This window comes from Aminobacter ciceronei (genome assembly GCF_014138625.1).
GTDB lineage: Bacteria > Pseudomonadota > Alphaproteobacteria > Rhizobiales > Rhizobiaceae > Aminobacter > Aminobacter ciceronei.
Genome location: NZ_JACJHY010000017.1, coordinates 112,770 through 154,921 on the forward strand (window position 1 = coordinate 112,770; position 42,152 = coordinate 154,921).

Annotated in this window: 41 protein-coding genes and 2 tRNA genes (1 of these 43 only partly in view); 25 read left to right on the forward strand and 18 right to left on the reverse strand. The window is 61.3% G+C overall.

The genetic code is table 11. The features are described 5' to 3' along the window. The 3 genes from HNQ95_RS18065 to HNQ95_RS18075 form a co-directional block, all read right to left on the reverse strand. Window positions 1-489, reverse strand: the 5' portion of a protein-coding gene (locus HNQ95_RS18065) for a GlxA family transcriptional regulator (RefSeq protein WP_067967057.1). The gene continues 474 nt to the left of window position 1, outside the view; the window shows 489 of its 963 coding nt (coding positions 1-489); its start codon is at window positions 487-489; the stop codon falls past the left edge of the window. A 71-nt stretch (window positions 490-560) separates the two neighbouring features. Continuing rightward, window positions 561-1,457: a bifunctional methylenetetrahydrofolate dehydrogenase/methenyltetrahydrofolate cyclohydrolase FolD gene (gene folD / locus HNQ95_RS18070; protein WP_182574810.1), complete on the reverse strand. Its 897-nt coding sequence runs from the start codon at window positions 1,455-1,457 to the stop codon at window positions 561-563. 112 nt (window positions 1,458-1,569) lie between these two features. Beyond that, the gene (locus HNQ95_RS18075) at window positions 1,570-3,867 is read right to left on the reverse strand and encodes a GumC family protein (protein ID WP_067965270.1); all 2,298 of its coding nucleotides are present in this window, start codon (window positions 3,865-3,867) and stop codon (window positions 1,570-1,572) included. A 161-nt stretch (window positions 3,868-4,028) separates the two neighbouring features. On the opposite strand from HNQ95_RS18075, the gene HNQ95_RS18080 reads away from it, so the two are divergent. Beyond that, window positions 4,029-5,324: a lipopolysaccharide biosynthesis protein gene (locus tag HNQ95_RS18080; protein ID WP_182574811.1), complete on the forward strand. Its 1,296-nt coding sequence runs from the start codon at window positions 4,029-4,031 to the stop codon at window positions 5,322-5,324. 3 nt (window positions 5,325-5,327) lie between these two features. Here HNQ95_RS18080 and HNQ95_RS18085 read toward each other — a convergent pair whose 3' ends face one another. Genes HNQ95_RS18085 through HNQ95_RS18095 form a run of 3 tightly spaced genes read right to left on the reverse strand, consistent with a single transcriptional unit; the run spans window position 5,328 to window position 8,157 of the window. Continuing rightward, window positions 5,328-6,203 (reverse strand): DUF6492 family protein, encoded by an 876-nt coding sequence (locus HNQ95_RS18085; protein WP_067967059.1) that lies wholly within the window; start codon window positions 6,201-6,203, stop codon window positions 5,328-5,330. Window positions 6,204-6,214: 11 nt separating this feature from the next. Next, a complete protein-coding gene (locus HNQ95_RS18090; RefSeq protein ID WP_182574847.1) occupies window positions 6,215-6,979 on the reverse strand; it encodes a WecB/TagA/CpsF family glycosyltransferase in 765 nt (254 codons plus the stop codon). Between the two features lie 2 nt (window positions 6,980-6,981). Further along, window positions 6,982-8,157 (reverse strand): glycosyltransferase, encoded by a 1,176-nt coding sequence (locus HNQ95_RS18095; RefSeq protein ID WP_182574813.1) that lies wholly within the window; start codon window positions 8,155-8,157, stop codon window positions 6,982-6,984. 167 nt (window positions 8,158-8,324) lie between these two features. Here HNQ95_RS18095 and HNQ95_RS18100 point away from each other — a divergent pair, with 167 nt between their 5' ends. From HNQ95_RS18100 to proC, 6 genes are all read left to right on the forward strand, one after another. Beyond that, window positions 8,325-9,323 carry a glycosyltransferase family 2 protein gene (locus HNQ95_RS18100; protein WP_154385310.1) on the forward strand — a complete coding sequence of 333 codons (999 nt, stop codon included), beginning with the start codon at window positions 8,325-8,327 and terminating at the stop codon, window positions 9,321-9,323. Further along, window positions 9,292-10,605, forward strand: a complete 1,314-nt coding sequence (locus HNQ95_RS18105; RefSeq protein WP_154385309.1) for an O-antigen ligase family protein — start codon at window positions 9,292-9,294, stop codon at window positions 10,603-10,605. The genes HNQ95_RS18100 and HNQ95_RS18105 overlap by 32 nt, the downstream gene beginning before the upstream one ends. A gap of 790 nt (window positions 10,606-11,395) precedes the next feature. Beyond that, a complete protein-coding gene (locus HNQ95_RS18110) occupies window positions 11,396-11,827 on the forward strand; it encodes a hypothetical protein (RefSeq protein ID WP_182574815.1) in 432 nt (143 codons plus the stop codon). Between the two features lie 58 nt (window positions 11,828-11,885). Then, window positions 11,886-12,734 carry a hypothetical protein gene (locus HNQ95_RS18115; protein WP_210289166.1) on the forward strand — a complete coding sequence of 283 codons (849 nt, stop codon included), beginning with the start codon at window positions 11,886-11,888 and terminating at the stop codon, window positions 12,732-12,734. Between the two features lie 142 nt (window positions 12,735-12,876). Beyond that, window positions 12,877-13,041, forward strand: a complete 165-nt coding sequence (locus HNQ95_RS18120) for a hypothetical protein (RefSeq protein ID WP_154385306.1) — start codon at window positions 12,877-12,879, stop codon at window positions 13,039-13,041. 65 nt (window positions 13,042-13,106) lie between these two features. After that, the gene (gene proC, locus HNQ95_RS18125; protein WP_067965285.1) at window positions 13,107-13,922 is read left to right on the forward strand and encodes a pyrroline-5-carboxylate reductase; all 816 of its coding nucleotides are present in this window, start codon (window positions 13,107-13,109) and stop codon (window positions 13,920-13,922) included. On the opposite strand, the gene HNQ95_RS18130 is transcribed toward proC, so the two are convergent. The 4 genes from HNQ95_RS18130 to modA all read right to left on the reverse strand — a co-directional run bounded on the left by HNQ95_RS18130 (window position 13,923) and on the right by modA (window position 16,986). After that, complete coding sequence (locus HNQ95_RS18130) at window positions 13,923-14,264, reverse strand: winged helix-turn-helix domain-containing protein (RefSeq protein WP_067965287.1); 342 nt, start codon at window positions 14,262-14,264, stop codon at window positions 13,923-13,925. A 13-nt stretch (window positions 14,265-14,277) separates the two neighbouring features. Next, window positions 14,278-15,390, reverse strand: a complete 1,113-nt coding sequence (modC, locus tag HNQ95_RS18135) for a molybdenum ABC transporter ATP-binding protein (RefSeq protein ID WP_371818593.1) — start codon at window positions 15,388-15,390, stop codon at window positions 14,278-14,280. Continuing rightward, window positions 15,390-16,085: a molybdate ABC transporter permease subunit gene (gene modB, locus HNQ95_RS18140; RefSeq protein ID WP_067965290.1), complete on the reverse strand. Its 696-nt coding sequence runs from the start codon at window positions 16,083-16,085 to the stop codon at window positions 15,390-15,392. The genes modC and modB overlap by 1 nt, the downstream gene beginning before the upstream one ends. 100 nt (window positions 16,086-16,185) lie before the next feature. Then, window positions 16,186-16,986, reverse strand: a complete 801-nt coding sequence (modA, locus tag HNQ95_RS18145; RefSeq protein WP_067965292.1) for a molybdate ABC transporter substrate-binding protein — start codon at window positions 16,984-16,986, stop codon at window positions 16,186-16,188. Between the two features lie 281 nt (window positions 16,987-17,267). Here modA and HNQ95_RS18150 point away from each other — a divergent pair, with 281 nt between their 5' ends. Continuing rightward, window positions 17,268-18,119, forward strand: coding sequence for a sulfite exporter TauE/SafE family protein (locus tag HNQ95_RS18150; protein ID WP_067965293.1), 852 nt, complete (start codon window positions 17,268-17,270; stop codon window positions 18,117-18,119). A 55-nt stretch (window positions 18,120-18,174) separates the two neighbouring features. On the opposite strand, the gene HNQ95_RS18155 is transcribed toward HNQ95_RS18150, so the two are convergent. The 3 genes from HNQ95_RS18155 to HNQ95_RS18165 all read right to left on the reverse strand — a co-directional run bounded on the left by HNQ95_RS18155 (window position 18,175) and on the right by HNQ95_RS18165 (window position 20,885). Beyond that, complete coding sequence (locus tag HNQ95_RS18155; protein WP_067965295.1) at window positions 18,175-18,987, reverse strand: CoA-transferase subunit beta; 813 nt, start codon at window positions 18,985-18,987, stop codon at window positions 18,175-18,177. Continuing rightward, complete coding sequence (locus HNQ95_RS18160) at window positions 18,984-19,841, reverse strand: CoA transferase subunit A (RefSeq protein WP_067965297.1); 858 nt, start codon at window positions 19,839-19,841, stop codon at window positions 18,984-18,986. Before HNQ95_RS18160 ends, HNQ95_RS18155 begins: the two co-directional genes overlap by 4 nt. A gap of 207 nt (window positions 19,842-20,048) precedes the next feature. After that, window positions 20,049-20,885: an endonuclease/exonuclease/phosphatase family protein gene (locus HNQ95_RS18165; RefSeq protein WP_083948692.1), complete on the reverse strand. Its 837-nt coding sequence runs from the start codon at window positions 20,883-20,885 to the stop codon at window positions 20,049-20,051. Window positions 20,886-21,057: 172 nt separating this feature from the next. Between HNQ95_RS18165 and HNQ95_RS18170 the strand changes: the two genes are divergently transcribed. The 4 genes from HNQ95_RS18170 to HNQ95_RS18180 all read left to right on the forward strand — a co-directional run bounded on the left by HNQ95_RS18170 (window position 21,058) and on the right by HNQ95_RS18180 (window position 26,658). Beyond that, window positions 21,058-22,608, forward strand: a complete 1,551-nt coding sequence (locus HNQ95_RS18170) for a phospholipase D family protein (RefSeq protein ID WP_067965298.1) — start codon at window positions 21,058-21,060, stop codon at window positions 22,606-22,608. Between the two features lie 230 nt (window positions 22,609-22,838). After that, entirely contained in the window at window positions 22,839-23,816 is a 978-nt protein-coding gene (locus HNQ95_RS18175; protein ID WP_182574817.1) for a DUF535 family protein, read from the forward strand. Between the two features lie 988 nt (window positions 23,817-24,804). Continuing rightward, window positions 24,805-25,056, forward strand: coding sequence for a sunset domain-containing protein (locus HNQ95_RS34285; RefSeq protein ID WP_246340842.1), 252 nt, complete (start codon window positions 24,805-24,807; stop codon window positions 25,054-25,056). A gap of 12 nt (window positions 25,057-25,068) precedes the next feature. Then, window positions 25,069-26,658 carry a DUF8370 family protein gene (locus HNQ95_RS18180; RefSeq protein ID WP_182574819.1) on the forward strand — a complete coding sequence of 530 codons (1,590 nt, stop codon included), beginning with the start codon at window positions 25,069-25,071 and terminating at the stop codon, window positions 26,656-26,658. Between the two features lie 60 nt (window positions 26,659-26,718). On the opposite strand, the gene HNQ95_RS18185 is transcribed toward HNQ95_RS18180, so the two are convergent. The 5 genes from HNQ95_RS18185 to HNQ95_RS18205 form a co-directional block, all read right to left on the reverse strand. Next, window positions 26,719-27,078, reverse strand: coding sequence for a hypothetical protein (locus HNQ95_RS18185; protein WP_182574821.1), 360 nt, complete (start codon window positions 27,076-27,078; stop codon window positions 26,719-26,721). Between the two features lie 952 nt (window positions 27,079-28,030). Then, window positions 28,031-28,993, reverse strand: coding sequence for a phage tail tape measure protein (locus HNQ95_RS18190; protein ID WP_182574823.1), 963 nt, complete (start codon window positions 28,991-28,993; stop codon window positions 28,031-28,033). A gap of 12 nt (window positions 28,994-29,005) precedes the next feature. Next, entirely contained in the window at window positions 29,006-30,397 is a 1,392-nt protein-coding gene (locus tag HNQ95_RS18195) for a terminase large subunit (RefSeq protein WP_312870945.1), read from the reverse strand. 205 nt (window positions 30,398-30,602) lie between these two features. After that, window positions 30,603-32,174 carry a site-specific integrase gene (locus tag HNQ95_RS18200; protein ID WP_182574826.1) on the reverse strand — a complete coding sequence of 524 codons (1,572 nt, stop codon included), beginning with the start codon at window positions 32,172-32,174 and terminating at the stop codon, window positions 30,603-30,605. A 92-nt stretch (window positions 32,175-32,266) separates the two neighbouring features. Next, window positions 32,267-32,341 (reverse strand) — tRNA-Thr (locus tag HNQ95_RS18205). Between the two features lie 159 nt (window positions 32,342-32,500). Between HNQ95_RS18205 and HNQ95_RS18210 the strand changes: the two genes are divergently transcribed. From HNQ95_RS18210 to HNQ95_RS18270, 13 genes are all read left to right on the forward strand, one after another. Next, window positions 32,501-32,689, forward strand: a complete 189-nt coding sequence (locus HNQ95_RS18210; RefSeq protein WP_067965304.1) for a hypothetical protein — start codon at window positions 32,501-32,503, stop codon at window positions 32,687-32,689. Between the two features lie 131 nt (window positions 32,690-32,820). Beyond that, window positions 32,821-34,113 (forward strand): UDP-N-acetylglucosamine 1-carboxyvinyltransferase, encoded by a 1,293-nt coding sequence (murA, locus tag HNQ95_RS18215; protein ID WP_182574828.1) that lies wholly within the window; start codon window positions 32,821-32,823, stop codon window positions 34,111-34,113. A 139-nt stretch (window positions 34,114-34,252) separates the two neighbouring features. After that, the gene (locus HNQ95_RS18220) at window positions 34,253-34,687 is read left to right on the forward strand and encodes a DUF2948 family protein (RefSeq protein WP_182574830.1); all 435 of its coding nucleotides are present in this window, start codon (window positions 34,253-34,255) and stop codon (window positions 34,685-34,687) included. A 13-nt stretch (window positions 34,688-34,700) separates the two neighbouring features. Next, the gene (gene hisD / locus HNQ95_RS18225) at window positions 34,701-35,993 is read left to right on the forward strand and encodes a histidinol dehydrogenase (protein ID WP_182574832.1); all 1,293 of its coding nucleotides are present in this window, start codon (window positions 34,701-34,703) and stop codon (window positions 35,991-35,993) included. Between the two features lie 6 nt (window positions 35,994-35,999). After that, window positions 36,000-36,485, forward strand: a complete 486-nt coding sequence (locus tag HNQ95_RS18230) for a UPF0262 family protein (protein WP_067965312.1) — start codon at window positions 36,000-36,002, stop codon at window positions 36,483-36,485. Further along, window positions 36,482-36,946: an arsenate-mycothiol transferase ArsC gene (locus tag HNQ95_RS18235; protein ID WP_182574834.1), complete on the forward strand. Its 465-nt coding sequence runs from the start codon at window positions 36,482-36,484 to the stop codon at window positions 36,944-36,946. Before HNQ95_RS18230 ends, HNQ95_RS18235 begins: the two co-directional genes overlap by 4 nt. An 87-nt stretch (window positions 36,947-37,033) precedes the next feature. After that, entirely contained in the window at window positions 37,034-37,252 is a 219-nt protein-coding gene (gene infA, locus HNQ95_RS18240) for a translation initiation factor IF-1 (protein ID WP_006200926.1), read from the forward strand. Window positions 37,253-37,301: 49 nt separating this feature from the next. Then, window positions 37,302-37,931, forward strand: coding sequence for a Maf-like protein (locus tag HNQ95_RS18245; protein ID WP_182574836.1), 630 nt, complete (start codon window positions 37,302-37,304; stop codon window positions 37,929-37,931). Continuing rightward, the gene (gene yacG / locus HNQ95_RS18250) at window positions 37,928-38,137 is read left to right on the forward strand and encodes a DNA gyrase inhibitor YacG (protein WP_182574837.1); all 210 of its coding nucleotides are present in this window, start codon (window positions 37,928-37,930) and stop codon (window positions 38,135-38,137) included. The genes HNQ95_RS18245 and yacG overlap by 4 nt, the downstream gene beginning before the upstream one ends. A 170-nt stretch (window positions 38,138-38,307) precedes the next feature. Continuing rightward, a tRNA-Phe gene (locus HNQ95_RS18255) sits at window positions 38,308-38,383 on the forward strand. A gap of 86 nt (window positions 38,384-38,469) precedes the next feature. Further along, window positions 38,470-40,182 (forward strand): DUF6538 domain-containing protein, encoded by a 1,713-nt coding sequence (locus HNQ95_RS18260; RefSeq protein WP_182574839.1) that lies wholly within the window; start codon window positions 38,470-38,472, stop codon window positions 40,180-40,182. Window positions 40,183-40,333: 151 nt separating this feature from the next. Further along, entirely contained in the window at window positions 40,334-40,867 is a 534-nt protein-coding gene (locus HNQ95_RS18265) for a TIR domain-containing protein (RefSeq protein ID WP_246719253.1), read from the forward strand. Beyond that, a complete protein-coding gene (locus HNQ95_RS18270) occupies window positions 40,864-41,748 on the forward strand; it encodes a DUF4231 domain-containing protein (protein WP_182574843.1) in 885 nt (294 codons plus the stop codon). Before HNQ95_RS18265 ends, HNQ95_RS18270 begins: the two co-directional genes overlap by 4 nt. Window positions 41,749-42,152: the final 404 nt, after the last annotated feature.

Sequence of the window (42,152 nt, forward strand, 5' to 3'; positions counted from 1 at the left end):
GGCACAGGTGTAGCGCTTGCGGTCGATCTCGAAGACGTTGTTGGTGCACTCGATATCAGGGAACTTCTCCATGAAACCGGCGCGGTTTTCCCAATGGATGGTGCAGCGGTAGCCGTCGAGTTGGCCGGCTTCGGCCAACAGATAGGAGCCGACCGACAGCGCGCCCAGGGCAGCGCCGCGCCGGCCCCAGGAACGAAGCGCGCCGAGCACCTTGCTCTTGCCAGGAAATTCGGTGGCGACGCCGACGCAGACGAACATGATGTCGACCGCCGGCACGTCGGCGACGGAATAGTCGACCTTGAGCGGCAGGCCGTTGGAGGCGATCACCGCCTCGCCATCGGCCGATACCGTGGTCCAGCCATAGACGTCGCGGCCGAGCAGCCGGTTGGCCGACCGACAGGTGTCGATAGCGGCAACCAGCGAGAACATCGAGAACTTGTCTACCAGCAGGAAAGCGAACTGGCGGCCTTCGGGGTGGGGCTCTGACATCGCGACCAAATCTACAGAACGCGCCGGGTTGAGCAAGGAAGCGGCGCCGGTTTCCACAACGCCGCGATCATTCAGAAGCCCGGTTGTTCGAGGCCGGCGTGGCGATAGGCCGACACCAGCGTGTTGGCCATCAGCATGGCGATGGTCATCGGACCGACGCCCCCGGGAACCGGCGTGATGGCGCCCGCGCTCTTTTCGGCCGAGGCGAACTCGACGTCGCCAACCAGCCTGGACTTGCCTTCACCCTTGTCGGGTGCGGGAATGCGGTTGATGCCGACGTCGATGACGGTGGCGCCCGGCTTGACCCAGTCGCCCTTGACCATTTCGGGCCGGCCGACGGCTGCCACCAGAATATCGGCACTGCGGCACAGCGCCGGTAAATCCTTGGTGCGACTGTGGGCAATGGTGACGGTGGCGTTGGCGGCGAGCAGCAGGTTGGCCATCGGCTTGCCGACGATGTTGGAACGCCCGACGACCACCGCATTGAGCCCGGACAGATCCTTGCCGTGCTTGCGTTCGATCAGCAGCATCGAGCCGAATGGCGTGCAGGGCACCAGTGCTGTGTCGAGCTCGCCTGTGGCGAGCTTGCCGACATTGATGAAGTGGAAGCCGTCGACATCCTTGGCGGGCGCGATCGTCTGGATGATCTTGCCGGCGTCGATATGGCCGGGCAGCGGCAGCTGGACGAGGATGCCGTGGATCGCGGGGTCGGCGTTGAGCTTCTCGACGAGGGCGACGAGATCGGCTTCGGAGGTCTCGGCGGCAAGCGTGTGCTGGACCGAATGGAAGCCGCATTCCTTTGATGTGCGCGACTTGTTGGCGACATAGACCTGGCTCGCCGGATCCTCGCCGACGATGACCACCGCCAGTCCCGGCTTCACGCCATGCGCGGCAAGCGTGGCCGCTGACTTCTTGACGCCTTCGACGACCTCGGCTGCGACACTCTTTCCGTCAATGATCTCAGCCATGTCTCTACTCCGTCTGCGGCATGCTTCGGGCGGCATTGTCATCAAATTTTCGACCCGCAACCTCGCCATTGCGGCGTCCGGTGCCGTAAACTCGAAACCGCATGGAAGAATTTCAGAAGTAGCGGCGTGAGCGCCGCTCCCTGAGAAGGTTCAATTCCTTGCGAACCTCGCGCAGGCTTTCGCTGATCTCGTCGATCTGGCTCTGCGGCGCGGGCGCATCGGCTCGGGGCGCTGCCGGCGGCGTGGAGTAATGCTCCGGCGGCCGCTGCCGATAGGACGGGCGGTACTGCCGAGCAGCGGCATAGTCCGGTTGCTGCTGTGGCTGTTCGTAATAACCAGGCCGCGGTTGCGGCACATAGGATGGGTCAAGATCGCCCTGCGGCGCCTGGTACCCGGGCTGCTGCTGCATCGGCTGCGCCTGCCACGACTGCGGCGGCTGCCGGTTGTCGACGATCGGATCGGCGGCGGCGACAGGACCGGTCGCCGCCGGCATTACCGGGGTCGTATCGACCCGTGCGGCGGTCGCCTTGACGCGGTTGTCCGGCTGGTTGTTCGCGGCTGCCGGTTCGCCGCGCATTTCGGGCTTCGCCCGGCTGCGTCGCCTCGCCGTGTTGCGCAGGCTCTGCAGCGCCCCGCGCATGGCACCGAAGCCGACGCCAGAGGCAAAGCCGAGCAGCATGCCGCCCAGCGCAATCATCGCCCGCGACGGACCGGTCGACTGCAGCGGCGGCGATGCCGGTGATATGATTGTCACATTGCCCGAATTGATGTCTCTCTGCTCGCCGGTCTCGCGTGCCCGCAGCAGCGTTGCCTCGTAGACGGCGCGCTTGGCGGCAACGTCGCGATCGAGCTCGCGCAGCGTGACCATTTCGCCGCCGACATCGCTCTGGCGCACCTTGAGCTGGGCAAGGCGGGCCGCGAGCTCCTGTTCCGTCTGGACGGCGCGCTTGAGGTCGACCTGGATGGAGCCGGCGACCCGGCGCAGTTCGTTGGCGATACGCTCGCGTGCTCCGCTGAGCTGGGCATCGACAGCCAAACGCTCGGGATGGCGCGGGCCAAGCCTGACGGCGGCCCGGTCCGCTTCCTGGGTCAGCGCCGCATATTGCGCGCGCAATTCGGTAATTGCCGGCGAGCCGATCGCTTCGGGCAACGCGCCTGCAAGCACCGAATCGACACCGAGGTCGCGGGTCGAGGAGGCACGCGCGTTGAGTTCGAGCGTGCGGGCTCGTGCCGCGGTCAGCTGGTCGTTGACGCGCTGGATCTCATCGTCGGTGATCAGGCGCCCTTGCGGATTGATGAGTTCGTTCTCGGCCTTGAACGCCTCGACCTTGCGCTCGGCTGTCTCAACCGACTTGCGCAGGTCGTCGAGGCGGCGGGTCAGCTCGTCGGTCGCGCGTCCGGCCGTTCCGGCCTGCAACTCGCCGAAAGTCTGGATGAAGACATCCGTCATCGTGTTGGCGATCAGCGCCGACTTCTCGGGATCTTGCGTCTTCGCCCCGACCGAGATGACGAAAGTGTTGGTGTCACGCTGGATGGACAACGCTTCATAGAGGTGTTCGGCGGCCAGCGCGTGCCGCCGCCCGGGGTCGTCGCCTGTCTGTTGGTTGGAAGAGATCAGCGAACTCACAAAACCGCGAATGCTGAAGCCGCCGCCAGCCTTGCCGTTGAATTCCGGGTCCTCGGCCAGATTGAGCTTGTCGACAACCTTGACCAGAACGGAGCCGGAGGTCAGCCGGCGCACCTGGGTTTCGACCACCGCCAGCGTCGCGTCCGACGGCAAGTCGCCGACGGTCAGCTCCTTGTCGGAAAGCCTGAGGTTGCGCGGATCGACGATCATCTCGGTCCACGCTTGGTATTTCTTGGGCGTCGACAGAGCGAGCGCGACACCCAGCAGCGCGCCGGCGAGCGTCGTCGAGGCGATCAGCAGTTTCGAACGGGTGATGCCGCCGATGACCGCCATCGGGTCGATCAGCGGTTGCCAGCGGACGTCGTCGTGATCGCCATGCTGTGCAGATGGCTCGACCGAGGGCTGAGGCATGGCAGCAAGCGGCTCCGGAGCGACTGAGCCGATCGCCCTGTCGCGCCAGGTGCCGATCATCGAAGACGGAGTCGGTGCAGGCTTGTCGCTTGCGAATGCGGACGCAGCTTCCATCGGCTGTGCGACAACCGGCTGTTCCGGTGCGGCCGGCTTTTCGGCCAGTTGCTCGCGGGCAGCACGTTCGGCCTCGCGCCGGAAACGCGCCATGCGATGGCGGGTCGCAGGATCCTGGAAATCTTCGTGGCCAATGTGGTCTTCCGCTGACATCGACAGCAGCGACGAGCCTCGCGTCTTCGGATCGGCGTCGTCCCGGTCCAGCGCAAGCAACGAGCGCTTGCGCCTCCAGTCCTCGCGGTTTCCAGATTCGGCCATGCGGGCAACTTCCAAAAATCTATTCCGGATCACCTGTCCGGTCGTTAAGCCACGCTAAACAGACATGGGTAACAAAACGTTAATTCCTGCTTTGCGGCAGTATATAGAGCTTCATCGCAGAACGGCACATTAAGCTTTGGCTTTTATCGTCCAACTGGATCATGACCAAGGCGAACGACATACCGCGCACGACGCTGCGCCAGCGGATCGGCAGTTTCGTCGTGCAGCGGCAGGCGGTCCTGCGCGACTACTTCTCGGCGATCAGCGGCTCGATGGGCCGGCTGGTGTTTTCGCTTATCTATTTCATCGCGCTCGCCAACACACTGTCGATCGCCGATTTCGGCTTGTTTGCTACCGCCTCCGCCGCTGGCGTCATGCTGTCGCGAACGCTGGCCTTCGGTTTCATCTCGGCGCTCTACCGCACGGCAACGATAAGACCCCGCCTGATCGGCAGCTACACCGCCGGCTTCCTGATGCTCGCCGCGCTGTCGCTGCCGGTGCTCGTCGCCGCTTCGGCGCTGACCTGGTTCCTGTTCTTTTCGACATCCATGCCGGCCGCCATCTTTGCCGCCGTCATCTTTGCCGAGGCGCTGTTGTGGCGACCGGTCGAAGTGGCGATGATCGTCAACAACGGTCTCGGCCGCTTCGGCCGGGCGGCGGTTCTGGCGATCCTGACCGCCGCGATCAAGGCCGCCGCTGCTGCCCTGTTCATCTTCTGGCCAAGCCATACGGTCGGCGCCTGGGCCGGGTTCTACATCGCCTCGAACCTCGTCTCCCTGGCGCTCGCCTTCGGCTTCTTCTATCCGCGCCAGCGGCTTAGGCTGACGCCTGACCTTTACTGGCGTCGGCTGTCGGATTCGATCTATGTCGCCGGTGCCGAAGTGCTGTTCTACCTACAGATGGAGTTCGACAAGCTGCTGGTGCTGGCCATGGGCGGCCCGCATCTCGCCGGCATCTATGCCATCGTCATGCGGCTGGTCGACCTGACCGCCATCCCGATCCGCACCTTCTCGATGATGCTGGTCCAGCGCATGATGCGCATACCCGAAATGCTTGCCAGGCTGAAGGTCAAGGTTGGCATCGAGGCGGGCATTTTGATCGTCTCGACCTCGGCCCTGCTGTTCCTCGCCGTGGTACTGTACTTCTATCCCAACTTCCTCGGCCGCAACGTCGCCGAGGCGGCCCCGCTGGTCGGACTGGCGCTGTTCGTGCCGGCCCTGCGCAATCTCGTCGAGTATCACGCCGAGCTTCTGTTCGCGCGCGGCCAGACGCTGGTCCGCGCCGCCAATCTCGCCATGCTGGCGGGCCTCAAGGCAGCGTTGCTGTCGCTGTTGCTGATGCGCGTCGCCGACACCGAAACGCTGGTGTGGATGCTGAACGGCATGTTCGCGCTGCTTTACCTGGCGTCGGCCGCCGTCACCTACACGGCGCTGCGGCGTCCAGCCAGGGCAATCTAGGCCTCAGGCAACGACAAGCCTGCGAATGCGCCCGAGATCGGTGCCGATGAATGACTGCATGCCGATCGCCACCTGCTCCGGCGACATGGCGGCGACGAAGGCCTCGAACTGCATATCGGTCAGCGGCGTGCCGGTCCAGTGGACACGGCAGAACTCTTCCGCACCGACATAATGTCCGGCGCCATCGGCGACCTCGTCGACGAAGCGGCCATAGATCATGCATTCGGAGAACTTGCGTCGCGCGCTCACCGCCTCGACCCAATGCCGTCCGCTGACCTGTTCGATGCGGGCTAGCATGTCGCGCACCGACGACCGGCGCCAGGCGATCAGCGTCGAGATGTAGTCATGCGGCGAAATCTCGGGCGCGGCGATACCGAGCACAGCGGCAGCGTTGGCCGACCAGATGCGATGGTTGTCATGGCCGGGTTTCAGCAGCACGCCATCGCGCCGGAACAGCCTGAGCTTGCCGCTCAGCCAGAACCGGGCGCAATCGAAAGGCCTGAGGAAAGCCACGTCAGAATCGACGTAAACGAGGGTTTCCTGCTCGATGCGTTCAGCGATCGCCATGCGCCTGAGCTGCTGCACATGCCAGCCACGCAGCGGCGGCGCCTTGCGACTCAGCCAGACGCGGCGCTTGAACAGGCTCGTCGGATCGGGAATGTCGCGCAGCCAGGACGGCAAGAGCTCCCGCTCGTCGATGACCGTGCGGCGCTTGCCCTCGAGCTGCTGGAACAGCGCGAGGTCGCGGTGCTCGACCAGGAGATAGTGATGCGAGGCGCCGGTGACATGGCGATCGACGGTCTCGCACAGCAGGCGGCAGCGTTCAAAATCAGCGGCGTAGCTCGCCGTGATCAGTGCAGCGTCCGGGGCTGGAGACATGGCCTTGGCGTTCAAGACTGCCCTCCCCCACGGATCTTCTGGCGCAGCACGCGAAACAGGAACAGCGGGTTGCCGACGACATAGCGCCGCCACAGCCGGCCCGGTTCGATGAGCAGGCGGAACAGCCACTCCAGGCGGAGCCGGCGCACCCAGGCCGGCGCGCGCGGAACCGAGCCACTGAGGAAATCCAGCAGCGCGCCGACGGCAATCGGCAATGTGCAATGTTCAGGGCGCATGTACTGCGCGATCCACATTTCCTGGCGCGGCACCCCCATGGCAACAAGCAGGATGTCGGGGCGAAGGCTGCCGATGGCGGCGACGATCCCGGGCTCTTCCTGAGACGTGAAGAAGCCGTCATGGACGACGACGATCTTGTGATGCGGGGCGATCTGGCCCAGCCGCGCCGCCGCCCGCTCGGCATTGGCACGCTTGGCGCCCAGGAGTGCCACGGTCAGCGGCTTGTCGCTCGCCTTCAAGAGGTCGGGGACGAAATCCGTGCCGTTGAGATTGTCAGGGAACGGCGCGCCATAGAGCCAGCGCGCGGCGATGTCGACACCGATGCCGTCCGCCAGCACGAGAAAGCCGTTCAGGACGGCGGCGAAATCCTTGTCGGAACAGGCGATGTTGGCGTTGTGGGCATTGAGGAAGCTGACCTTGGTGAAGCTCCTGTCCCTGATCTTCTCAGTGAGCAGCGAGATCGCCTCGTCGCGCCGCAAGCTGGCGACCCGGATACCAAGAATGCTGCGGTAGGATGCGGCCGCTTCCGAAATCGTCATGCTCACGCCGCCACCTCATGTGCGCCCGCGCCAAGCCGGGCAACGCCACCTGCCACTGCCAGGTCGAGCGCGGCGATCTGCCGGCGATGGAAGTCCGAACCGTCGACTTCAGCGACCTTCTGATCGACGGTTCGTTCAAGCGCCCTGGCGAAGGCTACGGGATCGTCGGTCATGGTGCAATTGGCCGGCTTGTAGGCGATGCCACGCAGCGAATGCGCGGTTGCCACCGACGGCAGGCCGAGTTCGAACGTCTCGATCGTCTTGAGCTGGACGCCGCTGCCCGAGGTGCTGATGAGCGGGATGACGGCGGCGCTGCGCACAAAGGCCTGGGCATCGGGCACGCGGCCGACAAATGTGACGCCGGGATGTGGCGAGGACACCCCTGCGGGAACACTGCCGGCGATCCGGATGCGGAAATCGTTGCGCAGGTGCGGCACGACCTTGCCGAGGAACCAGTCCAGGCCGATGCGATTCGGCTCCCAGGTCCAGGTACCGATGAGCGCTGCATCGCAGTCGATGTCGCGCTTGCCCTGGTGTGCCGGAAGCTGTGACCGAGTGACCAGCGGCAGCGCCACCGAGCGTGTGTCGGAGGCAACGCCCAATTCGGCGCGATCCTCGTCGGCGAGTGTGAAGACGAAGCGCGCATTGCGACACAGACGCCTTTCAATGACTTCGAGCAATCTTGCCTCGCGGCGAAACAGCAGGCGTTGAAACGCGCCGTTGGCGGCACGCGCGTTCTCGGCGGCCGAGCGGAATTCGACATTGTGCGCGACGAAGATCGAAGGCCGGTCCTGAAACAGGCTTTCGAACGCCGCCGCCATCTGGACCGAATTGAGGATGTAGCCATCGAACGGTCCCGCCGCCGCGATCGCCTGCCGCACCGTCTCATCGGAGACGATGCGCAGCTTGGCCGAAGCGAAAGTCAGCCCGGAGGCAACCGCATTCGCCAGCCAGCCCAGCTTGCGCTGCAAGGGGGCGACATCGGTGCGCACGTCGAGCGAGCCGAGCAGGATCGTGTTTTCGGGGTCTGACGGCGGTTTGCCCGGCCAGCCGAAGCCAAGCACGGTCACGCGCACGCCGGCCCGGCGCAGCGCATCGATGATCGCCTGGTTGGCGATCTCGTAGCCCGACGAGAGTGCTCCGTCAGGCACGATGGATGTGGCAAACAGCAGATGCATCACGACAGTTCCTGCCTATGCCCTAACAAAGCGCGGTGAAGTCTTCATTAAGCAATTTCAGCCGCTTGTGGAACCTGCCCGGCAATCCGCAGTTTGCTTCCGGCGTGTTTAACTGAGCGTTATGGCGCCCATGATAGCGAAGAGGCATCAATAACCGGCAGCTTGTCATGAATGCTATACCTCCACTCAAGTCCGTGACCATTGCCGGCACTTCGCCTGCACTGGCAGTGGACGACGTCGAGGTGGTGGTCACGCTGCCAACCTTTCGTCGGCCACAGCAAGTTCTGGCAACGCTCGATTCGCTGGCCAGGCAAAAGACCACGCGCCGGTTCGCCGTCATCGTCATGGAGAATGACGACGAAGGCAACGAAGGCATGCACGCTGCCTTGCCGCTGTTTGAAAGCGGGGCGATGCGCGGGCTGGTCATCGTCGCACATGAACGCGGCAATTGCAGCGCCTACAATGCCGGCTGGCACACCGCCTTGCTGCGCTTTCCGAATTTCTCGCGGCTGCTGGTCATCGATGACGACGAGCTGGCCGATCCGATGTGGCTCGAAACCATGTGCCTGGCTGCCGAACGCCTCGGCGTCGACATCGTCGGTGGGCCGCAGGTGCCAGTCTTTTCAGATCCCGGGCATCAGGTCTGGGCGACACATCCGGTGTTTGCCCCGCCCTATTCCGTCACCGGTGAGGTCGGCGCGCTCTACTCCTCGGGAAACCTGCTGGTCAGCCGCAACGTGCTTCTGGCCATGGGCCCACCCCATCTCGACCTGCGCTTCAACTTCATGGGCGGCGGCGACTCGGATTTCCTGAGCCGCTCGTCACAGAAGGGTTTCAAGCTCGGCTGGTGCGCGGAAGCAAAGCTGTTCGAGACGGTTCCGGCACGGCGCACCGAGGCCGACTGGATCCGGGCACGCGGCCTGCGCAACGGCGTCATCTCGACGCTCGTCGCCAAGAAGAAATATGCCGGCACGCCGTTCGCCAACACACGCGTCTTCCTGAAAAGCCTGGCGCTGCTTGGCGCCTCGCCATTACGTGCAATGAAGCGCCTTATCGAGACCGGATCGCCATCGGTCGCCGTGTACCCGATCCATGTGGCGCTTGGCCGTGTGATGGCCGAATTTGGTTATGCCAATGAGCAGTATCGTCAGCCCGAGAAGAACTGACGCGCCGCCGCTGACGGCGGCGTTCACGGCATCGGGCGTCGCCACCGCGATCGCGACGATGGTGCTGACCATCGTCATCGTTTCGTTCAGGCCGTTCCAGCCGGCGGGCGCCGGTGCGATCGAAGGCGGCGACATCGTCAACCAGTTGGGCTTCGGATCGCTCGGCGCCTTCGCCATGTTTGCGTTGGTGACCATGGCCAATCCGGCCCGGTTGCGCGCCATTGTCGGGCTGCCCTGGATCGTCCTGCTGTGCTTCTTCCTGATATCGGTCGGTGAAGCCGCCGACCCCAATGCAGCGTTCCGGGCGGCAAGTTTCACCCTCATCGGCATCACCGCCATGGCAACCGTGCTTGCCTTGCCGCGCGATGGCGATTCCTTCTCGACCGTGCTGATTGTCGCCGGCTTTCTCATCGTCGGGCTGAGCTACGCCGGCGTCATCCTGTATCCCAGCGTGGCGATCCACGGCGCCGACGGCTTCGAGCCCGAGCATTCCGGCTTGTGGCGCGGCGCCTTCAGCCACAAGAACATCGCAGCGCCCGTCATGGCCTGCTTCAGCTTCGCCGGCATCTACCTGATCCGAAGGCATTGGCGCTGGTCGGGTTACATCCTTTTGGCCATGTCGATGTTCTTCATGGTGCACACCGGATCGAAGACGACGGCCGGGCTGGTGCCGCTGTCGATCATGCTCGTGCTTCTGCCCGGAATGATCGGCATGCGGCTCGGCACGCCGCTGCTGTTTGCGCTGGCCGTCGTCGGCACGGCATTCGCCACGCTCGGCATCGTCTTCATCGAACCGCTGCAGCAGCTTGCCGCGCACCATTTTCCCGAACTCACCTACACCGGGCGCACGACTGTCTGGGCCTTCGCTGGCGAGATGATCGCCAAGAAGCCGTGGTTTGGATACGGCTATGAGAGCTTCTGGCGCACGCCGCTGGTGACCGGAATCGGCCATGCCTACGACCAGGGCTGGGACATCCGCTTCATCGTGCACGGCCACAACGGCTATATCGACATCGCAGTGACCATGGGCCTGCCCGCGCTTGCCGCCGCCGTCTATGTCTTCCTGATCGCGCCGCTGCGCGACTACATGCGCATCCCGCTCTACAAGGAGAACGTCTTCCTCGGCGACTTCTTCATGATGGTGGTGCTGTTCACCGCGCTCAATGCCTTCCTCGAAAGCTTCTTCTTCCGCCGCATCGACCCGGTCTGGATGTTCTTCGTCTTCGGTGTCCTGGGGCTGCGCATGGTCTCGCGCATGGTCATCCACAAGAACACCGGCTGACGGAACGCGCTTGCTCCGCTCCGGCGGCCACGCCATTCGGAGATGGTATGATGTTGGATTAATCGCGCCTGCAATGACACTACGCAGCCTGTTGCCAGCCTAATAGCAGGTCATGCTGCTCAAAGCGCTATGACAGTTACTCCTGTTTGAACTCTCTGTAGACCTGCATCGGTCACGACAGCCAAATTGGTCGGTACTCGAACTACAACCACTTTCGCAGGCAGAGAATCCTGAACTTGCATTGCTTAAGCAACGAGCCAGCGTGTCAGCCTTGTTGCGCTCGCACTCCCGCCTTCTTGCCTCTTCCGCTTGCCGTCTCTGCTCGTTGCTCTGAGCCAGCTGAAAAGCGCCGTCGGCCGCGAACGCTTCCACGCGACTGAGTTGAACCAGTCCAACAGTCAACTGAAGATGAAGCAAAACCATGATAAAAAACTTCATGTTTACCCCTCTTGTCAGCATTCGGATACGCTCTTCCACTATAGCTGTTATTTGATTTCAGCGCATCCGACAGCGTTACCCTGGCGTTTGCCATGCCGGACCGTAGCGTGAACGAACTGAAAAAGGACTGTTCAGCGCACGCATTACAGACCGTTGGTGCGAAGTGCGACCGATGGGGCTGTCCCCGTGGTGTTGAGCCGACTTTACCACGCTAGCCTGATGCTACCGTGAAACCTTGTTACATGGTATGTTTCCTGAACAAGTGCAGGGAACTTAGCTATGAGCGCAACAGGTGAGGCCTCAGACTTCGGACCGTATATTCTCGTTTGCAATAGCAATCGCGATTATTGTCGTGACCTACACGCTATATTCTGTGTTGAACCACGATCCGACATCAGCTCTTCCTGATGTTCGTGGAGATAAGATTGCTGAAAGTGACCTGCAGGTCAGAATCGCCTCTGCTGAGGTTACGAGAGAGACCGTATCGTACCTTGTAAGTCTTACATTCGCACTTTCGGCAGTTATCACTTTTCTTATCAAAGATGGATTGGGAAGCAAGCCACTACGAAAGGCCACCAATCTTGTCCTTTCTTCTATTGCCGTTTTCTTCATCGTTCGAAGCCTGCAATATGCATATGACGCTTACGGCATGATCGCTATCCAGCTGTCGGATGGCTATTTCCTGATTTCACGAGTCCATGACGTCATCGCATCCCAAGCGCGCAACCTTCTCGGCACTCTGGTTGTCGCCATATTGCTAATCGTTAGTGTCAAATTCAGTTGAAAGAGGTGCATCAATGAGCAGTGCTCCCGCTCGAGGACGACCTCGCACATGGATAATCGTGGCTTTATTGATGCTTTTGGCAAATCCGCGCCTGATCCATGCCCAAGAAGCTTTTGACACCTTACGCGTAGAGATCGATCCCAATGTCCAGGTGGACAAACTTCCTCCGCTTGTATTCGTGAACGGAACATTGGCTGCCGCCATTGAAGGCTTGACATCTGTCCCGAGCGAATCTGAATCCGTTATAGAGGTTGGCTTACCTCAAGCCCGACAGCCGCTGTACAGCTTCAAAATTGGCCCCGAGCAAATCGAGAAGAAGCTGGTAAGCGTTGTCATGACTACTTACGCATCAAAGGACGGAAGTCCCGATCAAGTTTGGACAAACGTCCTCATACATCCCAACGTGAAAGAGGATGTTCCTCTCCGGCGCGCCGAAACTGGGGAGTTTGAGATCACACTTCCGGCTATGCCTTACGCTGGTTTCTCCGAGACCCTTGCGAAGTTTGGCCTCAACTCGACCAGTGCAAACTGGATCGAGGCCATCCCAGACGTCAACGACATGAGCAAGCAGTCAGGGATATTGCATTTGTCGCAGACAATCGGTGACACCGCCACAACCTGGTCTGGGTCTTACAGCACAGCATTACGGGCTTCTTGGCCACCGCCTGCCTATGAGGTGAGAGACTGGAAAATCACCTCCACACCTGTCGGCGCTACCATCTTCACCCAACATGGGCATGAAGGAAACACCAATCGAACTGTGACGCTGCCAAATCTGTCTGAGACCTACGTAACTCTGAGGTTGGACGGCTACCTTGATTGCCCACATACGCAGTGTTCCAAAATGGACAGGGGCGGTTACATCGACTTGAATTGCACACTGAAGAAGCCAAAAAAGAAGAAATGACGAAGGGCTTCGATCTCGCTGATTGATCGACGCCGCTAAGCTTTCTTTTCAGCTCAGAGCACCCGTGGCTGATGTCGTCGCAAACCTACTGCGCGGGAAATGTCCCGACTGGAGCTTGCTGAGTGGCCGATACCTTGCCCGCTTGGATCAAAAGGTCCTGTCCGGGCTTCACCATGTCGTAGGTGACTCCTGCGCGCTTGTGCGCGTCACCGACGCCTTCATGGACGTGGCCCCCGCCGAAGCCGGCCTGCATGGCGGCATCACCTTCACCAATGCCTTCACCAGGGTGCTGGACCACACACGCTGAAGTGGCGTTGCACCCTTCCGCATGGCTCCAAGACGGTCTATGTCAGTTCTGTTCGGAGGCTTTGCATGACCATCAGACTGATCCTCGCCGGCTGCGGCAACATGGGCTACGCCATGCTCACGGGCTGGCTCAACTCGGGCAAGCTCGCGCCCGAGGAAACATTCGTTGTCGAGCCCAATGCGGAGCTGCGCGCCCGTGCCGCCGATCTCGGCAGCCGTGTCGCCTCGGAAGTCGGTGGCGTTCCCGCCGATGCGGATCCTGGGATCGTCGTCATCGCCGTCAAGCCGCAGGTCATCCGCGAAGTCACTGCCGGCTATCGCCGCTTCGGCAACGGCAAGGCGACCTTCGTCTCGGTCGCCGCGGGCACGCCGGTGGCCACCTTCGCCGACATCCTCGGCAGCCATACGCCGATCGCGCGCTGCATGCCAAATACGCCAGCAGCCATCGGCAAGGGCATGATGGTTGTCTATTCCAACGAGCACGTCTCGGAAGCGGCCAAGGAAGTTGTCGGCGACCTTCTGTCGGCCAGCGGCGAAGTCGCCACCATCGCCGACGAGGGCCTGATGGATGCGGTCACCGCCGTCTCAGGTTCGGGCCCGGCCTATATCTTCCATTTCATCGAGTGCCTGACGGCAGCGGCTGAAAATGCCGGTCTGCCACCGAAGACGGCAGCGCTTCTGGCCATGCAGACCGTCTATGGCGCGGCGAGCCTAGCCGCCGAAAGCCGCGAGGATCCGGCCGTGCTGCGCCGCCAGGTGACCAGCCCGAACGGCACGACGGCGGCGGCGCTGGGCGTGCTGATGGGTGACGATCGCCTCAAGACCCTGCTCACCGAAGCTGTCGAAGCGGCCCGGCTGCGCTCGATCGAACTCGGCAAATAGCTACTTCGCGTCAGCTTCGGCCTGCAGCGCCTCGACATAGGGCGCTGCCGCCGCGTGGACCGCGCGCTCCATGTCGCGGAACCGGCGCACGACGTCTTCGCCGACAGGCGTAAGCTCTGCGCCGCCGCCATGCTTGCCGCCGGTCTTGGCGGCCACCAGCGGCTTGCCGAACATATCCTTCATCTCTTCGACCAGGTCCCAGGCGCGCTTGTAGGACATTTCCATCGCGCGGGCCGCAGCCGAGATCGAACCGGTGGCGGCGATCTGCTCGAGCAGTTCGACCTTGCCCGGACCGAGACGTCCCGTCGGGTCGAGATAAAGTCGCAAGGTCAGAGATGGCATCGGCTCGCTCCAGTCAGTCGCTGGTTAGCACAAGCGGCGCCCCCGGAGAAAGATTGGCGCGGTCGAAAGCAACGGTCTTGATGACGGCGAACACCTCGCGCCCGATGGCAAGGTGCAGCGTCTGGAAGGACTGGCGGGTGATGCGCGACACCAGGATGTCGCCATGGCAGTCGAGCTTGAGGTCGACCTGGGAACCGTCGACCTGGCTGATTTCGGCAATGCGACCAGGAAGAATGTTGAGCGCGCTGAGACCTTTCGGCCGTTCGGTTCCGATCATCACGTCGCGGGCGCGGATGCGGACACGCACGGCGGCACCAAGCGGCCTGTCGATGCGCGGCACGCGCATTTCGCCGGCACGGGTGCCGAGCACTGTCATGCCGAAGGCTTCGTCGTGGCCGAGCACTTTCATGTCGAGCACGGCGCCGCCCTCGCCCACCTCTTCCGGCGGCAACAGGTCGAGCCTTCGCATGATCTCGCCGGTCGGGCCGCTGGCTGCCAGCTTGCCGTTGGTCATCACGACGATGTCGGTGGCAAGCCGCGCCACCTCTGCAATGGAATGGCTGACATAGACGATCGGAATCTTCGTCTCGTCGCGCAGCCGTTCCAGATAAGGCATGATTTCAGACTTGCGTGCGTCGTCGAGCGAAGCCAGTGGCTCATCCATGAGCAGCAGCTTCGGGCTTGCCAACAGCGCACGGCCAATGGCGACGCGCTGCTTTTCACCGCCCGACAGCAGCGCCGGTCGACGCGCCAGGAGGTGGCCGATGCCGAGCATCTCGACGACCCGGCCGAACTCGGCATAACGCTCTGCCTGTGGCGTGAACCAGCGGCCATAGAGCAGGTTCGAACGCACGCTGAGATGCGGAAACAGCCGCGCATCCTGGAAGACGAAGCCGACCTGGCGCCTGTGGACAGGCACGAAGCTGCGCTGTGCCGTGTCGACCAGCGTCTTTCCGTCGATGACGATGCGCCCGCTGTCCGGGCGGATCAGCCCGGCGATGATGTTGATGATCGAGGTCTTGCCCGACCCTGACGGCCCGAACAGAGCAGTCAGGCGGCCGGCGCTTTGGAAGCTTGCCTCAAGGTCGAACGCGCCGAGGCGATGGTGGATGTCGACGAACAGCATCAGCCGGCATCCACGCGTTGGCCGATGCGGCGGGCGAAAATTTCGGAGACGACCAACGCGATCATCGAAATGGCGATCGAGATCAGCGTCAGCCGCATCGCCCCTGCATCGCCGCCGGGAACCTGGGTGAAGGTGTAGATCGCCGAGGGCAGCGTCTGGGTCTCGCCGGGGATGTTGGAAACGAAGGTGATGGTGGCGCCGAACTCGCCCATCGCCTTGGCAAAGGACAGGATCATGCCTGCAACGACCCCGGGCAGGATCAGCGGCAGCGTCACAGTCGCAAACACCCAGAGCGGGCTGGCGCCCAGCGTGCCGGCGGCCGATTCGAGACGACGGTCGACGGCTTCGATGGACAGGCGGATGGCTCGCACCATCAAGGGGAAGCCCATGATCGCGCAGGCAAGTGCGGCACCGGTCCAGCGGAACGAAAAGACGATGCCGAAATACTGGTCGAGCAAGGAGCCGATCGGCCCCCGGCGCCCGAAGCTCAGCAGCAGCAGATAGCCGGTGACGACGGGAGGCAGCACCAGCGGCAGATGGACGACGCCGTTGAGCAGCGACTTGCCCCAGAAATTGCCGCGCGCCAGCAACAGCGCGATGCCGATGCCGAATGGCAGGCTGGCAGCCATCGCACACAGCCCGACCTTGATCGACAGGTGGACCGCGTTCCATTCGTCAGGAGTGAGGTCCAGCATTCCCCGCTCGCATCCCCTCAAAAAATCCGTCCCACCCCGCGATGCGGAATGGGACATCAGTCACAAAGATAGAGCCTAACCGACAGGGGTAAACCAGTCGCTATTGGACCGGCGCCAGCACGGTGAAGCCCTGAGCCTCGAACAGCTCCTTGGCCTTGGCGGACTGAAGATATTTCACATACGCCTCGGCGTCTGCGTTCTTCGAGCCCGCCGTCACGCCAACCGGATAGACGATGGGAGGATGCGTCTCTTCCGGGAAAAGGCCGACGATCTTGACGCCCGGCTCGGCGGTGGCGTCGGTCTGGTAGACGATGCCGAGCGGCGCTTCGCCAGTCGACACCAGCTTGAGGGCGGCGCGCACGTTCTCGGCCTGGGCGATCTTGCCTTCGACCGAGGCCCAGACGCCGAGCTTCTCGAGCGCTGCCTTGCCATACTTGCCGGCAGGAACTGCCTTGACGTCGCCCATGGCGAGACGGCCTTCGCCGAGCAGGCCGGCGAGGTCGAAATTCGCCGCGATGTCAGCCTTGGCAACCGAATCCTTCGGCGCCACCAGCACGATGCGGTTGCCGAGCAGCTTCACCTCGGAGCCGTCCTTGATGAGCTTCTTGTCTGAGAGATACTTCATCCAGTCGAGGTCGGCCGAGATGAACACGTCGGCCGGCGCACCCTCTTCGATCTGCTTGGCCAGCGCCGAGCTCGCGGCATAAGACGCGGTGGCAGTCTTGCCGCCCTCGGCCTTCCAGGCCGTGTCGACGGCGTCGAGCGCGTTCTTGAGGCTGGCGGCCGCAAACACCACGACGTCGCCATCGGCGCGCGCCGCCGGCAGGCCAAGCGCCAGTACGGCGGCGAGACCACCCGCCATGGCGGCAAGCCGCACCCCAAAACTCCTACGCGCGAACATCAGAATTCCCTCCACCATCTAGCCCAGCCCGTCGCGGGCCACGGATTCGTTATATTCATACGGATACAACACTTGGCAGGCAACTACCCATCCAGGTGGTTTTGCGCGAAACAGTTCCGTCATTTCGCCCGAGATTGGCCTCGCCGCTGGCCCTGTTTTCAGGGGGAGACTGGTCCGGCTCTTCATGTCATATGTCGCAACGTCATTCGCGAGGTGAGCCGGGGCAGTTCGTGCCGAGGCCCCCTCCTCGCACCTTCCGCACTTGCCAAGAGATCCCCTACATGGCCGGCATATCGACGTTTGAAATCATCTGGCTCGCCGTAGCCTTGCTCGGCGCCGGCGCCATCACCGGCCTGCTCGCGGGCGTCTTCGGCGTCGGCGGAGGCACCGTCATCGTGCCGGTGCTGTACGAATTGTTCCAGGCCGTCGGCGTACCGGAAGAGGTGCGCATGCCGCTCTGCGTCGGCACCTCGCTTGCGATCATCATCCCGACCTCGATCCGCTCGTTCAACGCGCATCGCGCCAAGGGCGCCGTCGACATGGCGATCCTGAAGCAGTGGGCGATCCCCGTCATCATCGGCGTCGCCATGGGCAGCGTGATCGCCCGCTACGCGCCGGCCGACCTGTTCAAGGCGGTGTTCGTGGTGGTCGCCGGCATTTCGGCGATCCGGCTGCTGTTCGGCAAGGATTCGTGGCGCCTCGGCCTCGACATGCCGGGCAAGATCGTCATGAACATCTATGGCTGGATCATCGGCGTGCTGTCGAGCCTGATGGGCATCGGCGGCGGCCAGCTCTCCAACCTGTTCATGACCTTCTACGGCCGGCCGATCCACCAGGCGGTCGCCACCTCTTCAGGCCTCGGCGTGCTGATCTCGATCCCCGGCGCGCTCGGCTACATCTATGCCGGCTGGCCGCGGGCCGCCGAATATCCCGATGTCGCGGCGCTGCAGTTCCCGCTGTCGCTCGGCTATGTCTCGCTCGTCGGGCTGATCCTGTTCGTGCCGACCAGCGTGCTGACCGCGCCTCTGGGTGCGCGGCTCGCGCACGCGCTGTCGAAGCGCAAGCTCGAGGTCGCCTTCGGCATCTTCCTGCTCCTGATCAGCCTGCGCTTTCTTTACAGCCTGATCGGCTGAGCAAAGCAAAACGCCCGGTAATGCCGGGCGTTTTCATGTTCGGCGGACGCAGGCCTCAGCCATCCTTCGATCCTTGCCTCGCGCCGACAGCCGCGCCCTTGTGGGCGGCACCGCTGCTGCGTGCCTTGAGGTCACGCAACGTCGTCAATTCCAGTTCGGTCGGTTCGGGCGTTTGCTCAAGCGTGTCGGCAAACTTGACAGTCCAGCCGCAGGTCTCCTGCACCTTGTTGCGGGTCACCTCAGGATGCAGCGAAACGACGGTGAATTCCTTGGTGACGGGGTCCGGTTTCCAGATCGCCAGGTCAGTGATCAGCAATGTCGGCCCCTTGGTGTCGATGCCGAGGCGCTGGCGATGGTCGCCGCCGTCGCCATGGCCGAACGAGGTGTAGAAGTCGATTTTCTCGACCATGGCGCGCCTGGACTGGGCCATGGTGATGAAGATTTCCTTCGACGACGTCGCGATCTCGGGTGCGCCGCCGCCGCCGGGGAGGCGGGTTTTCGGATGAGCGTAATCGCCGATGACCGTCGTGTTGATGTTGCCGAACTTGTCGAGCTGGGCTGCGCCCAGGAAGCCGATCGAGATGCGCCCGCCCTGCAGCCAGTAGCGGAACATTTCCGGCACCGAAACTGTGGTGACGGCGGTGTCGCACAATTCGCCGTCGCCGATCGACAGCGGCAGCACTTGGGGTGCCGTGCCGATGGTGCCGGATTCGTAAATCAGCGTGATGTCGGGTGCATGGGTCAGCCTGGCGACATTGCAGGCCGCCGAGGGCGCGCCGATGCCGACGAAGCAGACATCGTCGCCCTTGAGCGCACGCGAAGCGGCAATTGTCATCATTTCGTTGGGGCTGAAGCCTGTCACGCTCATGCGACGATCCTCAGATGTTCGACGCGGGCCGCGAAATCGTCGCTGGTCTTTTCGATGACGTTCGTCTGCATCCACTCGCGGAAACGGTCGCGGTCGGCTGAGATCTCGTCCCATTCCAGATAAGACGCGTTGTCCCTGACATAATAGCCATGCGCGTAGGACGGGTGCGCCCCACCCGGCACGACCGAGATCGCCGTCACCGACCATCTGGGCAGTACTGTCAGGTTGGGGTGCAGGTCGTCGAAATTGTCGACCACCTCCTCGACGGTCACCACCGCGCGCCGGGCAGCAAGGGCTGCTTCCTTCTGGATGCCGATGATGCCCTCGACCAGCACGTCGCCGCGCCGGTTGGCCTTCTGGGCATGGATGAAGGTGACGTCGGGCCGAACCGACGGAACCGCCGCCAGCACCTCGCCTGAAAACGGGCAGGTCACCGACCTGATGTTCGGATTGACCTTGGTGAGCTCGGCACCGCGATAACCGCGGAAGATGGCGCAAGGCAGGCCGGCGGCGCCCGCCTCATAGGCATTGGCCATGGCGGCGTGGCTGTGCTCCTCGATCTCGAGCGCATGCGGAAAACCATTCTCGACAGCGTCACGCAGGCGGCGCAGCAGGCCGACGCCGGGATTGCCGGCGTAGGAGAAGATGGCCTTCTTCGCCATGCCCATGCCGATCATCTGGTCGTAGATCAAGTCGGGCGTCATGCGCACCAGCGTCAGGTCCTTGAAGCCCTGGCGGATCGCCTCATGTGCGGCGGCGGTGGGAATGAGATGCGTGAACCCTTCAAAGGCCACGGTGTCGCCACTGTTGAGATTGTCGGCGACCGCCCGCGACAGGGGTAAGAATTGGGCCATGCGCTTCGTCCCTGACGTCGAAACTTCATTTGCAGGCATCTGTCCGACATTATGTAGCGCACGCGTCCCGGTCGCGCATCATCGGCGTCGACAGCAGGTCTTGCCGGACTGTGCCGTCGCTGCTGTCTGCCGTCAGGCAAAGGACGATCGCCCGAAGCGGGTCGACAACCGGCGGCGCAGATCAGCGATTTCTTCGTCGGGCAGTGATCAGGCGGCCTCGGCGAGGCCGTTGCCCTTGGCGTTTAGCCGAATGACCGCCTTGATCGGCAGGTGATCCGAGGCGATGCGCGCCAGTGCCGTGTCATGCGCTTCGAGCTCGGTGAGCAGGCTGTGCGGCCGCGCCATGACGCGGTCCAGCGCCAGCACCGGGAAACGCGAGGGAAAGCTCGGAACGATGGCATGCATCGGCCCGAAAGCCGGTTCCAGGCTGCGCAGCGACGAGCGCTTGCCCAACCGCCATTCGTTGAGGTCACCGACAAGAACCGTCGGTTTGTCGCTGTGCAGTTCGGCTGCGGTCAGAAGCGTTCCGGCCTGCAGCTTGCGCGAATGGCGCAACAGGCCGAAATGCGCCGCGATGATCCGAAGCGGCCCGGCTTCGAGCTCGAGGTCGACGACCACGGCACCGCGTGGCTCCGCACCGGGCAACACGATCTGCCGCGCCGAACTGACCGAACCTTTGCGAAACATGACGACGTTGCCGTGCCAGCCATGGCTCTTGCGCCGGCCGGCCAGCGGCACCGGAACAAGCCCAGTCTCGCGCTCGACCGCTTCCAGGTCGAGCAGCCCTGCCCGGTCGCCAAAGCGCTGGTCGGCTTCCTGCAAGGCGATGACGTCGGCGCCGATCTCGGAAATGACCTGCATCGTGCGCTGCGGATCGAAACGGCGGTCGAGGCCGACACATTTGTGGACGTTGTAGGAGGCGACGACGATCTCGCTGTGCGCGCCGGCCTCAGGCGGCAACGACGTATCGCCCTGCTCCAGCGTCGAGGACCGGTGCGCGGCACCTGCTTCTGCTGAAATCTCAAAGCCTGGTCTGCTAGCCATCACTCGTCTGGAATCTCTGGGAAATTCGTGTTCAGTTGCGACAGGCGTTTCGCCAACAGTAACCTATATGGTCGAGCTATTCGAGGTTTACCACATGCGTCACGATGGCCTTCCACCGAAATGCTGTCGTCGGCACAAGGTTCCCATCGAAAGGTCTTGGGCCGCCTGACACATGAAACTCGTGGCCGTCGTCATAGCAGTTGTCGGGTTCCTGGTCATTGCCTCGCTGCTGGCGGTCTATGCCTATGGCCGCTTCGCCAAGCGCGCCCAGGGCATTTCTTCCCGCGCATCGCCGACGGCTGACAGCGACACCCCGTTCGACCGGCTGATCACCCCGCTGCTTGCCGACCATCCCGGCCAGAGCGGACTGGCGCTCTTGTCGTCCAACCTGCATGCCTTCGCCATCAGGGCCTACACCGCGCGCCACGCCCAGCGCAGCCTCGACCTGCAATATTACTACTGGAAGGACGACCTGACCGGCAGCCTGCTCGCTCGCGAGGTCCTCGGTGCCGCCGACCGCGGCGTGCGCGTGCGGCTGATCCTCGACGACATCAACGCCAAGGGCTACGACCCGAACTATCTCGCCCTCGACAGCCACGCCAACATCGAGGTTCGCCTGTTCAACCCGAGCTGGGCACGCGCCTTTGGCCTGCAGCGCGGGCTGGAGCTTGTGCTGCGCGTCATGCGCAGCACAAGGCGTATGCACAACAAGGCCTGGGTCGCCGACGGCAGGCTGGCGATCGTCGGCGGGCGCAATGTCGGCGACGCCTATTTCGATGCCTCGGAAGACGCCAATTTCCGCGACATGGACCTTTTGCTCGCTGGTCCTGTTGTCGACCAGACGGAGGCCATCTTCGACCGCTTCTGGAACAGCGAGGCGGTGCTGCCGATCCGTCACGTTACCGGCAGGGCAAGGGGCGACCTTCCCGCCCTGCGCAAGCGGCTGGAACGCACGGCAACGACCGGCCTGGCGGAGCCCTACATCCATCGCGTTGCCGAGGAGAGCCGGGAATGGTCGTCGTCAGGCATGGGCAGGCTGCGCTGGACCAGCGAGGCGACAGTCGCCTCCGATCCGCCGGAAAAGGCATCGGGTGCCGGCCAGGACAGCTGGCTGATGACGGCAATCCGGCCGATCCTGACGTCGGCCCGGCGGCAGCTGCGCATCGTCTCGCCCTATTTCATTCCCGGCGAGACCGGTACCCGCGAGCTGACGGCGCTCGCCCGCAACGGTGTGGAGGTCACGGTGCTAACCAATTCACTGGCCGCCACCGATGTCGCCGCCGTCCACGGCGCCTATGTCCGCTACCGCAAGCCGCTGCTCGAGAACGGCGTCGGCATCTTCGAACTGAAGCCCGACGAAGACCGCACCGACATGTCGCTGTTCGGCTCGAAGGGTGCCAGCCTGCACACCAAGGCGTTTATATCAGACGGTGCGGCCGGTTTCGTCGGCTCGTTCAATTTCGACCCGCGCTCGGCCGCGCTCAACACCGAGATGGGCGTCCTGTTCAGGCAGGAGGAACTGGCGCGCGAGGTCGAGGCGGTGATCTCGGCGCAGACATCGCCGCGCAGCGCCTTCAGGCTGTCGCTCCATGGCGGCAAGCTGCGCTGGACCGACAGCGGCGACAATGGGCCACGCGAGCTCGGCCACGAACCGCAGGCCAGCCTGCGGCGGCGCCTGGTGGCCAAGGTGATCAGCTACCTGCCGATCGAATCACAGCTTTAAGCTGGACGCCAAGCGGTCCGCGATTTCGACGGCTTGCCGTCAATCCTGCAACAAAACCCTACTGCTCACCTACAATTCCTGACGTTTCCGGCCGTTTCCCGCGAAGATTTCGAATCAGCGCGGCCGGCACACGCCCGTCTTGCAATGCAGGCGCAATGCGTTGCGCCCCTTAGATCGCTCCGCCAGCCCACTGTTCCGGGCCGGCAGACGCAGTCTGAAGGAGCTGTCACGTGCGACACGAATGGAAACCGGAACTGGACCAGCGCAACCTGCTGCTGCCCCAGTCGCCGACGAGGCGCGAAAGCCGCCGATCATCGGTTTTCCTGCAGATGCTCAGCCTCGGCGCCCGCATCTCGCTCAAGCGCTCGGCGGTGTTCTGCCTGCGATTCGTCTGTCGGCCGGTCAGCACCTTGGGCTGGGTCAGCTTTCTCGGCGATTTTTCCCTGAAACAGGCGCTGGGCCGGCCGCATGACGACCTTTTGCGCAAGTCGCTCGACGTCTTTTTCGTCACCGGTATTTCGAGTCCTGTTCGCCTCGGCCTGATGAAGACGCATTTCCAGGTAGCTGCCGAATTGTTGCGCCATGACGACCTCGCCGCCCTCTGGCGCGGCGAACGCCTCGACATGGGCGCTGTCTTCGGTCGCCATGAAACCTACAATATGCAGATGCTTTTGGCCGACCACTGCGGCTGCCGTCATGAAGGCGTCTTTGCCATCAAGCTGTCGCGGGCGCGCGACGACTACACCTTGTGGACGGCCAGCTTCGTCTTCATACGCGGCGAAGACGGCAGACCAAGCCTGGCAATCGGCGGCATGCAGGGCCCGAAAGGCGCTGACGCCAAGCGCGCCGTCATATCAGCCACCCGCTGCCTCGGCGGCCTGCGCCCCAAGGACGCCATGCTGCTCGCCCTGCACGGACTGGTGTCCGCCCCTGATATTTTGGCGGTGTCCAATACCACCCATGTCATCAACCAGCGCCGCCGCAAGCGAAGGAAGCTGATGCAGGCCGACCTCGACGGCTACTGGACCGAACGCGGCGGCATGCCGGCCGAACCATTCGGCTTCCGGCTGCCCGCGCCGTCAGAGCCTCAGATCGACAGCCCGAACAGACGGGAACAGAGCAAATGTACGTTTTGGGATTTGGGTAGCAGATTTTGCCGGTTCGCGAGCGTGAGGGCGCTTGCAAGTTCGCCGCTCACCAAAACGTAACGTTCACGCAAGCATATCATCTTGGGAGCATTGGCGTCACAAGGCCACGGCGCGCCGACGCCTTGGGACGAGGATTGGCATTTTCAGGCCAAATCCGATCTGCTCGATCGCACCATACTGCGCCTCAAGGCGGAACCGTCGCTCAGGATCGGCATGGCTTTGCGGAACGAGAAGTTGTCAAACCGCCCCGAGGAACTTTGGGACCGAATTGAACGCCGACTCCACTGCCGCCTATCGCGGCGACGCCGATGGCGCGTCCTCGACACGTCTGGCGTCCTGCACAAGGCCGTCAAACCGATGCTCCGCCGCGGCGCAACGTCCAAGTGGTGGATTGCAGAGAAGAGGAATGCGCTGCCAGAGACGATTGAATTGTCTATTATCTTATATAAATCAATTAGTTATCGGCGTTTTTGTAACATTGTGGCGACCGGCAAATTGTGTGACTATCGGCACAAACAATCGCCAGGCAAGAAGAATGCTCAGGGACTTATTAGACCTGTTTCGCGGGAGACGGGGAGACCAGCTAGCAGCCGCTGCAATCAACAACATCGACACCGGATTTCGGGACTCATCTGGTGAGCTCGCAGAATACGAAAACGTTTGCAGGGCGCGTCAGTATCACCGCAAAAGTTCGTTCGTCAGAGCCTATGAAGCTCGATGGAGCGATCTGGGCGCGTCTGATGCTCAGCGGGGAATCTGCAGACGAGACCGCTATAAGATCCGAGCTTATGATCTCGGATGGTGCATTAGATACGAGGCACTCCGCTCCAAGGGTTGGCGACATTCAGAGCTTGAGCGCTATCACGAGCAAATACTGAAAGAACAAGCGGCAGCTATATTGGCTTAAATTGTGCCCATTGCTTTAGCCGCCCGGTAAGCGTCGTCGCGCTATACGTGCATAATGACGCCGAGACGCCATCATAAGCCGCACTGGGCCGCACAAGGTCACAGGTCGCGCAGGACGCAGTGGCCGGCGTTTCCGGTCATCATGTTACTAGGCGGCGTGTTTGGCGCTGCGGCGTTCTCTGACGGTCTGCCTGCCAACGGGATTGCCGCCGCCCTGCCCGGCTCGGGGTGTAACATCAAGGGCAATATCAGCCAGAACACTGGCGAGCGTATCTACCACGTGCCGGGGCAGCGTTATTACGAGGAAACACATATCTCGCATGCATGGGGGGAGCGCTGGTTCTGCTCAGAAGCTGAGGCTAGGCGGGCAGGTTGGCGGCGATCGAGGGTCTAACACAGCAAACGCGTGCCCGATCACGCAGTTCGACTGACAAAGCACATAGAGTTCGGCGACATTGCTGCAGCTTTTGGCCTCAGCCTGCCTATTGAACTTGGGCATGTGTCGCAAACGACATTCACCCGCTATTCTTCCTTCCGGGGAATGATTCACTACGGGGGAAACATGCCACGCTTCAGCACAGTGTTCCAGCTCTCAAACGAGCAGGCCGCGTTAGATTTCGTCGACATTGAGCTTTCGACGGATACACGCCTATACCTTGATCCATACGCAATTGAGATCCGAGAAGACGAATGGTCTTCTATCTGCGGCGACCATATTCGGTCATTTTTCAACGACGTATTGAGTGCATTGAGGAACGACGATCAGGCCCATGCATACCATCTGCTCAGCCATCTTCGAGAGCCGAACGAAACCTACCTTGGTCAGTCAAGCGGAACCCCCAACGGGCGAGGTGTAGGCGATTTCAAAGCACGGCAGTTCGTTCACGCCCTTCGAAAAAGTAGGGCTTTTGAAACAGGTCTTCTTGCAGACATATCTGAAGCAGAATTATTCATCGAAGGTATCGGGCCAGATACAATCTCCGACCTTACGACCAACATACTGCGAGGAGTTCTAGCAGAATACACCGCCCAACAGTGTGAGCTTCACAGCATACCGACCCGTGCTGTGACCTCGATAGGACCAGCTTGGAATGCTGCGCGTTTGCGCTGGGAAGCTCGCACATTCCAGCTTCCCACCCACAAGCGTCGCCCCATACTTCTCGTTCCCAAAATAGCCGTTCGACACAGAATGTCTTTGGACAGTCAGGAATTCTACAATCATCATATGATCGAGTTCTTGCGCCAGGAATATCTTCAGTCAGGGAGCGGACTGGTCCACACATTTAAGAACGGGAGAAAAGATGTATTCAAATCGTCAGTTAAGGAACGACATCCTTTCGTCAAGGACGACCTTGCCGACTTTGTGCGGAGGCACCCAGAAATACTTGATGAATATAAGCAACTGAAAGGTGCACAGGGAGCTCTCGCACCGGAGGATTTTGAAAAATTCTTTGATGAGCGAGCATTTGCTCAAGTTCTCATTGAACGATTGGCCGCGATACCGTTCGGAAACGAGCATGCAAGTGCGTATCACTCGCTATCAGTCGGCATATGCACCTTTTTGTTCTACCCGAGCCTGATAAGTCCTATTCGAGAACATGAAATACATCAGGGCAGGAAAAGGATTGACATCAAGTTCACGAACGCCGCGACGGATGGTTTCTTTCACTCAATGCTTGCGTCAGATCAAGCCCGCGCTTTGAATGTGTTTGTAGAATGCAAGAACTACACCAAAGAAATGAACAACCCAGAGCTAGACCAGCTTGCGGGACGCTTTGGGCACCAGCGGGGACGCTTCGGAATGCTCCTCTGCCGTCAGATGGACAATCGGCAGCGAATAGTAGAGCGATGCCGCGACACGGCTTCCGACAACAGAGGTTTGATGCTGGTGTTCGAGGATGCGGATCTTATCCAAATGCTCACATTCGTGGTTCAAGGGCGCCGGAGAGCGATTGACCGCCTTCTTCGAGAAAGGCTTTCGGAAATCACAGATTAGCGACACAGCGCAAGAATAGGCGCGTTTGATCCGCGCCTAAAACATCCCACAATATGCGGCCTATGCCACGTCCTCGCGGATCGACGCCGGCCAGATATTGCCAGTCTCGCCGAGCACCCGCTTCACCCCGTCGGGCTCATAGGCGGCCGTGCCGGAGTCGGGCTCGATGTCGGCCAGCGCCTCGACAAGCTCCTGGCGCTTGGTGCCGGTGACACCCCCGGCACCGAGCACAAGGTCGCCGGTATCGATGTTGCTTGTCCGCAATGCGGCAAGCAGGTGCATCTTCAAGCCTGCCGCGTCTTCGGCAGGATTGGGATTGAAAAGGGACTTCTTGTAGCGCCGGAGAATGTGGGTCAGGTGCTCGACCAAGATACGATAGGCCGTGTCGTCGAGATAGGTTTCGGTGGTCGCAGTAGTCATCAAAGATTGCCTTTCAGAAAAACTTACACGGCGTATGTGAGTCATTCGGTGAATCACGTCAAGCAACGTATATTCTGGATCAATGAAGTTTACTCAGATTGATCCAGAATTAAGTCAACACTTACTTATTTTTACTTACCTACGCTTGAAATGAATAGACAAATGCGCCGTCCGATTGCGAGCCGGATGATTGTTCGCCTATCTCTCGCGCAGACTAATAGGATTTTTGTCCTATTTTATGTTGCATCTCGGTGAGGAATTGGATATAAATGAGGTCGAAGCTTCCTCAAGAAAGTCTTCGAGAGAGAAGGCCGGCCGTTCAAGTCACCAACGGTCGGCCTTTTCGCTTTTTCGGCGGCCGTCGGCAATTTTCTCAACTTCAGCTTCCAGTTCGAAAGACGCCTCATGGGTCTCACTGCGCTTGAAGCCTCTTAGCTCCTAACAACCTCTCCTAGGAAATGAGGCATAAACTTCACCTACACACACAGAGAGACGTAATGCCTATCGGCTAAGCGTCCAACTATGCTGTAGGTGAAATGCAGTCCGAGGAACCGAGGTTCTCTCCTGAGGCCACGACTGCCACCATATGACGGGGTCAGTTCGGGGGACATAACCATGCTCGACCAGCCTTGAGACAAGGTGAGGCGGGGTCAGACGGTCGCCTCTTACGGTCGGACTTCCCAGACCTTTCGGGCCTGGCTGGCGTAGTCTCGCTGAACCAACATGGCGATTTCAGCGATCCTTGCGGGTTACAAGTCACCAGTAGAGCCCGCACCTACAACTTCTTACATACGGCTCCTGAAATCGTCAGCGTCTATGACGCCTATTCAGGATGCAGGCATGGCGAGAAGCCGCTTTTAACCTGCCGCAAGGCAGGCACCTATCAGTATATCAATTCGGGCGCTCTCCTGCATCACTAAATGTTCACGTTATGTTTTTTTATCTTGGCACACTACCTGCCTCTGGTATTCGCCATGTTGCCGGGCTTCATCTGCCGCTGCATCTCGGAGACGACGACACCACGCATGGTCGCCTCCATCTCCTTGCGCATGCGCTTGGCGAGATCCTCGTTCTGCTCGGGCGTGCCGGCCGAGCCCTGAACGGTGATTGGCGCATTGACGCTGATCGACTGCATCGGCGCGTTGTTGTTCGCCGGGACATGCACGCGGCGCACGGCAGGGCTATCACCGACATAGCCACCATCGGCATATCCGCGCAGCGCGCCCTGGTGGAGCGCTTCAAGGTTGCCGACGCCGAGCCGGCGCGTTGCCGCCTTCGACATGACATACTCGCCTTTATGGACGATGCCGGCCGGCTGATACTTGCCACCCTCGCCGGTGTAGCCGCCATCCGCGAAGCCGAACAGCGAGCCGAAGATGCCGGTGGCACCGCCGAACAGGCCGGCCAACGGGCCCTGCCCTAGCAAGGTCGCCTGAAGCACGGCGTCAATCAGGCTGTTGATCAGGCTGCGCACGGCGCTGTTGAGGTCGGTCGTGCCAGTCAACAAGCCAGACAAGGCGCTCGTAAACTGCTGCCCGAAGAACTGCCCGGCCTGGGCAAGCGCCTGTTGCTGCTGTGCTGCCTGGGCGGTGCTGGTCTGTAGCTGCCCGGTGAGCGCGATCTTCTCGCGCATAGCCTGAAGCTCCTGGGCGGACAGGGTGACGCCTGCCCGCTTGGCCTCCTGCTGGTAGCGGAAAAGCTCAAGCTCGACACGCTGCTGCTGTTCGGACATGCCGGAGATGGACTGTTCGAAGCGGGCAAGCTCTAGGCTCTCCATATTGCCGGAGAACTGCTTGGCGCGGCCTTCCATGCGCTTGAAGTTGTCATTGGTCGCACGGCCGGCGCGCTGCATATCACGCTCGTATTTATTCAGGCGGGCCTCTAGCGCGACCACAAGGCGCTGTTCGTCATTCATGTTCGGTCGTCCTTATGCTGCGTCGGCGGTCAGCCGGTCGAATTCGTCAGGGTCGAGGTCGAGGAAGGATTTGCGGTTGTCGTTCGCGGCGGCACGCGAAACGGCCATGACGGCAGCAACCGCGCCGTCGATACGGTCGGTCTTTTTGCCCTTGTGCATGCGGACAAGGCCGGTGTCGTTTCGCGAAGCCACGACGCTATCGAAGTGATGTCGAAGGACCGGGTGCCCGCCATGCTGAAGCGCCCTGCCGTTCACAACACGCTCAAGTGTGCCGATTGCCGGCCCCATGGTGAGCGGCCCCTGGCGCATCTCGACGGCCGGCAAGCCATCGTCGTGCAAGCGCTGCATGGTCATGCGCGCAAGGTGCGGATCGAAAGCGACCTCGCGCACGTCAAAGGTCGCGCAAAGCTCGCGAATGTGCTGCTCAACTTCGGTCGGCTCGATCACCGGGCCGTCGATCACCGTGATAAGACCGTCATCGCGCCATTGCTCGTAAGGAACGCCGTCGCGTTCTGCCCTGCCCTTCAGATCATCGCCGGGCACGAAAAACCAAGGCTGGACAGTGATCCGGCCGTCATCGTGCCGCCACGCGGCGACGACGGCGGTCAGGTCGCCGTTCACAGACATATCGACGCCGATGAAGCACGGCACCGCCTCCATGTCGGCGAGGTCGAGCGCCATCATGCCGGCGTCATAGGTCGCCATGTCGAACAGCGGGTCGCGGGAATGCGCCTGCCAAATATTCAGATTGAATTGCTTGAAGGCGGCACGGTCTGCCGGCCGGTGCTCCGCTTCCTTCGCCGCCGTGCGCAGCGCATTGAGGTTCGGGAAGCCATGCACCAGGCCGGGATTGACGCGATGCCAGAGCGCTTCGTCATGCCAGTCGTTATCGTTGGCAGCTTCGAAGATGATCGGCAGATAGGCCGGATTGACGATCTCGCCGCGCGCCACGCGGCGGGCGTAGTCATACTGTTCAAAGCCGATATTCTCGGAACCGCGCCCGGCCGTGGTGGCGATCACCATGAGCGTGCCACTGGTCTTGACCATGCCAGACTTGAGCGCCTCCCAAAGGTCGCGGCCCTTCCACACATGGATTTCGTCTACCAGCACGAAGGCCGGTGTCTTGCCGTGCTGCGCCGCGCCGTCGCTGGAAATCGCCTGAAGCTCGACGCCTTGCGCCTTGAAGAGGATCTTTTTAGCACTGTTATGAGCGTCATAGATGCGCGTTGCGGCAACCAAGCGCTTATGCGCGAGCTTGTAAGCGGGATGATCCTTGGCGGCTTTCTTGCTGTCGTCTTCCTCGCGGTAGAGCTTCGCGGGCAGACTGCCGACAGTCTCAGAGATAAGCCGAACGGCCTGAAGCACCGCCGGCACGCGTAGCGCGGTGCTGGCAGTAACGGCCACGCCAGAAGCGGACGGAATTACGCCGAAAAATTCAGCAATGGCAGGATCGGACAGAGGCAGTGCCTTCTGTTCCGATCCGAATCCGAAAGACTTCTTTACGCCGTTGAACGCTTTACGCAGCACTACAGACAAACACCTAAGATTGAACTTAGGAATATTGTCTCATATGCCGAATCGCAGGGTCAACAGAAAAAGGAAAAGAATCCTATATTTCGTATTTAGGCATCCGGTCGATTGCCGCTTTCCTCGCCTTAACTGTCACGTCGCCGTAGCCGTCGCCGGCAGTCCTGCCGGCGTGTCCCTGGATGGCGTCGGAGACGCGCTCGGAAATACCAAGCTCGTTGCTCACCGTTTTGAAGCGATGCCGCCATGCATGGTTGGGCTGGATACCATCAGGGATCAGGTGGTCACCCTGTAGCCACTTGCTGACGCGGCCGGCGACCGTCTGAGCGGCCTTCACAGGATCACGGCCTTTGCGCTCGGGGTAAAACAATGCGCCCCCCGGCGAGGCATCCACAAAGTCGAGGAAGCCCATGTCGATTAGCTGCTGATGCAACGGCACGTCACGATAACCGCCGGCCTTTACGGTGCCGGCGTCCGGCGTGATGCGCAGCACGTAAGCATCACCCTCCTGACGAATATCCTGCTTGCGTAGCTGCGTCATCTCCGTGACACGCGCGCCGGTATGGGCACATAGGATCGGCGTCCAGCGCTTCGCGGCTGAAGTCTGCGGAAGCTCGGAGTTCGCCGGGTTGTCTGAGGCCTTCGGAACGTAGACACACGCCGCCTTGAGAATCGCTTGAGCCTCCGACAGCGTGAAGCCCTTTTCGCGGCTGAGCGCCCTTTTCGGAGCGTCCTGTCGGACTTCTGCCGCTACGTTCGAATCAATCCGGTCATTCTCTTTCGCCCATCTGAGCACCGCGCGCACCGAAGCCAGATAAACGTCGGACACGGTTTTCGGTGAGAGGGTCTTAAGACGCTCGTCGCGCCACTGCATGAGGTTCTGCTTTGTGAGCCGCCGCGCATCGTCGTGCCGGGTGAACCTCACCAGATCATCGAAGACCGGCTTCCAGCGCTTTTCCGTGCCTTTCGCCTTACCGACGATCTTTTTCGCGGCGATGTAGTCCGCCAGCAAGCGCTTGAGCGAGACGGGCGGTAGCTCATCCTCTACGGGCGCAGCGTTCACGATCAGCGGATTGCTCGGCCGCCCGGTGAAATCGCCATCGTCGCGCTCTGCGACGCGCTCCAGGGCCTCATACTCGGAAATACAGACGGCGCGCGCCAAGGTGCGCCATTCGGCCGTGCCCGGCTCGGCGGTCGTGTTCCCGATCTGCCGGAAGCGGTCAATGCGATGTTCGACCAATTCGGCCAGGTCGGCGTTGGACAACTGCCCGGCGATGCCCCGGCGTAGCTGATCTACAAAACCATCATCAATCGACAAAGAGGCCCAATGCCTGCCGGCGTTGCGCATCTGGTCATCCTGGGCGAGGCGATCATGATAGTTGCGAAGCGCGATCTGATCGACGGCGAGCGGATAGCGACCTAGCGTCACCGTCTTCTCGCCGGCCGCGACTGCCCGACGTTCACCTAGCGCAATCTCATGCTGAAGGATGGCAACAGCGCCGGGAAGCTTCTTCAGCGCCTCGCGTCGGTCAGGGCCCAATGCGGTTCGCAGTTCGGTTTTGCCGTTCATGAACGGCCGAAGCTCCTTCGGAATCACCAAGCGAGCGAAATAGCGCCCCTCGCGATTGAGCAGATTCCGAACGTTGCCGGCCATCGACTTCCACCTGATTTGTTACGTGTTTTGTAACGTCAGAATGGACGGAAAGCCTTGCAGGTCAAGGGCTTCAACGATTTCAATAGGATGAATGGTGCTGCCAGAGAGGATTGAACTCTCGACCTCTCCCTTACCAAGGGAGTGCTCTACCACTGAGCTACGGCAGCATTCCGTGAACGGGGCGGCTTGTGCCACATGATTCCCGGGAGCGCAAGTTATCAATTGCCCGAAATCGTGTATCATTTTCCAAAGGCCCGCTTACGCCACAATACTGGCCATTTCGGTTGCCAAGCCGCTATGAACGATCGGCAAGCGGGGACCACCACATGTCGTCGACCAAGAAAACGCCCTCAAGCGGTGCCGAACAGCGTCAGGCGCGGCTCGCGGCCGAGCTGCGCGCCAACCTGATGAAACGCAAGGCGCAGGCGCGCTCGCGCCGCACAGGCGAGGCCGACACCAGGCCGGAAGGCCTGGCGGCAGCGGAGGGGGAGACGGAGAAACCTGAGAAAGCCTGACCGGCGACGGCAGGCGCTTGGCGCCAAAGACCGCAAAATGCGCCTTTCTTGAACCGGAAAGCGCGATGGTCTAGACGGGCGGCAAGAAAATTTCTCGCCAGAACCGGGGTTGCCCGGAGAAACGACGGCCAATGGATCGCATCAGAATTGTCGGCGGCAACGAGCTGACCGGAACCATCCCGATCTCGGGCGCGAAGAACGCAGCCCTTCCCCTGATGATCGCCTCGCTGCTCACCGACGATACGCTGACGCTCGAAAACGTGCCGCACCTGGCCGACGTCGAGCAGTTGATCCGCATCCTCGGCAATCACGGCGTCGACTATTCCGTCTCGGGCCGCCGCGAGCGCCAGGGCGAAGGTTATTCGCGCACCATCTCGTTTACCGCGCGCAACATCGTCGACACGACAGCACCCTACGAGCTCGTTTCCAAGATGCGCGCCAGCTTCTGGGTCATCGGCCCGCTGCTCGCCCGCATGGGTGAAGCCAAGGTGTCGCTGCCGGGCGGCTGCGCCATCGGCACGCGACCTGTCGACCTGTTCATCGACGGCCTGCAGGCGCTGGGCGCCGACATCGACGTCGAGAACGGCTATGCCGTGGCCAAGGCCAGGAACAAGCGCCTCACCGGCAACCGCTATGTGTTCCCGAAGATTTCCGTCGGCGCCACCCACGTGCTGATGATGGCGGCAACGCTTGCCCGCGGCGAGACGGTGCTCGAAAACGCCGCCCGCGAGCCCGAGGTCGTCAACCTCGCCGAATGCCTCAACGCCATGGGCGCCAGGATCACCGGCCAGGGCACCTCGACCATCACCATCGAAGGCGTCGATTCGCTGTCGGGTGCACGTCACCGCGTCATCCCCGACCGCATCGAGACCGGTACCTATGCCATGGCGGTCGCCATGACCGGCGGCGACGTGCTGCTCGAAGGCGCGCGCGCCGACCTGCTGCAGGGCGCGCTCGACGTGTTGTCGCGCACCGGCGCCGAGATCATCCCGACCAATTCCGGCATCCGCGTCCTGCGCAACGGCGCGGGCATCACCCCGGTCGATGTCGTCACCGAGCCCTTCCCCGGCTTCCCGACCGATCTGCAGGCGCAGTTCATGGGCCTGATGACCATGTCGAAGGGCAAGTCGAAGATCACCGAGACGATCTTCGAAAACCGCTTCATGCATGTGCAGGAACTTGCCCGCCTCGGCGCCCACATCACGCTGTCTGGCCAGACGGCGATCGTCGAGGGCGTCTCCAAGCTCAAGGGCGCGCCCGTCATGGCGACCGACCTGCGCGCTTCGGTGTCGCTGGTCATCGCCGGCCTCGCCGCCGAAGGTGAGACCGTGGTCAACCGCGTCTACCATCTCGACCGCGGCTTTGAGCGCCTGGAAGAAAAACTGTCGCGTTGCGGCGCGGTGATCGAGCGCATCAGCGGATGAGTTAGGGGAATAGGGCAATAGGGGAGCAAGGCAGTGTTGCGTGCCCTACTGCCCCACTCCCTTACTGCCTTCCCTTTAGCATCAAGACCGCCTAACAAAGCCGGAAGCATTACCGTTCCGCACAGGCAGCCGACCGAACATGAACCTGCTCAAACTAGTCGCCCTCGACGAAGAAGACCTGGAGATCGTTTCGGCGCATGTGCAGGATGCGGTGATCAGGGTCGGCGACATCGCCTTCGATGCGCCGGCGAAGCGCTTTGCGCTGGCGATGAACCGCTTCGCCTGGGAAACCAGGAAAGGTTTCTTCCGACCTAGATATGAGCGGCGCAGGTCGATCCTGCATTTCGACCGCGTGCTGTCGGCGCAACTGCACGGCATTTCGCGCGCCAAGACCGAAGACGTGCTGGAGCTTCTGGCGATCGGCTTCGCGCAGGAGGAAGGTCCGACCGGCACGATCGAGTTTCTGTTTTCCGGCGAAGCCGCCATCCGCCTCGATGTCGAAGTCATCGAGGCCCGGCTGACCGACACGGGTGCGGCCTGGCAGGCCTCTTCCCGCCCCATCCACAATACCTGAGCATTTCCAGACAATGGCCATCACGCTTCGCCAATCAGACGCAGACTTCGAGAAGCGCTTCGCCGCCTTCCTGACCACGAAGCGCGAGATTTCGCCCGACGTCGATGCGACGGTGCGCGCCATCATCGACGACGTGCGCAGCCGCGGCGATGCGGCACTGATCGACTACAGCAGGAAATTCGACCGCGCCGACCTCGGCACGCTCGGCATCGCGGTGAGCCGCGCCGACATCGACCAGGCCTACAAGGATGCCGATCCGGCGACTGTCGAGGCGCTGCGCTTTGCCCGCGACCGCATCCATTCGCACCATGCCCGGCAGATGCCCAGGGACGACCGCTATGTCGATCCGATCGGCGTCGAGCTCGGCTCGCGCTGGACCGCAGTCGAGGCGGTCGGGCTCTATGTTCCAGGCGGCACGGCGAGCTATCCCAGCTCGGTGCTGATGAATGCCGTGCCGGCCAAGGTTGCCGGCGTCGAGCGCATCGTCATCGTGGTGCCGGCATCAGGCGGCGTCATCAATCCGCTGGTGCTGGTCGCAGCCGACATCGCCGGCGTGTCGGAAATCTACCGCGTCGGCGGCGCCCAGGCAGTCGCCGCCCTTGCCTATGGCACCGAGACCATCCGTCCCGTCGCCAAGATCGTCGGCCCCGGAAACGCCTATGTCGCGGCTGCCAAGCGCCAGGTGTTCGGCACCGTCGGCATCGACATGATCGCCGGCCCTTCGGAAGTGTTGATCGTCGCCGACAGCGACAACGACCCCGACTGGCTTGCCGCCGACCTGCTGGCCCAGGCGGAGCATGACGTCTCCGCGCAGTCGATCCTGATCACCAATGACGCCGCCTTCGGCAAGTCGGTGGAAGCAGCGGTCGAACGCCAGATCAAGCTCCTGCCGCGCGCAGAGACCGCCGCCGCAAGCTGGCGCGACTTTGGCGCGGTCATCGTCGTCGACGACTTCGACGTGGCCATTCCGCTCATCGACCGCATCGCCGCCGAGCATCTCGAACTCGCCGTCGCCGATGCCGAGACGCTGCTCGGCCGCATCCGCAATGCCGGTGCGATCTTCGTCGGCAAGCACACGCCCGAAGTCATCGGCGACTATGTCGGCGGCTCCAACCACGTGCTGCCGACGGCACGCTCGGCGCGTTTCTCCTCTGGCCTGACGGTGCTCGACTTCGTCAAGCGCAGCTCGATCCTGAAGCTTGGCCCCGACCAGTTGCGCGAGCTTGCTCCCGCGGCGATCGCGCTGGCCAAGGCCGAGGGTCTCGATGCGCATGCGCGCTCCGTCGCCATCAGATTGAACATGTAGGCGGCGATGTCCGACAAAGGCCACGCACGCTCCCGCCTGGTCGACGTCGAACTCGACGAATCGATCGGCCGTTCGACGCCCGACGTCGAGCACGAACGCGCGGTCGCGATCTTCGACCTGATCGAGGAAAACAGCTTCCACCCGATCAACGACGATGGCCACGGCCCTTACCGGCTCAAGCTGTCACTTGTCGACGCGCGGCTGGTCTTCGCCATCTCGCGTGAACACGGCGAAGCGGTGGTCACCCACATCCTGTCGCTGACGCCGTTCCGCAGGATCGTGAAGGACTACTTCATGATCTGCGAAAGCTACTACGAGGCGATCCGTTCATCGACGCCGAGCCAGATCGAGGCGATCGACATGGGCAGGCGCGGCCTGCACAATGAGGGTTCGCAAACCCTCCTCGACCGGCTCTCCGGCAAGATCGAGATCGATTTCGACACCGCGCGCCGCCTGTTCACGCTGATCTGCGTATTGCACTGGCGCGGATGAGGATGGCGGCAAACGGCAGCTCTCCACGCTCTATCCTGTTCATGTGCCGGATGAATTCGGTCCGCTCGCCAATGGCCGAGGCCATCGCCCGCCACCATCTGCCGGCATCGGTGTTCGTGACGTCGGCCGGCGTGCGCGCCGGCGATCGCGACCCGTTCGTCGATGCCGTGCTGGCCGAAGAAGGCATGAGGCTCGACGAGCATCAGCCACGCACCGTCGATGATCTCGAGGACGACTATTTCGACCTGATCGTCACACTCGCGCCCGAGGCGCATCACGCCGCGCTCGAATTCACCCGCTCGATGGCAGTCGACGTCGAATACTGGCCGACGCCCGATCCGACCGCCGTCACCGGCACGCGCGACCAGATCATGCACGCCTACCGCGACGTGCGCGAACGGCTGAAGCACAGAATGGCCAATCGATTTGCCGCCGAGGCCCAAGGAAACGACGCCGATTAAGCGTGTTCACAAAGCGTGGATTATCATATAGGTTCCGCCCAAATTCCGGCCGGGTCGCCGGAAAGTCATCCAAACCAAAGGTACCGAATGCCGAAGGAAGAAGTCCTCGAGTTCCCGGGCGTTGTTACGGAATTGTTGCCGAATGCGATGTTCCGGGTCAAGCTCGAAAACGAACACGAAATCATCGCCCACACCGCTGGCCGCATGCGCAAGAACCGCATCCGCGTCCTCACCGGCGACAAGGTCCTCGTCGAAATGACGCCTTACGACCTGACCAAGGGCCGTATCACCTACCGCTTCAAGTAAGCCGCCTGCTTCAAGCACGCCGGCCGGTCTCAGCCTACAGGATCAACGATTGAGCGATCTGCAAAAGCTTGTGCTTGCCTCGGGTTCGCCCCGCCGTGTCGAGCTGTTGCAGCAGGCCGGCATCGAGCCTGATCGCCTGTTCCCGGCGGATGTCGACGAACGCCCGATGCGCGCCGAACACCCGCGCTCGCTGGCCAAGCGCCTGTCGGTGACCAAGGCGCAGAAGGCGCATGACGTGCTTTCCAAGGAAGTGGAACCCGCTTCCGGCTTCATTCTTGCCGCTGACACGGTCGTTGCCGTGGGACGGCGCATCCTGCCCAAGGCCGAGAGCTCTGACGAGGCGCTGCATTGCCTGCAACTGCTGTCGGGCCGCTCGCACCGGGTCTATACCGGCCTCGCGCTGGTGACGCCTGCGGGCAAGCTGCGCCAGCGGCTGGTCGAGACGCGCGTGCGCTTCAAGCGCCTGTCGAAGCAGGACATGGAAAACTACCTCGCCTCGGGCGAATGGCGCGGCAAGGCCGGCGGCTATGGCATCCAGGGCCTCGCCGGCACCTTCGTCGTCAAGCTCGTCGGCTCCTATACCAATGTGGTGGGCCTGCCGCTCTACGAGACCACGTCGCTGCTGTCGGGCGAAGGCTATCAGGTCCAGCTCAACTGGCAGGCCGGCGCGCGCGTATGACCGACAAGCCAGCCGCCGTCGTCACGCCGCTGCGTGCCAAGATCTCCTGCCCGGAATGCAGCAAGCCATCGGCGCGCGAGACCTATCCGTTCTGCTCGCCACGCTGCAAGGCGGTCGATCTCAACCGCTGGCTCTCGGGCAGCTACGCCATTCCGGTCCGCGACGACGAAGACGAGGATTCGGACGGAAACAGCGAAGCCGGCTGATAACGCCGAGCGGCATTTGCAGCTTACGCAACGGCCTGTGATTTCTTCCAGAAAAACATCTCGCAGGCGCTGGACAGCGGCAAATCTCGTGTTATAACCCACCCGCTTTCAGGGTGCAGCGCACCACTCAAGGCATCCGGATCAAGGCTCTCGCCCGATCTTGGAACTAGGCCCAGATAGCTCAGTTGGTAGAGCAGCGGATTGAAAATCCGCGTGTCCGTGGTTCGAATCCGCGTCTGGGCACCACCACCTCTCTAAGGTGTTGACTTAGCTGAAAAATCAGTAAAATTAAGTACTTAAGGCTACCCGAGTGATGCACACGGGTGACGCACATGGTGCTTGCAATGAGCCGTCCTTTTAAACACCCAAAGACCGGCGTGTACTGGCTTCGAAAGCGGTTACCGGCCGACATTGCGGAATCAACCGGCCGCAGCATCATCACCAAGACACTCGGCACGAAAGACCCCGAAGAGGCCAAGCGAAAGCACGCAACGGCCCTTGCCGAGCTTGAGTTCGAATGGACGCAAATTCGTCTACGGGGCCGACCAAACGATCCAGACGCCGTCGCAAATGCCGATATTGAGGATGCGACGCGAGTCATCACCGACCGTGAAGCGCACTTTCTTGCCAAGCCCATCCATGACAAATGGCTTGCAGATTTCCACGAAAACCCGAGCGAGCAGCTCTACTGGCATACCAACCTGTATGATGGCATGTGGACGAAGTACCCGCTGCCGCAAATCGAGCCTGTGCCGGGCGTGGAAGGCATTGCAGACGCGGTGCCGGGCACTATTCCAATAGAGAACATCCTTTGGAAGGCGATGAGAACGCGCTGCGTCGAGACCGCTCAGATGATCTTGCGCGAAAATGGCTTCATGGATGATGAGTGGAGCATCCACAAAACGTCGCGTGCGGTCGCAGCCGCTCTGCAGAAGGCAAGCTTGGCATTGCAGCGCCTAGAACGCGGCGATTTCGAGCAAGAAGATGATCCTGCTGGCCTCAATCCCCGCCCACCAAAGAGCTGCACTGATCCGGCCGATGCAAAGCCACGGTCTTCTGGCGCGGCAGGAACGGCGACTACATTGACAGGCTTGGTTGAGAGCTGGTGGCAGGAGAGCAGGGCTGCAGGACGAAAGCCCAGTACCTACGAGAGCTACAGAAACACCATTGTCTATCTTGTCCGGTTCCTCAAACACGACGACGCATCAAAGGTGACGATGAAGGACGTAGTAGCCTTCAAGGATCACAGGCTTGCAACGCCCTCGCCGAAGACCGGCAAGCGGGTCTCTGCCAAGACCGTTAAGACAAGCACGCTTTCTGCCCTAAAAGTCGTCTTCGACTGGGGCGTGAAAAACGGACTTATTACCCACAACCCAGCTGCGAACGTTACCTTAAGAGTAGCAAAACAGGCACGCCTGAGGTCGAAGAGTTTTACAGACGTCGAGGCTAAGGCGATCCTGTTTGCTGCGTTGGCACATCAGCGAGGCCATGAGAACTCAAAGACCTTTGGTGCCAAACGCTGGATTCCGTGGCTGTGTGCATTTACAGGAGCCCGTGTGGGCGAACTTGCTCAGCTGCGAAAACAGGATATTTCCAAGCAGAACGACCTATGGGTAATTCGAATAACCCCTGAGGCCGGAACGGTCAAAACGAATGAAGCTCGCGAAATACCACTACATCAGCAGCTGATCGATCTAGGTTTCGCGACGTTTGTGCAGGAGACCGGTGATGGTCACCTTTTCCTGAATGTCGGCTCCTCCGAGAATCCTCGCGGAGCATTGCGGGGTCTGAAAAACCGGCTTGCCGAGTTCGGACGCACCATCGTGGCAGACCCGAACGTGGCGCCCAATCATGGCTGGCGACATCGCTTTAAGACGGTTGGCATGGAAGCTGGCATCTCGCCCCGCATCCTTGATGCGATTCAGGGACAAGCACCTCGGACAGTTGCCGACACCTACGGAGAGGTCACACTCAAGACAATGGCCGCAGAGATTGCAAAGCTGCCCTACTATTCGTTCGACAAACTCAGCCATTCACGGCAGTAGCTTGCGCGGCCCATGCGCCTCCTGGCCGAGTGTGACCGTAGCTTTCGAGCGAAAAACCTTTGTCCGCATTCTCCGACGACCCATCGTCACTTAGCAGCGCCGCTGCGGAAGTGTTGTCGAGGAGATGGATTCTCGCTGCAGCTGTGATCAAATGTTCCTTGGCAACTTGGGCGATTCGGGGTCTCTGATGGGCTACAGAAACAAGACTTACGTCATTTTCGACGGCGACAATGACATGTGGGCATACGCTTACATGAAGGGGTGGAAGAAAAACGAGAACATCGAGTTCGACTTCCATGACGCGCACGAGCTCAACACCATTACGAACCTTTCGGGCGAGGAAAACACAAAACGAAAACTTCGGGAGAGGCTGAGCACGGCAAAGCAAGCAGTCGTCCTGATCGGCGAATCAACAAAAAACCTCTACCGATTTGTGCGCTGGGAGATTGAGATGTGCCATAGCCTTGGCCTCCCGATTGTCGCGGTGAATCTCAACAAAAAACGTCGGTATGACCCTGATCTTTGCCCGCCGATTCTGCGCAATGCAGATGCTGTCCATGTTTCGTTTAATGCGAAGATCATAAAGCATGCCCTCGACGATTTTTGTGGAAACTACGGGAAATTCAAAGGGGCATCCGACAATTGGTACTACAAATCTGGCGTCTATGAGGGCCTTGGCCTATGACACAGGATGAGTATCCTGCTCTCTACCAATCTGCAGATAGCTCGTCAGCTGATGCGCAGTGGACGTATCTGCTCCTCCTGCGCCTCCAGTACGGATTACTGTTCCTAGCAGCTTTTATTTCACTTTGGTTTGGCGGGACGCCAGACATATATATTTTCTACGTATTTGTAGTTGGGACCTCTACCGCTCTCCTAATCTACACTTCCGTCCAAAAGCCAGAGAAAGACTGGTATGCGTGTCGGGCGCTTGCTGAATCTATCAAGACTTCGACTTGGCGCTATATGATGCGGGCTGAGCCATTTGAAGATAGCCCGAAGATTTCCACTGTAAAATCCAAGTTTTCTAGGTTTTTGAAGGAAATTCTGGACGCTAATAGCCACGTGAGAGATCCGATTTCGAAGAAACCGTCGACTGGTGATCAAATTACAAAGGCGATGAATGCCACCCGTGCTCTGTCGCTTGAAGACAGGATCAACCGATATCGTACTGAGCGCATTGAGGAACAGCGTCGATGGTATGTATCGAAGGTCAAAACGAACCGTAGGCACTTTCGAGGCTGGGTAATATTCTGCGTCATTGTGCAAGGCGCAGCTATAGGTCTGGCGATGCTGCGAATTCGCTATGACCAGCAGTGGTCGCTATGGCCCACGGAACCATTGTTGGTGTTGGCATCCGCCGTTGTCGGCTGGATACAGATCAAAAAATTCAATGAGCTAGCATCGGCATACAGCCTAACTGCACACGAGATCGGCATCCTGCTCACTCGCATCGATCACGTCAAAACAGAAGAGGATTTCTCTTTGTTTGTGAATGACGCTGAGCGCGCATTCTCGCGCGAACACACACAGTGGGTCGCGCGGCAGACTGAAGAGAACCTCTGACCCATTGGTACTGTGGCACAAGCCTTGCCGAAAGGCGTGGGCTCGATCTGAAAAGCTGGAGACGTAATGTACAACCTACTGGTCAGCGGTGGGGGTTGGGCTGACGACCATGGCACATTCCCTGCATCGCGAGTATTCGAACACACCAATCGCGAGATTGCCGACAGGTTCAAGAACGGCGAAAACATCGATTTCCAATCGCTCCGCGCTCTTCCCACTTTGTTCTTGGAGGAGACTTTCGGGGATCGCCCTCAATTAGCTCGTGTTGGGACCATCCGAAGTGCGAGCGTGGTTGGGCGCGATGTCATACTAGGTGACCGACTCATAACTACGCAACCAGATGCGGATTGAAGCAAGCTGGACGGAAGCGAGGAAGTTGTCGTCGCGCTTGTCGTAGCGGGTGG

Bases quoted from the DNA above. Each gene is read 5' to 3' on its own strand.
- folD (WP_182574810.1), bottom strand. From the start codon at position 1,457: ATGGCTGAGATCATTGACGGAAAGAGTGTCGCAGCCGAGGTCGTCGAA.
- HNQ95_RS18075 (WP_067965270.1), bottom strand. From the start codon at position 3,867: ATGGCCGAATCTGGAAACCGCGAGGACTGGAGGCGCAAGCGCTCGTTG.
- HNQ95_RS18080 (WP_182574811.1), top strand. From the start codon at position 4,029: ATGACCAAGGCGAACGACATACCGCGCACGACGCTGCGCCAGCGGATC.
- HNQ95_RS18085 (WP_067967059.1), bottom strand. From the start codon at position 6,203: ATGTCTCCAGCCCCGGACGCTGCACTGATCACGGCGAGCTACGCCGCT.
- HNQ95_RS18090 (WP_182574847.1), bottom strand. From the start codon at position 6,979: ATGACGATTTCGGAAGCGGCCGCATCCTACCGCAGCATTCTTGGTATC.
- HNQ95_RS18095 (WP_182574813.1), bottom strand. From the start codon at position 8,157: ATGCATCTGCTGTTTGCCACATCCATCGTGCCTGACGGAGCACTCTCG.
- HNQ95_RS18100 (WP_154385310.1), top strand. From the start codon at position 8,325: ATGAATGCTATACCTCCACTCAAGTCCGTGACCATTGCCGGCACTTCG.
- HNQ95_RS18105 (WP_154385309.1), top strand. From the start codon at position 9,292: ATGAGCAGTATCGTCAGCCCGAGAAGAACTGACGCGCCGCCGCTGACG.
- proC (WP_067965285.1), top strand. From the start codon at position 13,107: ATGACCATCAGACTGATCCTCGCCGGCTGCGGCAACATGGGCTACGCC.
- HNQ95_RS18130 (WP_067965287.1), bottom strand. From the start codon at position 14,264: ATGCCATCTCTGACCTTGCGACTTTATCTCGACCCGACGGGACGTCTC.
- modC (WP_371818593.1), bottom strand. From the start codon at position 15,390: ATGCTGTTCGTCGACATCCACCATCGCCTCGGCGCGTTCGACCTTGAG.
- modB (WP_067965290.1), bottom strand. From the start codon at position 16,085: ATGCTGGACCTCACTCCTGACGAATGGAACGCGGTCCACCTGTCGATC.
- modA (WP_067965292.1), bottom strand. From the start codon at position 16,986: ATGTTCGCGCGTAGGAGTTTTGGGGTGCGGCTTGCCGCCATGGCGGGT.
- HNQ95_RS18150 (WP_067965293.1), top strand. From the start codon at position 17,268: ATGGCCGGCATATCGACGTTTGAAATCATCTGGCTCGCCGTAGCCTTG.
- HNQ95_RS18155 (WP_067965295.1), bottom strand. From the start codon at position 18,987: ATGAGCGTGACAGGCTTCAGCCCCAACGAAATGATGACAATTGCCGCT.
- HNQ95_RS18160 (WP_067965297.1), bottom strand. From the start codon at position 19,841: ATGGCCCAATTCTTACCCCTGTCGCGGGCGGTCGCCGACAATCTCAAC.
- HNQ95_RS18165 (WP_083948692.1), bottom strand. From the start codon at position 20,885: ATGGCTAGCAGACCAGGCTTTGAGATTTCAGCAGAAGCAGGTGCCGCG.
- HNQ95_RS18170 (WP_067965298.1), top strand. From the start codon at position 21,058: ATGAAACTCGTGGCCGTCGTCATAGCAGTTGTCGGGTTCCTGGTCATT.
- HNQ95_RS34285 (WP_246340842.1), top strand. From the start codon at position 24,805: ATGTTACTAGGCGGCGTGTTTGGCGCTGCGGCGTTCTCTGACGGTCTG.
- HNQ95_RS18185 (WP_182574821.1), bottom strand. From the start codon at position 27,078: ATGACTACTGCGACCACCGAAACCTATCTCGACGACACGGCCTATCGT.
- HNQ95_RS18190 (WP_182574823.1), bottom strand. From the start codon at position 28,993: ATGAATGACGAACAGCGCCTTGTGGTCGCGCTAGAGGCCCGCCTGAAT.
- HNQ95_RS18200 (WP_182574826.1), bottom strand. From the start codon at position 32,174: ATGGCCGGCAACGTTCGGAATCTGCTCAATCGCGAGGGGCGCTATTTC.
- HNQ95_RS18210 (WP_067965304.1), top strand. From the start codon at position 32,501: ATGTCGTCGACCAAGAAAACGCCCTCAAGCGGTGCCGAACAGCGTCAG.
- murA (WP_182574828.1), top strand. From the start codon at position 32,821: ATGGATCGCATCAGAATTGTCGGCGGCAACGAGCTGACCGGAACCATC.
- HNQ95_RS18220 (WP_182574830.1), top strand. From the start codon at position 34,253: ATGAACCTGCTCAAACTAGTCGCCCTCGACGAAGAAGACCTGGAGATC.
- hisD (WP_182574832.1), top strand. From the start codon at position 34,701: ATGGCCATCACGCTTCGCCAATCAGACGCAGACTTCGAGAAGCGCTTC.
- HNQ95_RS18230 (WP_067965312.1), top strand. From the start codon at position 36,000: ATGTCCGACAAAGGCCACGCACGCTCCCGCCTGGTCGACGTCGAACTC.
- HNQ95_RS18235 (WP_182574834.1), top strand. From the start codon at position 36,482: ATGAGGATGGCGGCAAACGGCAGCTCTCCACGCTCTATCCTGTTCATG.
- infA (WP_006200926.1), top strand. From the start codon at position 37,034: ATGCCGAAGGAAGAAGTCCTCGAGTTCCCGGGCGTTGTTACGGAATTG.
- yacG (WP_182574837.1), top strand. From the start codon at position 37,928: ATGACCGACAAGCCAGCCGCCGTCGTCACGCCGCTGCGTGCCAAGATC.
- HNQ95_RS18260 (WP_182574839.1), top strand. From the start codon at position 38,470: ATGGTGCTTGCAATGAGCCGTCCTTTTAAACACCCAAAGACCGGCGTG.
- HNQ95_RS18265 (WP_246719253.1), top strand. From the start codon at position 40,334: ATGTTCCTTGGCAACTTGGGCGATTCGGGGTCTCTGATGGGCTACAGA.
- HNQ95_RS18270 (WP_182574843.1), top strand. From the start codon at position 40,864: ATGACACAGGATGAGTATCCTGCTCTCTACCAATCTGCAGATAGCTCG.